Annotated in this window: 52 protein-coding genes (2 of these 52 only partly in view); 37 read left to right on the forward strand and 15 right to left on the reverse strand. The window is 69.1% G+C overall.

Annotation, left to right across the window (positions count from 1 at the left end):
• On the forward strand, nt 1-751 hold the 3' portion of the coding sequence (locus Sp245p_RS15350) for a glutathione S-transferase family protein (RefSeq protein WP_014198708.1). 197 nt of this gene lie to the left of the window's left edge; only the last 751 of its 948 coding nucleotides appear in the window; its start codon lies beyond the left edge, outside the window; its stop codon occupies nt 749-751.
• 7 nt (nt 752-758) lie between these two features.
• Here Sp245p_RS15350 and Sp245p_RS15355 read toward each other — a convergent pair whose 3' ends face one another.
• From Sp245p_RS15355 to Sp245p_RS15365, 3 genes are all read right to left on the reverse strand, one after another.
• A complete protein-coding gene (locus tag Sp245p_RS15355) occupies nt 759-1,139 on the reverse strand; it encodes a hypothetical protein (protein WP_014198709.1) in 381 nt (126 codons plus the stop codon).
• Nucleotides 1,140-1,237: 98 nt separating this feature from the next.
• Nucleotides 1,238-1,609: a response regulator gene (locus tag Sp245p_RS15360; RefSeq protein WP_040135449.1), complete on the reverse strand. Its 372-nt coding sequence runs from the start codon at nt 1,607-1,609 to the stop codon at nt 1,238-1,240.
• A 73-nt stretch (nt 1,610-1,682) separates the two neighbouring features.
• On the reverse strand, nt 1,683-2,072 hold the full coding sequence (locus tag Sp245p_RS15365; protein WP_014198711.1) for an Hpt domain-containing protein: 390 nt from the start codon (nt 2,070-2,072) through the stop codon (nt 1,683-1,685).
• A gap of 177 nt (nt 2,073-2,249) precedes the next feature.
• Between Sp245p_RS15365 and Sp245p_RS15370 the strand changes: the two genes are divergently transcribed.
• The gene (locus tag Sp245p_RS15370; protein ID WP_014198712.1) at nt 2,250-3,179 is read left to right on the forward strand and encodes an NAD(P)/FAD-dependent oxidoreductase; all 930 of its coding nucleotides are present in this window, start codon (nt 2,250-2,252) and stop codon (nt 3,177-3,179) included.
• A gap of 336 nt (nt 3,180-3,515) precedes the next feature.
• Nucleotides 3,516-3,707, forward strand: a complete 192-nt coding sequence (locus Sp245p_RS15375; RefSeq protein ID WP_014198714.1) for a hypothetical protein — start codon at nt 3,516-3,518, stop codon at nt 3,705-3,707.
• Between the two features lies 1 nt (nt 3,708).
• Here the strand turns inward: Sp245p_RS15375 and Sp245p_RS15380 are convergent, their stop codons facing one another.
• Both Sp245p_RS15380 and Sp245p_RS15385 read right to left on the reverse strand, forming a co-directional pair.
• Nucleotides 3,709-4,077 carry a chaperone modulator CbpM gene (locus Sp245p_RS15380; RefSeq protein WP_014198715.1) on the reverse strand — a complete coding sequence of 123 codons (369 nt, stop codon included), beginning with the start codon at nt 4,075-4,077 and terminating at the stop codon, nt 3,709-3,711.
• Between the two features lies 1 nt (nt 4,078).
• Nucleotides 4,079-4,987, reverse strand: a complete 909-nt coding sequence (locus Sp245p_RS15385; RefSeq protein WP_014198716.1) for a DnaJ C-terminal domain-containing protein — start codon at nt 4,985-4,987, stop codon at nt 4,079-4,081.
• A gap of 233 nt (nt 4,988-5,220) precedes the next feature.
• Here Sp245p_RS15385 and Sp245p_RS15390 point away from each other — a divergent pair, with 233 nt between their 5' ends.
• From Sp245p_RS15390 to Sp245p_RS15445, 12 genes are all read left to right on the forward strand, one after another.
• On the forward strand, nt 5,221-6,225 hold the full coding sequence (locus Sp245p_RS15390; protein WP_014198718.1) for a zinc metalloprotease HtpX: 1,005 nt from the start codon (nt 5,221-5,223) through the stop codon (nt 6,223-6,225).
• Between the two features lie 155 nt (nt 6,226-6,380).
• Nucleotides 6,381-8,366 carry a PP2C family protein-serine/threonine phosphatase gene (locus Sp245p_RS36270; RefSeq protein ID WP_014198719.1) on the forward strand — a complete coding sequence of 662 codons (1,986 nt, stop codon included), beginning with the start codon at nt 6,381-6,383 and terminating at the stop codon, nt 8,364-8,366.
• Between the two features lie 203 nt (nt 8,367-8,569).
• Entirely contained in the window at nt 8,570-9,160 is a 591-nt protein-coding gene (locus Sp245p_RS15400; protein WP_014198720.1) for a cytochrome b, read from the forward strand.
• Between the two features lie 238 nt (nt 9,161-9,398).
• Nucleotides 9,399-11,207: an autotransporter domain-containing protein gene (locus Sp245p_RS15405; protein WP_109138667.1), complete on the forward strand. Its 1,809-nt coding sequence runs from the start codon at nt 9,399-9,401 to the stop codon at nt 11,205-11,207.
• A 147-nt stretch (nt 11,208-11,354) separates the two neighbouring features.
• The gene (locus Sp245p_RS15410) at nt 11,355-12,182 is read left to right on the forward strand and encodes a universal stress protein (protein WP_014198723.1); all 828 of its coding nucleotides are present in this window, start codon (nt 11,355-11,357) and stop codon (nt 12,180-12,182) included.
• Between the two features lie 91 nt (nt 12,183-12,273).
• Entirely contained in the window at nt 12,274-12,525 is a 252-nt protein-coding gene (locus Sp245p_RS15415) for a hypothetical protein (RefSeq protein WP_014198724.1), read from the forward strand.
• Nucleotides 12,526-12,692: 167 nt separating this feature from the next.
• The gene (locus Sp245p_RS15420; RefSeq protein ID WP_014198725.1) at nt 12,693-12,884 is read left to right on the forward strand and encodes a DUF2934 domain-containing protein; all 192 of its coding nucleotides are present in this window, start codon (nt 12,693-12,695) and stop codon (nt 12,882-12,884) included.
• Nucleotides 12,885-12,917: 33 nt separating this feature from the next.
• On the forward strand, nt 12,918-13,325 hold the full coding sequence (locus Sp245p_RS15425; protein ID WP_014198726.1) for an Hsp20/alpha crystallin family protein: 408 nt from the start codon (nt 12,918-12,920) through the stop codon (nt 13,323-13,325).
• An 11-nt stretch (nt 13,326-13,336) separates the two neighbouring features.
• Nucleotides 13,337-15,754 carry an endopeptidase La gene (lon, locus tag Sp245p_RS15430; RefSeq protein ID WP_211101735.1) on the forward strand — a complete coding sequence of 806 codons (2,418 nt, stop codon included), beginning with the start codon at nt 13,337-13,339 and terminating at the stop codon, nt 15,752-15,754.
• A gap of 92 nt (nt 15,755-15,846) precedes the next feature.
• Nucleotides 15,847-16,677 (forward strand): DUF2076 domain-containing protein, encoded by an 831-nt coding sequence (locus tag Sp245p_RS15435; RefSeq protein WP_014198728.1) that lies wholly within the window; start codon nt 15,847-15,849, stop codon nt 16,675-16,677.
• Between the two features lie 159 nt (nt 16,678-16,836).
• Nucleotides 16,837-17,370 carry a MarR family transcriptional regulator gene (locus tag Sp245p_RS15440; protein WP_014198729.1) on the forward strand — a complete coding sequence of 178 codons (534 nt, stop codon included), beginning with the start codon at nt 16,837-16,839 and terminating at the stop codon, nt 17,368-17,370.
• 78 nt (nt 17,371-17,448) lie between these two features.
• Entirely contained in the window at nt 17,449-17,868 is a 420-nt protein-coding gene (locus tag Sp245p_RS15445; protein ID WP_014198730.1) for a NifB/NifX family molybdenum-iron cluster-binding protein, read from the forward strand.
• A 4-nt stretch (nt 17,869-17,872) separates the two neighbouring features.
• On the opposite strand, the gene Sp245p_RS15450 is transcribed toward Sp245p_RS15445, so the two are convergent.
• Nucleotides 17,873-18,565, reverse strand: a complete 693-nt coding sequence (locus Sp245p_RS15450; RefSeq protein ID WP_014198731.1) for a sensor histidine kinase — start codon at nt 18,563-18,565, stop codon at nt 17,873-17,875.
• Nucleotides 18,566-19,001: 436 nt separating this feature from the next.
• On the opposite strand from Sp245p_RS15450, the gene Sp245p_RS15455 reads away from it, so the two are divergent.
• Nucleotides 19,002-19,832: an esterase-like activity of phytase family protein gene (locus Sp245p_RS15455; RefSeq protein ID WP_420867243.1), complete on the forward strand. Its 831-nt coding sequence runs from the start codon at nt 19,002-19,004 to the stop codon at nt 19,830-19,832.
• Nucleotides 19,833-19,864: 32 nt separating this feature from the next.
• Here Sp245p_RS15455 and Sp245p_RS15460 read toward each other — a convergent pair whose 3' ends face one another.
• Nucleotides 19,865-20,446: a LabA-like NYN domain-containing protein gene (locus Sp245p_RS15460; RefSeq protein WP_014198734.1), complete on the reverse strand. Its 582-nt coding sequence runs from the start codon at nt 20,444-20,446 to the stop codon at nt 19,865-19,867.
• Nucleotides 20,447-20,743: 297 nt separating this feature from the next.
• On the opposite strand from Sp245p_RS15460, the gene rpoZ reads away from it, so the two are divergent.
• From rpoZ to Sp245p_RS15510, 10 genes are all read left to right on the forward strand, one after another.
• Complete coding sequence (gene rpoZ / locus Sp245p_RS15465; protein ID WP_035679203.1) at nt 20,744-21,190, forward strand: DNA-directed RNA polymerase subunit omega; 447 nt, start codon at nt 20,744-20,746, stop codon at nt 21,188-21,190.
• Between the two features lie 105 nt (nt 21,191-21,295).
• Entirely contained in the window at nt 21,296-23,467 is a 2,172-nt protein-coding gene (locus Sp245p_RS15470) for a RelA/SpoT family protein (protein WP_014198736.1), read from the forward strand.
• Between the two features lie 54 nt (nt 23,468-23,521).
• A complete protein-coding gene (locus Sp245p_RS15475; RefSeq protein ID WP_014198737.1) occupies nt 23,522-23,944 on the forward strand; it encodes an HIT family protein in 423 nt (140 codons plus the stop codon).
• 99 nt (nt 23,945-24,043) lie between these two features.
• Nucleotides 24,044-24,796 (forward strand): pyridoxine 5'-phosphate synthase, encoded by a 753-nt coding sequence (locus tag Sp245p_RS15480; RefSeq protein ID WP_014198738.1) that lies wholly within the window; start codon nt 24,044-24,046, stop codon nt 24,794-24,796.
• Nucleotides 24,793-25,260 carry a holo-ACP synthase gene (gene acpS / locus Sp245p_RS15485; RefSeq protein ID WP_014198739.1) on the forward strand — a complete coding sequence of 156 codons (468 nt, stop codon included), beginning with the start codon at nt 24,793-24,795 and terminating at the stop codon, nt 25,258-25,260. Before Sp245p_RS15480 ends, acpS begins: the two co-directional genes overlap by 4 nt.
• Nucleotides 25,257-26,027, forward strand: coding sequence for a signal peptidase I (gene lepB, locus Sp245p_RS15490; RefSeq protein WP_014198741.1), 771 nt, complete (start codon nt 25,257-25,259; stop codon nt 26,025-26,027). The genes acpS and lepB overlap by 4 nt, the downstream gene beginning before the upstream one ends.
• A gap of 63 nt (nt 26,028-26,090) precedes the next feature.
• A complete protein-coding gene (gene rnc, locus Sp245p_RS15495; protein WP_014198742.1) occupies nt 26,091-26,840 on the forward strand; it encodes a ribonuclease III in 750 nt (249 codons plus the stop codon).
• Nucleotides 26,833-27,852, forward strand: a complete 1,020-nt coding sequence (era, locus tag Sp245p_RS15500; protein ID WP_014198743.1) for a GTPase Era — start codon at nt 26,833-26,835, stop codon at nt 27,850-27,852. The genes rnc and era overlap by 8 nt, the downstream gene beginning before the upstream one ends.
• Before the next feature lie 79 nt (nt 27,853-27,931).
• Entirely contained in the window at nt 27,932-29,347 is a 1,416-nt protein-coding gene (locus tag Sp245p_RS15505; protein WP_014198744.1) for a YcjX family GTP-binding protein, read from the forward strand.
• Nucleotides 29,344-30,372, forward strand: coding sequence for a TIGR01620 family protein (locus Sp245p_RS15510; protein ID WP_109138668.1), 1,029 nt, complete (start codon nt 29,344-29,346; stop codon nt 30,370-30,372). The genes Sp245p_RS15505 and Sp245p_RS15510 overlap by 4 nt, the downstream gene beginning before the upstream one ends.
• Before the next feature lie 4 nt (nt 30,373-30,376).
• Here Sp245p_RS15510 and Sp245p_RS15515 read toward each other — a convergent pair whose 3' ends face one another.
• On the reverse strand, nt 30,377-31,861 hold the full coding sequence (locus Sp245p_RS15515; protein WP_014198747.1) for a tetratricopeptide repeat protein: 1,485 nt from the start codon (nt 31,859-31,861) through the stop codon (nt 30,377-30,379).
• 222 nt (nt 31,862-32,083) lie between these two features.
• Here Sp245p_RS15515 and Sp245p_RS15520 point away from each other — a divergent pair, with 222 nt between their 5' ends.
• Together Sp245p_RS15520 and Sp245p_RS15525 are read left to right on the forward strand one after the other, a co-directional pair.
• A complete protein-coding gene (locus tag Sp245p_RS15520; RefSeq protein ID WP_014198749.1) occupies nt 32,084-32,641 on the forward strand; it encodes a hypothetical protein in 558 nt (185 codons plus the stop codon).
• A 58-nt stretch (nt 32,642-32,699) separates the two neighbouring features.
• Complete coding sequence (locus tag Sp245p_RS15525) at nt 32,700-32,912, forward strand: hypothetical protein (protein WP_040134149.1); 213 nt, start codon at nt 32,700-32,702, stop codon at nt 32,910-32,912.
• A 97-nt stretch (nt 32,913-33,009) separates the two neighbouring features.
• On the opposite strand, the gene Sp245p_RS15530 is transcribed toward Sp245p_RS15525, so the two are convergent.
• Nucleotides 33,010-33,636, reverse strand: a complete 627-nt coding sequence (locus Sp245p_RS15530; protein WP_014198751.1) for an ATP-dependent Clp protease proteolytic subunit — start codon at nt 33,634-33,636, stop codon at nt 33,010-33,012.
• 261 nt (nt 33,637-33,897) lie between these two features.
• On the opposite strand from Sp245p_RS15530, the gene Sp245p_RS15535 reads away from it, so the two are divergent.
• Entirely contained in the window at nt 33,898-34,758 is an 861-nt protein-coding gene (locus Sp245p_RS15535; protein WP_014198752.1) for a glycosyltransferase family 2 protein, read from the forward strand.
• Here Sp245p_RS15535 and Sp245p_RS15540 read toward each other — a convergent pair.
• A complete protein-coding gene (locus Sp245p_RS15540; protein WP_014198753.1) occupies nt 34,716-35,531 on the reverse strand; it encodes a phosphodiesterase in 816 nt (271 codons plus the stop codon). The two genes, Sp245p_RS15535 and Sp245p_RS15540, sit on opposite strands and share 43 nt — an antisense overlap.
• A 166-nt stretch (nt 35,532-35,697) precedes the next feature.
• Between Sp245p_RS15540 and Sp245p_RS35405 the strand changes: the two genes are divergently transcribed.
• The 3 genes from Sp245p_RS35405 to Sp245p_RS15555 all read left to right on the forward strand — a co-directional run bounded on the left by Sp245p_RS35405 (nt 35,698) and on the right by Sp245p_RS15555 (nt 40,468).
• Nucleotides 35,698-36,066 (forward strand): hypothetical protein, encoded by a 369-nt coding sequence (locus tag Sp245p_RS35405; protein WP_186466502.1) that lies wholly within the window; start codon nt 35,698-35,700, stop codon nt 36,064-36,066.
• Nucleotides 36,067-36,208: 142 nt separating this feature from the next.
• Nucleotides 36,209-37,342 (forward strand): efflux RND transporter periplasmic adaptor subunit, encoded by a 1,134-nt coding sequence (locus Sp245p_RS15550; protein ID WP_014198755.1) that lies wholly within the window; start codon nt 36,209-36,211, stop codon nt 37,340-37,342.
• Nucleotides 37,343-37,345: 3 nt separating this feature from the next.
• Nucleotides 37,346-40,468: an efflux RND transporter permease subunit gene (locus tag Sp245p_RS15555; RefSeq protein WP_014198756.1), complete on the forward strand. Its 3,123-nt coding sequence runs from the start codon at nt 37,346-37,348 to the stop codon at nt 40,466-40,468.
• A gap of 172 nt (nt 40,469-40,640) precedes the next feature.
• On the opposite strand, the gene Sp245p_RS15560 is transcribed toward Sp245p_RS15555, so the two are convergent.
• From Sp245p_RS15560 to Sp245p_RS15570, 3 genes are all read right to left on the reverse strand, one after another.
• Nucleotides 40,641-41,594: a transglutaminase family protein gene (locus tag Sp245p_RS15560; protein WP_014198757.1), complete on the reverse strand. Its 954-nt coding sequence runs from the start codon at nt 41,592-41,594 to the stop codon at nt 40,641-40,643.
• 13 nt (nt 41,595-41,607) lie between these two features.
• Nucleotides 41,608-44,202 carry a circularly permuted type 2 ATP-grasp protein gene (locus Sp245p_RS15565; RefSeq protein WP_244947665.1) on the reverse strand — a complete coding sequence of 865 codons (2,595 nt, stop codon included), beginning with the start codon at nt 44,200-44,202 and terminating at the stop codon, nt 41,608-41,610.
• Between the two features lie 128 nt (nt 44,203-44,330).
• Nucleotides 44,331-47,675, reverse strand: a complete 3,345-nt coding sequence (locus Sp245p_RS15570) for a transglutaminase family protein (RefSeq protein WP_014198759.1) — start codon at nt 47,673-47,675, stop codon at nt 44,331-44,333.
• Between the two features lie 259 nt (nt 47,676-47,934).
• Here Sp245p_RS15570 and Sp245p_RS15575 point away from each other — a divergent pair, with 259 nt between their 5' ends.
• Together Sp245p_RS15575 and Sp245p_RS15580 are read left to right on the forward strand one after the other, a co-directional pair.
• Entirely contained in the window at nt 47,935-48,861 is a 927-nt protein-coding gene (locus Sp245p_RS15575; protein WP_014198760.1) for a hypothetical protein, read from the forward strand.
• 12 nt (nt 48,862-48,873) lie between these two features.
• On the forward strand, nt 48,874-49,683 hold the full coding sequence (locus Sp245p_RS15580) for a lysozyme inhibitor LprI family protein (RefSeq protein ID WP_014198761.1): 810 nt from the start codon (nt 48,874-48,876) through the stop codon (nt 49,681-49,683).
• A gap of 16 nt (nt 49,684-49,699) precedes the next feature.
• Here the strand turns inward: Sp245p_RS15580 and Sp245p_RS15585 are convergent, their stop codons facing one another.
• Complete coding sequence (locus tag Sp245p_RS15585; protein ID WP_109138669.1) at nt 49,700-50,638, reverse strand: aldose 1-epimerase; 939 nt, start codon at nt 50,636-50,638, stop codon at nt 49,700-49,702.
• A 281-nt stretch (nt 50,639-50,919) separates the two neighbouring features.
• On the opposite strand from Sp245p_RS15585, the gene Sp245p_RS15590 reads away from it, so the two are divergent.
• Nucleotides 50,920-53,571: a protein kinase domain-containing protein gene (locus tag Sp245p_RS15590; RefSeq protein WP_014198763.1), complete on the forward strand. Its 2,652-nt coding sequence runs from the start codon at nt 50,920-50,922 to the stop codon at nt 53,569-53,571.
• Between the two features lie 101 nt (nt 53,572-53,672).
• Here the strand turns inward: Sp245p_RS15590 and Sp245p_RS15595 are convergent, their stop codons facing one another.
• Nucleotides 53,673-54,200: a peptidylprolyl isomerase gene (locus Sp245p_RS15595; RefSeq protein WP_052584437.1), complete on the reverse strand. Its 528-nt coding sequence runs from the start codon at nt 54,198-54,200 to the stop codon at nt 53,673-53,675.
• A 260-nt stretch (nt 54,201-54,460) separates the two neighbouring features.
• On the opposite strand from Sp245p_RS15595, the gene Sp245p_RS15600 reads away from it, so the two are divergent.
• A complete protein-coding gene (locus Sp245p_RS15600) occupies nt 54,461-55,903 on the forward strand; it encodes an intermembrane phospholipid transport YdbH family protein (RefSeq protein ID WP_014198765.1) in 1,443 nt (480 codons plus the stop codon).
• Nucleotides 55,900-56,090 carry the 5' portion of a YnbE family lipoprotein gene (locus Sp245p_RS15605; protein WP_014198766.1) on the forward strand. 64 nt of this gene lie beyond the right edge of the window, so the window shows 191 of its 255 coding nt (coding positions 1-191); its start codon is at nt 55,900-55,902; its stop codon lies off the right edge, out of view. The genes Sp245p_RS15600 and Sp245p_RS15605 overlap by 4 nt, the downstream gene beginning before the upstream one ends.

Raw genomic sequence — 56,090 nt, forward strand, 5'->3', positions numbered from 1 at the left:
GCGCAAGCTGAAGGGGCTGGAGAACGCCATCGGCGTCACCGTGGTCGATCCCCTGATGCGCGAGGAGGGCTGGACCTTCCCCGAACCCGATCCGATCACCGGCTCCACCCGCCTGCACGAGGTCTACACCACGGCCGATCCCACCTACTCGGGGCGCGTCACCGTCCCGGTGCTGTGGGACAAGAAGACCGGGACCATCGTCAGCAACGAGTCCGCGGAGATCGTCCGCATGCTGAACCGGGAATTCGATGCCTTCGGCGACGCCTCGCTGGACTTCTACCCGGCGGAGCTGGCGGAGGAGATCGACCGGCTCAACGCCTTCGTCTACGACCGCGTCAACAACGGCGTCTACAAGGCCGGCTTCGCGACCAGCCAGGAAAAGTACGAGCAGGCGTTCGACGCCCTCTTCGCGGCGCTCGACGAACTGGACGAGCGGCTGGCCGGACAGCGTTATCTGCTGGGGAACCGGCAGACCGAGGCCGACTGGCGCCTGTTCACCACGCTGGTGCGGTTCGACGCCGTCTATGTCGGCCACTTCAAGTGCAACCTGCGCCGCATCGCCGACTATCCGAACCTGTCCGGCTATCTGCGCGACCTCTATCAGGTGCCTGGCGTGGCGGAGACCGTCGATTTCCACCACATCAAGCGGCACTATTACGCCAGCCACACCATGATCAACCCGACCGGCGTCGTGCCGAAGGGGCCGGCGCTGGACCTCGACGCGCCGCACGGACGGGAGGGACTGAGGTAAGCGGGCCTCAGGGCTTGTAGCAGCGGGCCATGTCCTGGTTCTGGCCGATCATCTCGCACTGGAAGCTGTTGGAGAACTTGAAGCGGAACGGCCCGGTCTTGCGCACGCTGACCAGGGTCTGTCCGCCGGGGTTCTTGAAGGCCACCCAGGCCGAGGAATCGAAATGGGTGGTGATCCCGTTGCTCAGCCGCACGCGGCCCTGGTTGTCCTTGATGACCTGCACGCCGGTGTTGAAGGCCATGACTCCGTTCGGAGTCTCGGACGCCACGGCGAGGCCGTTCGTGCAGTTCACCCCCTCCGGCTGCACCGCGACGCACTCATAGGGGCGCGGCTGCGACGCGGTGAGCACCATGGCGTAGATCGCCACTTCCAGAACGTTCATGGGCATGCGGAATCTCCCGGCAATCCGCACAAGGGTGCAGCAATGCACCGTGTACAGAATAATTCCGCCGTGGTTACGAAAAGTATAATGTCGCGGTCAAGGTTCTACCCTTTCGCGGACAGCGCTTTTTCCAGCTTCTCACGCAGGCCGAACGTGGTCAGCGGCTTCACCAGATAGCCGGTGGCGCCGGAGCGCAGGGCCGACAGGACGACGTCGGACCGGTCGTGCTTGGTCAGCATGATGACCGGCGCCCGCCCGTCCAAGGCCTCCAGAAAGGCCAGACCGCCCATCGGCACCATGTCCACATCGCAGAAGATCGCGTCGAAATCGACCCGGTTGCAGCGGGCCAGCGCCTCCGCCCCGTCGGCGGCCTCGATCACCGTGCCGACGCCCAACTGCTTCAGCAGCCGCACCGAGACGCTGCGGGTCACCACCTCGTCCTCGACGACCAGCACCGCGCAGGAATTGAACGACACGGCCACCCTCGCGCTTCGTCCTGTGGGCACCCCTAAGGGTTACGCCCGCATGATATATCAGCGCGAAAGAAACTCAAATGCGTGCGATCAAAATTTTCACGTCGGCCAGGGCGCGGTCGAGGGCGCCCGTTTCCCGCCGCACCACCGCCGCGTCGCCGCGCAGGGCCGCGTCCTCCACCGAGCCGAAGAGGTCGGCAACCCGCCCGGCCCCGGCGGTGCGGGCGGCGCCGGCCGCCGAATGGGCGGCCAGCCGGACACCATCCAGGTCGCCGAGCGCCAATCGCTCTTTCAGAACGCGCGACAACTCGTCGGCGTTTTCCAGGAACAGGGCGTAGAGCATGGTGACGGTGGGGCCAGGACCGCCGAAGTTGCGCAGCATCGGCTCCACGTCAAGGATCTCACGGTCATACGGCGTCGCGTTGGCCGGTGGCGGTTCGGATGGGCTGGGCGGTGGCTGGGGCACGATGGCGACTCCCGGCAGGACACGGTATGGCCGTACAGTGCGTGTGGCAATTCAACCCGGTCAAGCCGAGGCCAGCGCGGCGAATGGACGCTTCGGCGCCGCAGCATCCGGTCGCGGAACCGGGGGACGCGCCGCCTGTTCCCCAACGTCGTCAACGTCCGCTGGAACGCCCGAGCGATGACCGCCGCATCCGAAGAACAGCGTCTGGACACCCTGATCGTCGGCGGCGGCCCCGCCGGGCTGACCGCGGCGATCTATCTGGCGCGCTACCGCCGCCGCTTCCTTGTGGTGGACTCCGGGGCCAGCCGGGCCTCCTGGATTCCGCTGTCCCACAATCATGCGGGCTTTCCCGACGGGGTGACCGGTGACGAGCTGCTGGCCCGCATGCGCGCCCAGGCGGAGCGCTACGGCGCCCGGATCGTGCCGGGAACGGTGACGGCGGTGGAACGGGGCGACGATGGCTACCGCGTGCGGACGGAGGACGGGCGGCAATTCCGCGCCCGCACCGTGCTGGCCGCGACCGGCGTGATCGACCGCGAACCGGAGCTGCCCAACCTGTATCAGGCGGTGCAGCGAGGGCTGGTCCGCCATTGCCCGATCTGCGACGGGTTCGAGGTGACCGGCCACCGCATCGGCGTCATCGGCCACGGCACCGGGGCCCTGGGGGAGGCGCTGTTCCTGCGCACCTATTCCCGCGACATCACCGTGCTGACGCTGGGCGAGCCGATGAATCTGGAGGAGGCGGAGGAGCGCCGCATGGCCGAGGCCGGGCTGCGCGCCGTCGAGGAGCCGGTGGTGGAAATCCATACCGAGGGCGGGCGGATCGCCGCCCTGACCACGGCGTCCGGCGAGCGGCTGACCTTCGACACGCTGTATTCCGCCCTGGGCTGCCACCCGCGCATCGAGCCGGTGAAGGGGTTGGGCGTGCGCATCGGCCCGGACGGGCGGCTGGTCACCGACGGGCACCAGCAGACGGGGATCGAAGGGCTCTACGCCGCGGGCGACATCGTGGAGGGGCTGAACCAGATTTCGGTCGCCATGGGACAGGCCGCGATCGCCGCCACCGCCATCCATCGCCGACTCCTGGCGGAGGACGGGGACCTCTGAGGGGCGATGCCTCCCCGGCGGGTGGCCAGCGGCACCGGGCAAAGTGTCGCATTTGACATTAATGAGTGGTAATACCAAACCAATGGCTTGAGCTATGCTCTTGGTTTGATGGAGCTTCCAGGAAAGGCATAAAGGGTTATGCCTTTTGGGCTCGGCCGGACGTTTACACCTGATTAAGAATTTGGGCTTTAGGACTTTCGCCATTGCGAAAGGCGGTCCGTGCGGCTGGGTGTGGCCCGGCGCACAGCGGGACGAGCGAAGGGGCGGCATGATGGCGCCATCAACCAACCCGCCGATCAACCCGGGCAGCCTGCCAGAACGAACGGAACCTGCTCCATGGCCCAATCCGTGACCCGCGCGCTTCAAGCCATCAAACGCCACAACGCCAAGCCGGAGCAGATCGACCACGCCATCCTCAGCGCCATCAACGTGACGCTGTGCATGCAGTCCGGCGGCAACGACCGGGTCGCGGAAGGCTTCAACCAGGACATCGCGCTGAGCGGACGGGCCTTCGGCGTCCGGAGCTGACCTACCCCTCCTTTTCCTCGCGCTTCCGCAGTTCGTCCTGCAGGAGATAGCGGGCCTCCGGCGGCAGATCGCCGATGGCTTCGGCCAACACGCGCAGGCGACGCCGCAGCCCATAGACCGTGTCCAGCAGCGACAGCACGACCGGCATCGCCTCGTCGTCGAGTGCCAGATCCTCCCGCAGATCGCAGATCATCTCCAGCCGGGCCACGTCGGCCGCGCTGAAAACGAAACCGGTCCCCTCGTGACGCGGCCGCAGCCAGTGCCGCTCCACCCACACCGTCAGTTGGGCGGAGGAGACGCGCCGGCAGGTGGCCAGCACCTCCTCGGTCCGCCATGCCCCGCCGCCCTGGTCCATGCCGTTCCGGTCCATCTCACGCGGCCTCCATGTCCCGTCTCGGGTTGTGGTCGGACTTCCAATCCCGGACGAACGCCTCCAGCGCCGGGTCGGGGGCGTCGGGCAAAGCGATGCGCAGCGTCACATACTGGTCGCCGCGCGCGCCGTTCGCTCCCGGAAGGCCCTTGCCCTTCAACCGCAGGCGCGTGCCGTTGTTCGCCCCCTTCGGAACGGTCAGCATCACCGGCCCGTCGATGGTCGGGACGCGGACCTTGCCGCCCAGCACCGCCTCGGCCAGGGTCACCGGCAGGTCGAGCTGGATGTCGTCGCCGTCGCGGCGGAACCAGGGGTGGGGGGTGACCTTGACGGTCACCAGCGCGTCGCCGGGCGGACCGCCGTTGCTGCCGGGCAGGCCCTGGCCCTTCAGGCGGATGGTGCCGCCATCCTCAAGCCCGGCGGGCAGGTCGATGTCCAGCGTCTTCCCGTCCGGCATGGTGACGCGGCGCTTGCCGCCCTTGGCCGCCGCCAGGAAATCGACCGTCAGCGCCATGCTGAGGTTGCCGCCCTTCATCGGCATGGCGCCGCCGCGGGCGAAGCCGCGCCCGCCGAACAGGTCGGAGAAGATGTGTTCCAGATCGTCCGACGCGAATCCTTCGGCGTGGGCGTAGCGGGCACCCGCCGGGCCTTCGGCGAAGTCGCGGTAATAGTGGCGCTGCGGCCGTTCCTGGCCGGAGTCGTCGATCTCCCCGCGGTCGAAGCGGGCACGCTTGTCGGCATCCGACAGCAGGCTGTAGGCGGCGCTGATGTCCTTGAAGCGCTGCTCGGCCTCCGCCTTGCCGGGGTTTAGGTCGGGATGGTGCTTCTTGGCCAGCTTACGGTAGGCCTTGCGGATTTCGTCGTCCGAAGCGGTGGGGGATACGCCCAGAATCTCGTAAGGATTGCTCATGGCGATGACCGTGATTGGAAAGCGGGGGTCAGCGGCTGACGGGTGAGCACGTTCGACGTGTATGTGTTCGGCGTTCCCCCGCAAATCAAGAGGGTTGCCCTTCCGTCCGGTGCACGGCGCCTGTGCTTGCGGCCGGGATGACGACGGGGCGGCGCGCGCCAATATGAGGCGGGCCGGACTTGGTTCCGGTTGAACGGTTCCAAAGGGAGATGGTCAGGGAGGAAGCCCCCGTCATGCCGCACACGCACCGGTCCTTCATGCCCACGGATCAGGCGGCCGCCGACCTGCGGCGGCGCCACAAGATCGCGAACGTGTTGCAGTCCCTCCTCCTGCTCGGCGGCATGGTGCTGCTGCTGGCGCTGTGCGGGATGATCCTGGCGGGGGTGGAGGGGGTGCTGTGGGCGCTGCTCGGCGGCGCCGTCAGCCTGCTGTTCAGCCCGCGCCTGTCGCCGCGCATGGTGCTCGGCATGTTCGGCGCCCGCCGCCTGACCCATGCGGAGGCCCCGGTCCTGTTCGACGCGCTGGCCGCCATCGCCCGGCGGGCGGAGCTGCCCGCGGTTCCGGAGCTGTGGTACGTCGCCAGCCCGGCGCTGAACGCCTTCGCCGTGGGCAGCCGCCGCCGGTCGGCCATCGCAATCACCGACGGGCTGCTGCGCGCGCTCAGCCTGCGCGAACTGGCTGGCGTGCTGGCCCACGAGGTCAGCCACGTGCGCAACAACGACCTGACCGTGATGGGGCTGGCCGACACGGTGACCAGCCTGACCCGGCTGATGTCGGTCTTCGGCATGGCCCTGCTGATTCTCAACCTGCCCCTGCTGATGATGCGGCAGGAGGCGATTCCCTGGCTGCTGGTGCTGCTGCTTATCGCCGCACCCTGGATCGGCGTCCTTCTGCAACTCGCCCTGTCGCGCACCCGGGAATTCGACGCCGACCTCGACGCCGCCCACCTGACCGGCGACCCGGAGGGCGTCGCCTCGGCGCTCGCCCGGATCGAGCGGCTTCAGCACAGCCCGTGGGAGGGGCTGCGCTTTCCCGGCCGCCGCCGGGCGCAGAACATCCCGTCCCTGCTGCGCACCCACCCGGAGACTGAGGAGCGGGTGCGCCGCCTGATGGCGCTGCGCACCCCGCCGCCGGTGCTGCCGGGGCTCGACGCCCACCCTCTGCACGCCCGGCCGCACCTCGCCATGCCGGCGGCGGTGCGGCGCCCGCGCTACCGGATCGGCGGCTACTGGTACTGAGGTTACAGGGCCGGCGTCCGCCACTCCTGGACTCGGGGTGCCCGGCTGGGTAGAACCGACAAGCGCGGTCGGGCAATTTTCCCAAATCCCAGGCTTGTCCGGGGACGGCGGAGCGCCCGCGGCGGACGGTTGGCTACAAGAGGCGGGTCCCCTCCATGACCTTTCAAGGGCGTTTGGTCCTCCTGATCTCCGGGCTGGTGACGCTGGCGGTGGCGCTGGTCACGATTTTGCTGGCCTGGACGACCCATTCGGCGATCCAGACGCGGGTGGAAGCGGACAGCCGCGCTGCGGCGACCCTGCTGGCCCGCAGCGCCACCCTGGCGCGCGAGGTTCCGCGCGACGTGGAGGCGCTGCTGGGCGACCGGCTGCTGTCGGAGGCGACGCTCGCCGCCCACCTCGTGGCGGTGATGGAGGCGGGCAAGGCGCCGGTCAAGGCGGTGACCGACCGGCTGAAGGCCGTTGCGGACGGTGGCGGGCCGGACGAGATCTGGGTCACCGACAACCGGGGCCGCGCCTATCTGCACAACATTCCGGGTCCCGACATCACCTTCGGCCCCGACGCCCGTGCGCAGCCGCGCCAGGCGCCCTATTACGGCCTGCTGAACCGCGCGCCGGAAAAGGTGGTGACCGACGCCGCCACAGAGGGCGGCAAGCTGATGAAGTTCGCCGGCGTGGCCGGCGTCGACAAGCCGCGCATCGTCCAGGTCGGCGCCGACGTGCGCCGGCTCGGCGACATCGCCCGCAAGGCCGGGGTGGACGGGGTGATGGCCTCCCTGCTGGCCGGCGGCACGGTGGAGGGCGCGTGGCTGCTGGAGCGCGACGGGCGTCTCGCCGTGCACGCCACCGGCCCCAGCGCCGGGCCGCTGTCGGAGCGGGCGGTGGAGGCGGCGAAGGCCGCGGCGGCGTCCGGCGAGACCGGCCTTCTGCGCGAGGGCGACCGCTTGATCGCCTTTGCCCCGGTGCCGGCGGCCGGGCAGGGGGCGGCTGGGCAGGGGGCGGGCATCGCGGTGGTCCGCCTGCCGGCGGAGGACCTGTCCTCGGTGGTCGGGCGCCATGTGAAGATCGGCGTGCTGGTCGGTCTGCTCGTCCTGGCGGCGGGCGTCTACGGCGCCGTCCGCTTCGCGCGCAGCCAGATGGCCCCGATCGAGCGTCTAGGCGAGGCCGTCGCCGCCGTGGAGGCCGGGCGATTCAACCCCTTCACCCTGAACGAGGCGATGGAGCGCAACGACGAGATGGGCCGCCTCGCCCGCGTCTTCCGCAGCATGGCGCTGGAGGCGTCCTACCGCGAGGAGACGCTGGACGCCCAGCTTCTGATGCGCACGGCTGAGTTGGAGACCCGCACCGAGAAGCTGGCCGCCGCCGAACACCTGATCGAGGAGGAGCAGCGCGCTGCCCGCGACGTGCAGGCGAACCTGCTGCCGCAGCAGCTTCCCGCCGGGCGCGACAGCCAGTTCTTCGGCCTGCTGGTCCCCGGTCCGGCGGTCAGCGGCGACTTCTACGACGTGATCGAGCTGGACGAGCGCCATTGCCTGCTGGTGGTGGCCGGCGTGTCCGGCTGGGGCGTGCCGGCGGCCTTCCTGATGCTGCTGGTGCGCGGCGCGATCCGCGAGGCGGCGGCCCGGCCCGGGATGACCCCGGCCGCTATCCTGGCGGCGGCCAACGACCGGCTGTGCGGGCAGAGCCCCTTCGACGGCTTCGCCACCGCCTTCGTCGCCCTCTATGACCGCGAGACCGGAATGCTCAGCCATTCCAGCGCCGGCAACCGCGCGCCCTGCCGCATCCGGGCGGACGGCAGCGTCCTGACCCTGGCCGATGCCGGCGGCCCGGCGCTGGGCGTGCGCAAGGGCATCCCCTACGGCGAGGCGGTGGCACGGCTGGAGCAGGAGGACACGCTGTTCCTGTGCACCGAGGGCGTGCTGCGCGCGGTGAACGCCCAGCGCGAGCCGTTCGGCGAGGAGCGTCTGGCCGCCGTCCTGCACCAGGGTCGTGGCCTGTCGGCGCGCGACCGCTCCGAACTGCTGCTGCGCGCGGTGGAGGCCCATGTCGGTCCGGGCGGGCAGACCGGCGACATTGTCTGCCTGACCGTCCGCCGGCTGCTGCCCGCCGCCGAGCTGGCGCCGGAGTCCGAAGCGGCGGTGTGACGCCCTTCGGCGACGTCCGGCGGCGAGATCGTTTCCTCTGATCGAGGTGACCCGGCTGGTCCGCCGGGTCACCCGTGCGACCACAGCGCGGAACCGTGCGGCACCCCCATCTCTGTCCTGGGTTCCGCCGTTCAGCTTCGGTTCAGTCGCCCCCGGACAGGATCGGCAGGACTTGCCTGTTTCTGCCGATGAGGGGACTTCCGATGTCCAACGCTTACTCCGACGCCGCCGCCCGGCCACCCGTCAAGACCCGCCCCGTCAAGACCCGCTACGACGGGGTGATGCTGTTCCTGCACTGGAACGTCGCCCTGCTGATCCTGGTGGCCTTCGCCATCGCCCAGGGGCGTGGGCTGGTGCCCCGCGGGCCGGAGCGGACCGCCCTGATGGATGTCCACCGCTCGCTCGGCGTCCTCGTGCTGGCGCTGGTGGCGCTGCGCATGGTCTGGCGCGCCGTCAGCCCGCCGCCGCCCATGCCCGCCGACACCACGCCGCTGCTCCTGCTGGCGGCCAAGGCCGGGCATCTGGCGCTCTACGCCCTGATGATTGCCGTGCCGCTGGCCGGCGTGACCATGACCCAGGCCCACGGCCATCCCGTTACCTTCTTTGGTCTGTTCACCCTGCCGACGCTGGTGGGGGAAAACCATGCCTTCGGCGACACGCTGGAGAAGCTGCATGAGCTTCTCGGCACCGCCATCATCGTGCTGGCCGGTCTGCACGCGGCGGCGGCCCTGGTCCATCAGTATGTGCTTAAGGACGGAACGCTGAGCCGCATGCTGCCCTGGGGAAACCGCTGAATAGAAAAGGGCGGGCGGCGCTGGCACCGAAGTGCCGGTGGGCGCCGCCCGCCGAGTGGCGAGGTCCTGCCTCCTCCATGGATGGACCCATGTTCGGGTCCCCCATGGTCTGATGAACCCGCCCAAGCGGCATCTCTTCCCGACGCAATGGCGGTACCGCCCCCCGCTTTGACGCATCACCCCTGTTTTCCGGCTGTGCAGCGGGGGAGGTGAGGCGGTGCCCGGTAAGGCGATTCGTATGGCAGCGGGAGCTGCGTTTCTGGTGTCGGCGCCCGCCGGTGCGGTGCCGTTCGACCGGGTGTTCGTCTTCGGCGACAGCCTGTCCGACACCGGCCGCGTCTATGAGCTGACGCGCGGCGGCATTCCGCAGAGCCCGCCCTATTACGACGGGCGTTTCTCCAATGGCCCCGTCTGGGTCGAGCGGCTGGCCCCGCTGATCGGCAGCCAGCCCGACCAGAAGACCAACTTCGCCTATGGTGGCGCGGAGACCGGCACCCTGTCGCAGACCGGCGTTCCCGGCATCCAGGGGCAGGTCGGGCAGTTCCTGTTCAGCCGCCCGAGCGGCACCGGCGGCGGGCTGTTCGCGGTGTGGGCAGGCGGCAACGACTACTTCAACCGCGTCTCGGCCGGGGCGGACCCGTCGGGCCTCGTCACCCAGACGGTCGGCAACATCGTCACCACGGTGGAGCGTCTGGCGGCGCTCGGGGGGAAGACCTTCCTGGTCCCGAACCTGCCGGACCTCGGCACCGTCCCGGACACCCGCAACTCCGACCGCGCCGCCCTGCTGAACGCCGTCACAGCCTCCCACAACACGTTGCTGTCGCAGGCGATGGCCGACGTGGAGAAGCGGCTGGGAGTCACCGTCGTGGTGGCCGACGTCAACGCGCTGTACCGCGCGGTGGCGGCCAACCCGACGGCCTACGGCTTCACCAACACCGTGACGCCCTGCCTGTCGAACAACGCGCCGACCGGCGCCTGCGGGACCGAGGTGCAGGCCGACCAGACCGTCTATTGGGACGAGATCCACCCGACCCGCGCCGCCCATCTGCTGATCGCGCAATACATGCAGGGCGCCCTGCTCGCGCTGAACGACGCGGCGGAGACGGTGGCGATGCAGCCGGAGCTGGCCTTCGAGGCGACGCGGAGCTGGCACCGCGCTCTGCTCGGCTCCATCGCCGGCCCCGCCGCCGCGCGGGTGGAGGCGCCGCTCGGCAACGGGGAACTGAGGGCGTTCCTGATCGGCGACGCCGCCTGGGGCCGCCTCGGCGGCACGGCGGAGCGCCAGGGCTTCCGCTTCAACACGCAGTCGGGTGGCGTCGGCGCCGAACTGCCGGTCGGGCCGGCCTCGCGCGTCGGGCTGTCGGTCGGCGGGTCGCGCGGCCGCGCCAAGCTGGACGAGGGGGCGGGCACGCTGGACATGACCAGCACCATCATCGGCCTGCACGCGGTGACCGAGGCGCGGGGCTTCCTGCTGGCCGTGGCTGGCAGCGTCTCCTTCGACCGTTACGGCGACATCGACCGGACCACCGGTTTCGCGCCGTTTCCCAACGCCTCGGCGGACACGGACGGGCGGACCTATGCCCTGTCGGTCGCCGGGGGCTATACGACGCAGCTCGGTCCGGTGGCGCTGGGACCGCGGCTCGGTCTGCGCTACATCCACACGCGCATCGACGGCTATCAGGAGAGCGGCGCCGGCCTGCTGTCGCTCGGCGTCGAGCGCCAGAGCGCCGAATCGCTGGAGAGCAGCGTCGGGGCCGAAGCCTCCACCATCGTTGAGATCGGGCGGACGGTGCTTCAGCCCAGCCTGGGTATCGCCTGGGAGCACCAGTTCGCCGAGGACGCGCGCACCGTCACCGTCCGCCTGCCCGGCGGAGCCGCCAACAGCGTGAGCCCGAGCGGCGACGGCCGCGACTCCCTGGTGGTCGGCGCCGGCCTGTCGGCCCAGCTCTGGCAGGCGGTCAGCGCAACGGTGGGTTACCGCGGCGAACTGTCGGGGGCGGACGGCCACAACCACGCCTTCACCGCCCGCTTGCGGATGAGCTTCTGAGGAAACGCCTATTCCATCCTTCCGGAAGGCTTTTTCCTGCTGGCGTTGCGGCGCCGCAAGAGGAACAATCGGTGCCGGTGCGTCGCCCCCGGGCACGCCCGCCCGAACAAGAACAACGGCCCGGACAAAAGCAAAGGGAGGAGTTTCATGGCCTACAAGCACATCCTCGTGCATCTCGATTCCGGCCCGCAGGTGGAAACCCGCCTCGACGCGGCCATCGCGCTGGCGAAGACCAGCGGCGCCTTCCTGCGCGGCCTGTTCGCCCAGCCGGACCGCAGCGCCACCAGCGTCATCGCCCGCCGCTCCAGCGACCATCTGGAGCAGGCCGCCGCCCGCAGCGAGGCGATGTTCCGCGACAAGCTCCAGGCGTCGGGCCTGCAGGGCCAGTGGCACGGCCTGACCCACGGCGAGCACAACCACGTCATCCGCGAGGTCATCATCTGGTCGCGCTTTGCCGACCTGACGGTGCTCGGCCAGTTCGACCGCAGCGCCCCCGCCGACGGCGTGGCGCCGGAAGAACTGAACGAGCAGGTGGTGCTGAATTCGGGTCGCCCGGTGCTGGTGCTGCCCTTCGCGGGCACCTTCCCGGTGATCGGCAAGCGCGTCGCCGTCGCCTGGAACGCCGAGCGCGAGGCCGCCCGTGCCCTGTCCGACGCCATGCCCTTCCTCCAGGCCGCCGACGAGGTCACCGTCATCACCGTTCTGACCCAGGCCGCCCCGCCGGCCGGGACGGAGCCGCAGCGCATCGGCCTGCTCGACCATCTGGCGCTCCACGGCGTGACGGCCGACCAGACGCATTTCACGGTGACCGACATCGGCGCCATGGACGCGCTTCTGGCCCGCAGCATCGATTCCGGGGCCGATCTGCTGGTGATGGGCGCGCATGGCCATTACGGCTTCCCCTTCCTGCACCGTGGCGGCGGGACGCGCCATGTCCTGCGCACCTGCCCGGTGCCGCTGCTGCTCTCCCACTGACGCCGTCCGGTTGACGCAAACAGGGGCGGGCTTTCCTCCGCCGGGCTGGGCGGCCATGTAGAGGCTTCCCGGCACCGGCTGGAGAGCGTGCATGTCCTGGCTTCGCGTCTTCCTGATCGCCTGTCCCGTCATCGTCCTGGCGGCGCTGTTCGCCGCCTGGGCGGCGACGGGCTTCGACCTGTTCGGCCTCAGCCTGCCGGGCCTGCTCGCCCTGGTCGGCGGCGCCGTGCTGACCAGCGCCGTCGCCATCGGGCTGATGGCCCTGGTTTTCCTCAGCAACCGCAGCGGCCACGACGAGGCAGCGGGCCGCCCCGACCCCACGGACGGGCCGGACCGGCTCTAAAGCCCGGACCCCGAAAGGGGCCATCGGCCCTTTCTTCCGTCTGATGTCCGCATGGTCGGCGGAACGCCTGCGACTCCCCACCGTTGCTGAAGGGACGAAGGAGCCCCGGTTCTTGCGGCCGGACGGGCCATGCCTGCGGCCGGGGCGGGAAGGAGGGGAACGCCGCGATGGACGAACACCGCATCCGCCACCGTGCCTACGAGATCTGGGAGCAGGAGGGGCGCCCCGAAGGCCGCCGCGCTGAACACTGGGAACGGGCCTGCCGTGAACTCCAGGAGGAGGACGAGCGGGCGAAGGAGCAGGGTCCCGAACCGCGCGACCGCGTCCGAGCCGCCGCGGATTCGGGCGCCGGCATCTGACGTCCATCACAGCCATTCCTCCAAGGAGACGCCATGCCGCCCCGCCGTGATCCCGCTTCCTTCATGTGGTCGGAGGCCGTTGAACTGCTGGACCGTGCCGAGCGGCTGCACCGCCAGTTCTTCCGCCCGGCCCCGCCCGGCCCGCGCCGCGCCTGCTGGACCCCGCCCATCGACGTCTACGAGACGGAGGATGCGGTGACCATCGTCGTCGCCCTTCCTGGCGTCGGTGCGGAACAGCTTCACGTCGCCGTCGAGGACGGCGTTCTGGTGGTTGCCGGGGAGCGGACCCTGCCGCTGGGCTGCGACGGGATCATCCACCGCCTCGAGATTCCCCACGGCCGCTTCGAGCGGCGGATCGAGCTGCCCGCCGGGGCCTTCCGCATGGGACGGCGCGAGCTGTCGGCGGGCTGCCTCGTGCTGACGCTCGACAAGATGGGATGAAGGACGTTCGAATGACTGATGAGCACGCTGCCGAAGCGACGCCGGCTCCCCAGACACCACCCGCCTCGCCGCCGGCCTCCGGGTTGCCGGAGGATGTGATCCCGGTCATCCCGGTGCGGAACCTCGTGCAGTTTCCGGGGGTGGTGCTGCCGGTGACGGTGGGGCGGGCGCGCTCGGTCGCCGCGGCGCAGGAGGCGGCCCGCACCGAACGGCCGGTCGGCATCCTGCTCCAGCGCGACGAGGCGGTGGAGGACCCGACCGGAGCCGACATGCACCGCGTCGGCACGACCGCCAGCATCCTGCGCTATGTCACCACGCCCGACGGTTCGCACCATCTGGTGTGCCAGGGACAGCAACGCTTCCGCATCGTCGAGTGGGTGCCGGGCCATCCCTTCATGGCCGCCCGCGTCGAGATGGTGGAGGAAAGCGACACCGCCACGCCGGAGGTCATGGCCCGCTTCCTGAACCTGCGCAACGAGGCGGTGGAGGCGCTGCAACTGCTGCCCCAGGCCCCGCAGGAGCTGTTGGCCGCCGTCCAGGCGCTCGAAAGCCCCGGCGAGCTGGCCGACATGACCGCCAGCTACATGGACCTGAAGCCCGCCGAGAAGCAGGAGGTGCTGGAGACCATCGACCTGCCGGAGCGGCTCGACAAGGTTGGCGGCCTGCTCGCCCGGCGGATCGAGGTGCTGCGGCTGTCGCGCGACCTCCGCGAGCGCACCCGCGAGGCGATGGACGAGCGGCAACGCGAATACCTGCTGCGCGAGCAACTCCGTGCCATCCAGAAGGAGCTGGGCGAGGCCGACGAGGGGCGTCAGGCCGAGATCGGCGAGCTTCAGGACGCCATCGCCAAGGCCGGCATGCCCCTTGATGTCCGCGAGCACGCCGAGAAGGAACTGCGCCGGCTGGAGCGCATGCCGGAGGCGGCGGCGGAATACTCTATGGTGCGCAGTTACCTGGACTGGCTGATCGAGATGCCGTGGGACCGCCGGTCGGAATCCCGCATCGACATCGCCGAGGCGCGCCGCATCCTCGACGAGGACCATTACGGGCTGGAGAAGGTCAAGCGCCGCATCTTGGAATTCCTGGCGGTGCGCAAGCTGAACCCGGAGGGGCGCAGCCCCATCCTGTGCTTCGTCGGCCCGCCGGGGGTGGGCAAGACCTCGCTCGGCCAGAGCATCGCGCGGGCGACCGGGCGGGCCTTCGCCCGCGTCTCGCTGGGCGGCGTCCATGACGAGAGCGAGATCCGCGGCCATCGCCGCACCTATGTCGGCGCGCTTCCCGGCAACATCGTCCAGGCCATCCGCAAGGCCGGGACGCGCGACTGCGTGCTGATGCTGGATGAGATGGACAAGCTGGGGCAGGGGTTCCACGGCGACCCGTCGGCCGCCCTGCTGGAGGTGCTGGACCCGGAGCAGAACGCCACCTTCCGCGACCATTACCTGGGCGTGCCTTTCGACCTGTCGAAGGTGATGTTCATCGCCACCGCCAACATGCTGGACACCATCCCCGGCCCGCTGCGCGACCGCATGGAGGTGATCGAGCTGTCCGGCTACACCGAGGACGAGAAGCTGGAGATCGCCAAGCGCTACCTGCTGGCCCGCCAGCTCGCCGCCAACGGGTTGACGGCGGACCAGCTGGAGATCCCCGACGACACGCTGCGGGCGATCATCCGGGACCACACGCGGGAGGCCGGGAACCGCCAACTGGAACGGCTGATCGGCGCGGTCGGGCGCTACGCCGCCGTCCGCATCGCCGAGGGCGAGGTCGAGCGGATGCGGGTCGAACCGGCGGACCTGACGGCGATCCTCGGGCCGCCGCGATTCGAAAACGACGTGGCGATGCGCACCAGCGTGCCCGGCGTGGCGACCGGTCTCGCCTGGACTCCGGTCGGTGGCGACATCCTGTTCATCGAGGCCAGCCGCTTTTCCGGCTCGGGGCGGCTGATCCTGACCGGCCAGCTGGGCGAGGTGATGAAGGAGAGCGCGCAGGCCGCCCTCAGCCTCGTCAAGTCGCGGGTGAAGGACCTCGGCCTCGACCCGGAGGGGCTGGACCGTTTCGACATCCATATCCACGTCCCGGCGGGTGCCATCCCAAAGGACGGGCCGTCCGCCGGGGTGGCGATCTTCACGGCCCTGGTGTCGCTGCTGTCCGGGCGCTGCATCCGCTCCGACACGGCGATGACCGGGGAGATCAGCCTGCGCGGTCTGGTGCTGCCGGTCGGCGGCATCCGCGAGAAGGTGGTGGCCGCCCAGCGCGCCGGGCTGAAGACGGTGATGCTGCCCGCCCGCAACCGCAAGGACTTCGACGACATTCCGGCGGCGGTGCGCGAGCGGCTGAGCTTCGTCTGGCTGGAGCGGGTGGACGACGCCGTCCGCGCCGCCCTGGTGTCGGAGCCCTCCGTGGAGGCGGCGGAGCGCAAGGCCGGGTAGCGTTCTCCGCAGAGGCCGGAACCCTTGCGCACCGGGGGTGCGGTGCGCCACATCAATGGCGCGCCCGCACGGAGCGCGCACAGGAGACGATCATGACGCCCGAGGAACGCACCCTCCTTTCCGATCTGTTCACGCACCTGCGCGAGGTGGAGAACCAGCCCCGCGATCCGGAGGCGGAACGCTTCATCCAGCAGATGATCCAGGGCCAGCCCGCCGCCGCCTACTACATGGCGCAGTCGGTCCTGGTGCAGCAGCAGGCGCTGACCGCCGCCCAGCAGCGCATCGAGGATCTGGAGCGGCAGGTGAGGGAGGCGCAGTCCCGCGCCCAGCAGACCCAGACCCAGCCGTCCGGCGGCAGCTTCCTGTCCAACGCGCTCGGGCTGGGGCGCAGCCCATGGGCCGGCGGCGGCAACCGTTCGGCGGAGCCGCCCGCTCCGGCGCCCCAGTCTCCCCAGGGGCCGGCCTACAACCCCATGCAGCCGCCGTCGCGCAGCCCGTGGGGGGCCGCTCCGCAGGCCGGCGGGCAACCCGGTTACGGCCAGCCCGGCTATCCGCCCCAGCCCGGTTACGCTCCGCAGCCCGGATTCGGCCCGCAGGGCTCCGCGCCGCGCGGCGGCGGGTTCCTGAGCGGTGCGGCCCAGACGGCGGCGGGCGTCGCCGGTGGCATGCTGGCGGCCAGCGCCATATCCTCGATGCTCAGCCATTCCCCGGGTCCGTTCGGCGAGGCCGCGGCGGCGGCGGGTCAGACGGCCAGCCATGGCGAGACGATCATCAACAATTACTACGGCGACTCCGCCGACCAGGGCGCGGACCAGGGCTTCCCGCCGGAGGACAACAACCTCCAGAACATCGACTATCAGACCGACGATTCCTCGTTCGATGACGGCGGCGGCGATGGCGGTGGAGACGACAGCTGGATCTGACCTTATCCAGTCCTTGGCGGAAGGTGTGCCAACCTTTGGGAAAGGTCCGGTGCGCCTTCGTGCCGCCATCACAGTTAATATAAATTAAACAGTTAGGTCCCTACGGTGCGTTGGGCAAGGCAGGCCATATTCCCCGATCCCCACGCAGACCCGAGGCCCATGACGACGCTCGTTCAGCCCCAGCCGACCGAAGACGCCGAGCGCAGCGACGCTGAGCGCAAGGCCTCCGCCACCCAGATGTACCATGAGGTGGCGCGGATCATCGAACGGATGCACCGCCGGTTCCTCGACGTTCTGCGAATCGAGTTGTCCCGCATCGGCATCGACGACATCAGCCCGGTGCAGGTGATGATGCTGCTGAACATCTCCAACGGAGAGATCAGCGTTCGCGACCTGATCGAGCGCGGCTATTACCTCGGCTCCAACGCCTCCTACAACCTGAAGCAACTGGTGGACAGCGGCTATGTCGACCGCTCCGCCTCGCCGCGCGACAAGCGCGCCGCCCGGCTGAAGCTGTCGGCAAGGGGGTTGGAGCTGTGCGAGCGGCTGCGCCACATGGCGTCGGTCCACTCCGATGGTCTGATCCGCACCGACGGCGACAGCCAGGACTTCGAGGTCACCTACCGCACGCTGCGCCGTCTGGAGCGCAAATGGACGGACGTCATCCGCTCCGACGAAACCGAAATCCTCTGACGCGCATTGACCTCCCTCAGTGTGCGCGGCGGTATGCCGTGCCACGATAAGGCCGCTGGGCTTTGTGGGGGATGTGGGATGAGGTTCGCCGTCGGCACGCAGGATTACCGCAGCATCGCCACCCATGGCGGCCGCACCCGCCGCTTCCTGGTCTTCGAGGCCGAATCAGGCAGCGATCCTGTCGAGGTCGAGCGGATCGAGCTTGCCGAGGACGAGGTGCTTCACCTCGCCGGCGATGGGCGTCCGCACCCCATCGACGCGGTGCGGGTGGTCATCACCGGCTCGTCCGGCGAGGGTTTCATCAACCACATGAAGCGCCGCGGCATCGAGCCGGTGACCACGCTGGAGACCGATCCGGTGCAGGCGATCCGCGACTGGTTCGCGGGGACCGTCAGGACGGCCCCGCCGCCCGAGCATCCCCATGAGCATCACGACCACGGCCATCACGACCACGACCTTGGTGACGCCCCGCAGGAGCGCCACGGGGCGCCGGCCTGAGTCGTCACACAGGGAAGGACACGCTGGCGGTGGTGCCGGCGGCGTCGCTTTCCGTGTTCAGCGTGTCGCCGAGCTGGGCAGCCAGCGCCTCGGCCAGCATCAGCCCGTCCTCCGCCGTCGTGTCGAAGCCGGCGGGCAGGGCGCGCCCGTTGTCCTCGACGATCAGGCGGGCGCGCCCGTTGTTCTCCTGCGTCACCGACACGCGGATCCAGCCTTGCTCCGGAAAAGCGTGGTGCAGGCTGTTGGTGATCAGCTCCGCGGTGATCAGGCCCAGCGGCATGGCCTCGTACAGGCCGATCTGGATGGGATCGCTCTTCACCTCGATGGGCACGTTGGCGAGGCCACCGGGAGTCCCATGCTTCACCGCGTCGGCGAGCGATTCGATGTAGCGGCCCAGGTTCACATGGGTGCCGGTGCCCGACTCGTGGAGCTGGCGATAGAGAATGGCCAGCGCTTCGATGCGCACCAGCGTCTGCTCGTAGGCGGCTCGGGCGTCCGGGTCGCGGATGCGGCCCGTCTGCAGCTTGAGCAGGCTGATGACGAGCTGAAGGCTGTTCTTGGCCCGGTGCTGAAGCTCGCGCAGTTCGGCCTCCAGCTCGCGGATGCGCTCCGCGATTGGGTCCTCCGGCGCTCCCGAACCGGTGGCGGGGCGATCAGCAGGCAGGGCGACCGGCTGGGACCGGAGGGGATTGGGCATCACGCGATTCTCGGCTGAAGCTGGGCAATGTTTTCCTTAGGTACAGAACAATTTATGCGCTTGAACCCACTCCCGAATTGGTTCTGAGGAAGTAACCCTCTGCGCATATCCAATTCGTTCGTCCACGTTCGGACGGAGAGGCAGGGCTTATGATCCCGGCGGACAAAGGGTCGGAATCGCGGGCAGGCGGGGCAAGCCGGAAAATGCGTTTCCCCGGCCGCCCCGTCGTGGCATGAGTGCCGCCATGCGTTTGAGAACCCTTGCGATTCCCTTTTGCGCCCTGTTGGCCGTGGCCGGCGGTTGCGCCGCGGTGGCCGGAAACGGCCGACCGGTCGAGTCCTCCGTTCCGATTGCGCTCGATCCGGACCGCCCGGATCTTGCAGAGGTTGGCGCTCTGCGATTTCGCGGCGCCCTCCGTCTGCCCGATGGGGCAGGGGTGGGAGGCTTGTCCGGCCTCTGGGTCAGCGACTCGGGCGACCGTTTCGCCGCGGTCTCCGACAACGGCAAGAGCGTCACGGGGCGGCTGTCCTACGACGCCCAGGGGCGTCTGGCGGGTGCCGGACACTACGATGTCCGTCCCTTGACTCTCGATAAGAGTCCGGACTACCGCGGCCGGCTCAACGATTCGGAAGACCTCGTCCGCCTGCCGGGCGGCGGCTGGCTGGTGCCGTTCGAGCGCAATCACCGTATCCTCCGTTACGAAGGCGCCGACCGGCCCGAGGGAGCCCCGCGGAAGCTTCCGGTGCCGCCCGGTCTGGAAAACGCCCCAGCGAACGGCGGGGTCGAGGCGCTGGCCGCGCTGCCGGACGGCCGCATCCTGGCCATCGAGGAGGGCGACGACGACGGCGTCCGCGAACGCCACGCCTGGATCGCTTCCGTCGAGTTGAAAACGCGAGGCGATTGGCAGCCGCTGACCTACCGTGCGGCGCCGCGCTTCCGTCCCACGGCCGCGGCACCCCTGCCGGACGGCGGGGTGCTGGTGCTCGAGCGGCGGGTGTCCCTGCTGGGCGGCTGGGCGGCGCGCATCGTCCATGTGCCGACGGACTCGCTGCGCGGTGGCGCGACGATGGACGGGGTGGAACTGGCGCGCCTGGAGCCGCCGTTGCCGACCGACAATTTCGAAGGATTGGCGGTGCGGCCCGGTGAGGACGGCAACCTGCTCGTCTACATCGTTTCCGACGACAACCGCAGCCCGCTCCAGCGGACCTATCTTATGATGTTCCAGCTTCCGGCCAGCGCTTTGAAAGCCACCGTCGCGGGGCGCTGACCGGAAAGCGCCCCCGCGGTGAGCGGCGTCGCTCAGAAGTTGGCGTAGGGGCCGCCCTGGCCGGGCATGTCCGGCACGCCCGGAGCACCCGGATTCCCCATCGACTCGCGGTGATGATGGACGCGGGCGATGCTCGGGGCGAGGTCCTGAAGCTCGATGAAGTTATCGGCCTGACGGCGCAGCTCGTCTGCGACCATCGGCGGCTGGGAGCGCACCGTGCTGATGACGCTGACCCGCACACCCTTGCGCTGCACCGCCTCGACCAGCCGACGGAAATCGCCGTCGCCTGAGAACAGCAGGATGTGGTCGACGCGCTCGGCCATCTCCATCACGTCGATGGCCAGCTCTATGTCCATGTTGCCCTTGATCTTCCGCCGGCCCGAGGCGTCAGTGAACTCCTTGGTCGGCTTGGTCACCATGGTGTAGCCGTTGTAGTCCAGCCAGTCGACCAGCGGCCGGATCGGCGAATACTCCTGATCCTCCACCAGCGCGGTGTAGTAGAAGGCGCGCACCAGCCGCCCCTCGGAGGCGAAGCCGTCGCGAAGACGCTTATAGTCGATATCGAAGCCCAGGGACCGGGCAGCCGCATACAAATTGGCGCCGTCGATGAACATCGCCAGACGCTCTTCCTTATAAAAGAGCTTCGTAACATCTTTCGGCAAAGTCGTATTCCGATCCAATTCCGTAATCCTTCCACGATGGATTGAATTATATGTCAGGCATACGCGAAATTGCGATTCACCAGATAAGTAAAGTAGGAGGTCGTCTACGCGCGAGCAAGGGGGAGCGCGGGCATGGTCACGCCGCGGGCGGGGTACGGCGGGCGCACCCGACAAGGCTCGAAGCGCTTGCGCAGGCGCGAACGCATCAATATATTCGGTTGCCTTCGCAGATCCCGGAGTTGGTTTGGTATGGCTCGCGTTACCGTCGAAGATTGCGTCCTCAAAGTTCCGAACCGGTTTGAACTGGTCATGATGGCGGCCCAGCGTGCGCGTGAGATCGCGTCCGGCGCTCCGCTGTCGATCGATCGCGACAACGACAAGAACCCGGTCGTTGCCCTGCGCGAGATCGCCGATGAGACGGTGATGCTGGAGCATCTGAAGAACGCCCTGATCAAGGGCCACCAGAAGCATGTCGAGCCGGACGAGCCCGAGGAGGAGATCGTCGAGCTGATGGCCGGCGAGCACGACTGGGCCGCCCGCGGCGACACGTCGCTGGAGGACGAGGACGGGATGAGCGAGGCGGAGGAGGTCGGCGAAGGCGACGACCTGCTGTCCGACATGGAGAGCGACCCGGCGGCGGCCTTCGGCGAGACCGAGGACGACGTCGTCGGCCGCGATGCGGACGGGGATCTCTGACGCTGACCGACTGCGACCGGCTGTGGGGGCCGATGGGCCCCCTCTCCGTCGACCAACCGAACATTTGCGAAACTTCATGGCGCACGCTGCGCCGGGTCGGGTGGCATGATCCGGCAATATGAGCTTGTCGAACGCGTCAAGGCGTACGACCCCTCGGCTGACGAGGAGTTGCTCAACCGCGCCTACGTCTTCTCCATGAAGGCGCACGGCTCGCAGACCCGCGCCTCGGGCGATCCCTACTTCCTCCACCCGCTGGAGGTCGCCGGCATCCTCACACAGCTCAAGCTGGACGCCGGGACCATCGCGACGGCGCTGCTGCACGACACGGTCGAAGACACGGTCGCCACGCTGGAGGACATCGAGAAACATTTCGGCAAGGAGATCGCCCGTCTCGTCGACGGCGTGACCAAGCTGTCGCGCCTGGAACTGCACAGCGAGCAGGCCAAGCAGGCCGAGAATTTTCGCAAGCTGGTGCTGGCCATGTCGGAGGACATCCGTGTCCTCCTGGTCAAACTGGCCGACCGCTTGCACAACATGCGCACGCTGTTCCATCTGAAGAACCCGGACAAGCGCAAGCGCATCGCCCGCGAAACGATCGAGATCTACGCGCCGCTCGCCGAGCGCATCGGCATGCATCAGGTCAAGGACGAGCTGGAGGATCTCTCCTTCGCGGAGCTGAATCCGGACGCCCGCGACAGCATCCTCGCCCAGCTCTCCCGCCTGCGCACCGAGGGTGAGAACCGCGTCCAGCGGATCATCCAGGAACTCCGCGGCACGCTGGCGGAGGAAGGTCTGCCCAACGCCGGGGTCACCGGGCGCGAGAAGACCGCCTATTCGATCTGGCGCAAGCTGCAGCGCAAGAACGTCAGCTTCGAGCAGCTGTCGGACATAATGGCTTTCCGGATCATGGTGGACACGGTGCCGGAATGCTATCAGGCGCTGGGCGTCATCCACGCCCATTACCCGGTCGTTCCGGGGCGCTTCAAGGACTACATCTCGACGCCCAAGCCCAACGGCTACCGCTCGCTCCACACCGGGGTGATCGGTCCGGAGCGCAACCGCATCGAGGTGCAGATCCGCACCAGCGACATGCACGAGATCTGCGAACTCGGCGTCGCCGCCCACTGGGCCTACAAGCAGGGCGAGCCGCGCACCCAGCAGGGGCGCGAGTACCGCTGGCTGCGCGAGCTTCTGGACATCCTGGAGCACGCGCAGAAGCCCGAGGAGTTCCTGGAGCACACCAAGCTGGAGCTGTTCCAGGACCAGGTCTTCTGCTTCACGCCGAAGGGCGACCTGATCGCGCTGCCGCGCGGCGCCACCCCGGTGGACTTCGCCTACGCCGTCCATTCGGAGGTCGGCGACCACTGCGTCGGCGCCAAGATCAACGGGCGGATGCTGCCGCTGCGCACGCAGCTGCAGAACGGCGATCAGGTCGACATCATCACGTCCAAGGCCCAGACCCCGGTTCCGGGCTGGGAACGCTTCGTCGTCACCGGCAAGGCGCGGGCGCGCATCCGCAAGTTCCTGCGCACCCAGCAGCGCACCCAGTACATCGAGCTGGGCCGCGCCATCCTGCAGCGCCAGTTCAAGTCGGAAGGCTACGAGTTCTCGGAAAAGGCGCTGGACGGAGTCGTCAAGATCTTCCAGCAGCCGAGCGCCGACGACCTGCTGGCCAGCGTCGGGTCGGGCCTGCATTCGGGCCGCGAGGTCTTCCACGCCGTCTTCCCCGGCCACAAGCCGCATGTGGCGACGCCCAAGGAAGGCGACGACAAGAACGCCATCACGGTTCCGAAGCCCAAGCCGAAGGTGAAGGGCCACAACGCGCCGCTGCCGATCCGCGGCCTGATCCCCGGCATGGCCGTCCATTACGCCCGCTGCTGCCACCCGCTGCCGGGCGACCGCATCGTCGGCATCGTGACCACCGGCAAGGGCGTGACCATCCACACCATCGACTGCGAGACGCTGGAGAGCTTCCACGAATCGCCGGAGCGGTGGATCGACGTCGCCTGGGACATCGGGCCGGACAGCCCCGAGGAGCATGTCGGGCGCATCTCGCTGGTGGTCAACAACGAGCCGGGCTCGCTCGGCACGCTGTCCACGGTCATCGGCAAGAACGGCGGCAACATCACGAACCTGAAGATCACCAGCCGCAACACCGACTTCTTCGAGCTGCTGATCGACATCGACGTGAAGGACGCCAAGCATCTGACCAACATCATGGCGGCCCTGCGCGCCACCCCCGCCATCAACGCGGTGGAGCGCGCCCGCGGGCGGTGAGGGTTGCCCGCGCGGTCGCGCCCGCCCAGAGCGCCCATCGGAAGCGAGGGAAGCATGTCCAGCCCGACCATCTTCAGCCGCCTGATCGCCGGGGAACTGCCCTGCGCCGTGGTGTACGAGGATGCGGAGACCTTCGCCTTCATGGACGCCGGGCAGGTCAACCCCGGCCATGTGCTGGTGGCGCTGAAGCGCCCGGCCCCGACCATCCTGGACGTGACGGAGAACGAGGCGGCAGCCCTGTTCCGCACCGTCCACAAGGTCGCCCGCGCCGTCCAGGCCGCCTTTTCGCCGGAGGGGATCACGCTTCTCCAGACCAACAAGCCGGCGGGCTGGCAGACGGTGCCGCACATCCACGTGCATGTGGTGCCGCGCTATGAGAACGACGGCGCCGATCTGGTCTGGCCGCGCCACGACCCGCCCATCGAGGAGCTGAAGGCGCTCGCCGCGCGGATCGCCGCGCATCACGTCGTTGAATGACGGCGTGACGCGACGCCACGCCACCGCTATATAGCAGGGAGACCCGGTGCCCGCCGGATGCAGGATGCGGGACCGGCGCGACACCGGAGTTTCGAGCCTATGCCCCGCCCTCTGCGCCTCGGCGTGAACATCGACCATGTGGCGACCGTCCGCAACGCGCGGGGCGGGCGTCACCCCGATCCCGTGCGCGCGGCGAAGCTCGCCGCCGAGGCCGGGGCCGACGGCATCACGGCCCATCTGCGCGAAGACCGCCGCCACATCATCGATTCCGACATTGAGCGGCTGATGGCGGAGATCCGGTTGCCGCTGAATCTGGAGATGGCGGCCACGGACGAGATGCTCGGCATCGCGCTGCGCCACAAGCCGCACGCCTGCTGCCTCGTCCCGGAGAAGCGCACCGAGGTCACCACCGAAGGCGGGCTGGACGTCGCCGGGCAGATGGACAATCTCAAGCGCACCGTCGGTGACCTCGGCGCCGCGGGCATCCGCGTCTCGCTGTTCATCGACCCGGAGCCGGCGCAGCTCGATGCGGCGAAGGCGTTGGGCGCGCCCGTGGTGGAACTGCACACCGGCGCCTATTGCGACGCGCCCGCCGGGGCGGAACGCGCGGCGGAGCTTGAGCGCATCGTCCGGGCGGCCGCCCACGCCGAGGCCATCGGGCTGGAGTGCCACGCCGGCCATGGGCTGAGCTACGAGACGGTGGGGGCGGTCGCCGCCATCCCGACCATCGTGGAGCTGAACATCGGCCATTTCCTGATCGGCGAGGCGATCTTCGTCGGGCTGGGCAACACGCTCCAGCGCATGCGCGCCGTCATGAAGGACGCCCGAGCGGCGGCAGGAGGCGTCTCATGATCCTCGGCATCGGGAACGACCTGATCGACATCCGCCGGATCGAGCAGTCGCTGGACCGTTTCGGGGACCGCTTCATCGCCCGCATCTTCACCGACGTGGAGCGCGCCAAGTCGGAGCGCCGCGCCGGGGCCGCCGGCAAACACAGCGCGCGGGCCGCGACCTACGCCAAGCGCTTCGCCGCCAAGGAGGCCTGTTCCAAGGCGCTGGGCACCGGTTTCCGCGACGGCGTGTTCTGGCGCGACATGGGGGTGGTGAATCTGCCCTCCGGCCAGCCGACCATGCGCCTGACCGGCGGAGCGCTGGAGCGGCTGCAGGCGATCACCCCGCCGGGCATGCAAGCGCGCATCCACGTGACGCTGACCGACGAGTACCCGATGGCCGAGGCCTTCGTCATCATCAGCGCCGAACCGGCCGACGCTTCCGCCGACACCTCCATCACCACCTCCACGGCACCCTCCGCATGACCATGAACAGAGAGACCGCCTTGACCGGCAAATCCAAAGAGACAGGCGGCTTTGCCGAGACGGTGAAGACGGTCTTCTATGCGGTCATCATCGCCTTCGGCGTGCGGACCTTCGCCTTCGAGCCCTTCAATATCCCGTCCGGGTCGATGATCCCGACGCTGCTGATCGGCGACTACCTGTTCGTGTCCAAGTTCTCCTACGGATACAGCAAGTACACGGTCGGCTTCGGTCTGCCGCTGTTCGAGGGCCGCATCCTGGGCCACGCGCCGGAGCGCGGCGACGTCGCCGTGTTCAAGCTGCCGCGCGACAACAAGACCGACTACATCAAGCGCGTCATCGGCCTGCCGGGCGACACCGTCCAGGTGACCGGTGGCGTCCTGCACATCAACGGCCAGCCGGTGAAGCGCGAGCGGATCGAGGACTATGTGTCGCGCGACGCGCTGGGCCGCGAGGTCCGCATCGCCCAGTATGTGGAGACCCTGCCGGGCGGGCGCAGCCACCGCATCATCGAAGAGTCGGACAACGGTCCGCTCGACAACACCCCGGCCTTCAAGGTGCCGGCGAACCATCTGTTCATGATGGGCGACAACCGCGACAACTCGCTGGACAGCCGCGTTCCGTCGCAGGTGGGGTATGTCCCGATGGAGAATCTGGTCGGGCGCGCCGAATTTCTGTTCTTCTCTCTGGAGGACGGGACGCGCTTCTTCGAGGTGTGGCGCTGGCCGGCGGACCTGCGGTTCAGCCGCCTGTTCAACGCCGTGAAGTGAGCCCCGCACAGCACCGGGGCGCGGAGACCGATTATTGTGAGCCCTGAAGAACGGGGGACCCCCATGGCGTCCGACGCGGACGTGAGCGCCGATTCCGCCGACCTTGCGGAACTGGCCGCGGCCATCGGCCATCGCTTTGCCGACCCGCAACGGCTGGCCGACGCGGTCACCCATCCCAGCCTGATGGGGCTGGAGCGCAACGACCGCGGCGGGCGGCCCGAGCAGGGGCCCGGCCTCGCCTACGAGCGGCTGGAGTTCCTGGGCGACCGGGTGCTCGGCCTCGTCATCGCGGAATGGCTGCTGGAGCGCTTCCCCAACGAACGCGAGGGCGCGCTCGCCAAGCGGCACGTCTCGCTGGTCCGGCGGGAGGCGCTGAGCCGTGTCGCCGGCGCGCTGCAACTGGGGCGTTACCTGCGCCTGTCTCCGTCGGAGGCGCAGGGCGGAGGGCGCAGCAACAACACCATCCTGGCCGACGCCTGCGAGGCGGTGATCGGGGCGCTGTATCTGGACGGTGGCATGGACAAGGCGCGGGACTTCATCCGCGGAGCCTGGGCCGGGCAGATCGACCGCGCGGAGCCGCCGCCGCTGGATTCCAAGACGGCGTTGCAGGAATGGGCGCAGGGCAACAAGCGGCCCCTTCCCACCTATGAACTGATCGAGCAGAGCGGCCCGGCGCACGAGCCGGTGTTCCGCATCGCGGTCCGGTTGAAGGGCATGGAGCCGGTGACGGCCACCGGCCCGTCCAAGCGGGTCGCCGAACGGAAAGCGGCCAGCGCCTTGCTGCGCCAATTGGGAGTGCAGGTCGATGACTGACGGCCGCGACAAGTTTGAAGACGACGATAAGGACGAGGGCGTGAGCGAGAGCGTGGACGAGGGTGCCGACACTGGTGCCGAAGAAGGCGCCGAAGAGGCTGCCTATGTGCCCGAAAACCCGCGCTGCGGATTCGTCGCCCTGGTCGGCGCGCCGAACGCCGGCAAGTCGACCCTGCTGAACGCGATGGTCGGCTCCAAGGTGTCGATCGTCAGCTCCAAGGTGCAGACGACCCGCACGCGCGTGCTCGGCATCACCATCGCCGGCGACAGCCAGATCATCTTCGTGGACACGCCCGGCATCTTCAAGCCGAAGCGCCGTCTGGACCGCGCCATGGTGGCGGCGGCCTGGCAGGGGGCGGAGGACGCCGATCTGGTCGGCCTGCTGTTCGACGTGTCGCGCCGCGGCATCGACCAGGACACGCTGGGCATCATCGCACGGCTGAAGGAGCAGGGGCGCAAGGCGATCCTGATCCTCAACAAGATCGACCTCGTGCCGCGGGAGAAGCTGCTGGGCCTCGCCGACAGCTTCAACCAGGAAGGCATCTTCACCGACATCTTCATGCTGTCCGCCTCGACCGGCGACGGGGTGGAGCATCTGCGCGGCTTCTTGGCCGCCCGCATGCCAGAAGGCCCCTGGCACTATCCGGAGGACCAGATCTCCGACATGCCGATGCGCCTGCTGGCGGCGGAGATCACCCGCGAGAAGCTGTTCCAGCAGCTTCACCAGGAACTCCCCTATTCGGCGACGGTCGAGACCGAGCAGTGGGAGGAGTTCGAGAACGGGTCGGTCAAGATCTCCCAGGTCGTCTATGTCCAGCGCGACAGCCAGAAGGCCATCGTGCTCGGCAAGCAAGGCACCCGCATCAAGGCGCTGGGGCAGGCCGCCCGCACCGAGCTGGAGGAGATGCTGGAGCAGCGCGTCCACCTGATGCTGTTCGTCAAGGTGCGCGAGGACTGGGAGAACGATCCGGAGCGCTACGAGGCGTGGAACCTCGACTTCGGCGCGTCCTAAAGCACCGGTCAGGGTATAGGCGTGGGCGGAGGGTCCCCCATATAGAGGGGCGATCGTCCCCTACACGGACCGGCTGACCGTGCGCGTGCCCATTTTCAACGACCTGTACGACGCCGGCTCGCGCCTGTTGGGCCGGGCCGGCGATCTGGTTTCCGGCGGCATCCTGGAGCAGGACGTCCGTCTCGGCGTCACCGGGCTGCGGCGGGCCGGCAAGACCGTGTTCGTCACCTCGCTGGTCGACAACCTGCTGAAGGCCGGGCGGCTTCCCTTCCTCGACGTGGTGTCCTCCGGCCGCTTCCAGGCCTCGCGCCTGCGCCCGCAGCCCGACGCCCAGGTCCCCCGCTTCGAGGTGGAGCAGCGGCTGGCCGAACTGGCCGGCCCGGCGCCCCATTGGCCGACCGAGACGCGCGGGATTAGCCAGCTCCGCCTGTCCATGCGCTACCGCCCGAACGCGGTGCTGAAGCGCACGGTGCAGCCGGTCGCCACGCTGAATCTCGACATCGTCGACTATCCCGGCGAATGGCTGCTCGACCTGCCGCTGCTCCACCAGTCCTTCGCGGAATGGAGCGCGCTGACTTTGGAACTGGCCGGGCGGGCGCCGCGCGACGAGCTGTCGGTGTCCTGGCGCGGCTGGCTCGCCACCATCGACACGGCGGCCCCGGCGGAGGAGGAGCAGGCGCGGCGCGGCGCGGCGTTGTTCACCGACTACCTGCACGCCTGCCGCCGTTCCGACAATCTGCTCAGCCTGATCCAGCCGGGGCGGTTCGTCGAGCCGGGCGACATGGCCAACGCGCCGCTGCTGACCTTCTGCCCGTTGCCGGGTGACCGCCCGCGCACCCGCGGGAGCCTGTGGGCACTGATGGAGGATCGCTACGAGGCGTACAAGTCCAAGGTCGTCCGCCGCTTCTTCGCCGAGCATTTCGCCCGGCTCGACCGGCAGATCGTCCTGATCGATGTGCTGGGCGCGCTGAACTCCGGCCCGGCGGGCATGGCGGACATGAAGCGCGCCCTCGAACTGAGCCTGGAGCCCTTCCGTCACGGGTCCAGCAGTTGGCTGGACTGGCTGCTGGGCCGGAAGATCGACCGCGTGCTGTTCGCCGCCACCAAGGCCGACCATGTCGCCTCGCACCAGCACAACAGCCTGCGCCATCTGCTGGACCGGCTGGTGTCCGACGCCCGCGCCGGCATCCGTTTCGAAGGGGCGCAGGTGGAGACCATGGCCATCGCCGCGCTGAAATCCACCGAGACGGTGGTGACCGAGCATGAGGGACGGCAGTTGCGCTGTGTGCGCGGCGTGCCGCTCGGCCGCGACCGCCCGACCGTGCTGTTCCCCGGCGAGATCCCCGAGGACGCCGACTTTCCGCCGGGGCAGGAGCGGCCCTACAATTTCATGGCCTTCCAGCCGCCCGCCGACCTTGCCCGCGAGGCGCGCGGCCTGCCGCACATCCGGCTGGATCAAGCCATGCAGTTCCTGCTGGGGGATTATCTGGAATGAGCGAGCGCACCCGCGACCGCCACTGGGTCCCGCCGATGGAGCTGGACCCTACCCGCGCCGCCGCCGTCCCCCCGGCGGAGGAGGAGGCGATCATCGCCGGTCCCCTGGCTGGTTCGGCGGCGGAGCGCCTGCCCGCGCTGCTGGCGGAGGACCGGCCGCGCAGCCGGCTCGGCCGCTGGCTGGCCGGCTCGGTCGCCGCGCTGGTGCTGATCGCGCTGGGCTTCGACACCTGGGACCTGTTCAACCGCGCCTTCGCCACCAGCGCCGCGCTGGGCGTCCTTGTGGCCGCCGCCGTGACGGTGGCCGGCGGGGCAGCGCTGGCGATGCTGCTGCGCGAACTGCGCGCGCTGCGCCGCCTGCGCAGGATCGAGGAGTTGCGCGGCGAGGCCGGACGCTTGTCCACCGAGATCGTGACGAAGGCCGGGGAGCCGGGCCACGCCGAGCGCTTTGCCGGGTCGCTGACCCGCCTCTATGACGGTCGTGCCGATCTGGCGTCCTCGCTGGAGCGGGTGCGCGACCATGTGACGGACGCCCACGACGACGCGGAGATCCTGCGCCTGCTCGACCGCGAGGTGATGGGGCCGCTGGACCGCCGCGCCTACCAGACCGTCCTGCGGGCGTCCCGCGACACGGCGGTGGCGACGGCGCTCAGCCCGGCGGCGGTCGTCGACCTTGCGGTGGTGCTGTGGCGCAACCTGAAGCTGGTGCGGGAGATCGCGGCGCTCTACGGCGCGCGGCCCGGCTATGTCGGGTCGATGCGGCTGCTGCGGCGGATGCTCGGCAACCTCGCCGTCGCCGGGGTGGCGGAAAGCGCCCACCACGTCGCCGTCGAGGCACTGGGCGGCTCCATCGCCGCGGCCATCTCCACCCGCATGGGGCAGGGGGTGATCAATGGGCTGCTGACCGCGCGGGTCGGGCTGACCGCCATGCATCTGTGCCGCCCCATCGCCTTCGGGCCGGACAACCGCCCCAGCATGGGCCAGATCCGCAAGGAGCTGCTGTCGCTGCCGAAGCAGGTGCTGTAGCCGGTCAGGCCTTCGGAATAGGCAGGCCGTGCCGGGGGTGGGTGCGGTCGTGGATCAGGGCGCGGTCGCGGATCATCGGCCAGACGATGCGGCGCAGGAAACGGTGATCCTGCAGCCGATCGGCCTCGGCGGCGGCGTGGCGCTCGGCCAGCGGAAGCAGGTCGGGCAGCAGTCCGGCAACGCCGCCCCAGTGACCGCCCGTCATCACCTCCGTGTGCAGAACCCCGTCGCGCAGGACGTGGAAGGGCTGGCCGGAGGCGATCCAGTCATCCACGGCGGCCTTTCCGTCGGCGGACGGCAGCGCGTCCCAATCGCGGCAGAGGAAGCGCGCCACGGTGGGATCGTCGGCGGCGGTCAGTCGCCAATAGGGACCGCCGGTCGGTGCGTCGGCGGCCACCGCCACGAGGTCCGCGCCCGCCGCGGCCAGCTCGGCCAACCGGAAGTCGGCAAGGGTACCGTCGTGATGAACCCGGCAGATCCAACCCGGATAGAGCGCCACGGTCTGCCGCAAAATCTCCACTGGGTCGTGGACACTGGCGGGTTGGCCGCTCCACAGGCTGAAGGCGATGACGTTGTGCCGCCGCGCCTCGGCCCCGCGTGGCCGTGCGGGCAACGGGGGCAGGGCGGGGGCCGTGTCGATGGCCGTCCGGTCCTTCAGATCCAGCGCCTGTTCGCCCCAGGCGGCGGCCTCGTCCTCCCGACCGAGAAAAGCGAGGGCAACCACCAGCCGGTCGATGGCGTCGAGATGACGTGGATCCAGGCGCGCGGCCCGTTCCAGCGCACGGGCGGAGTCCTCAAGCCGGTGCACGACACCCAGCGCAATCCCCAGATTGAAGGCGGCGGACGGAAAATCCGGCGTGATGGCCAGGGCGTTGCGGTAGGCGAAGGTGGAGTCCTCCCGCAGTCCCATCGCGAACAGCGCGTTGCCGTAGAGAAAGGCGACGTCGGCGTCCAGCGGCAGCAATTCCGCGGCCCGGGCAAGCGGGCGGAGGGACTCGGTGCCGCGCCCCTGCTCGACCAGCAGGCGACCCTCCTCGTGCCGCAGCGCGCCCAAGCGTTCCACCGCGATGGCCAGGGTGGGGACGGAGGCAACGGCGCGCTCCAGGGCGGTGATGGCCCCGGCGGAGCGGCCCAGGCTACGCAGGGCGTTCGCCATGTCGGTCCAGGCCTCCGCGAAATCGGGCTGGAGGGCGACGGCCCGCCGGTAATCCTCCACCGCCGCCTCTGGTTGTCCCGAGGAGCGCCGGATGTTGCCGCTGTTGGCGAGCATGTCCGCCGCTTCGGGCCTCTGGGCGATGGCGCGGGCGATGAGTTGCAGGCCAAGCGCCTGCTCCCCCACCTGACCGGCCAGGACGCCCAGGAAATGCAGGGCGTCCGGCTGATCCGGGGCCACATCCAGGATGCGGTTGTAGAGCTGCTGGGCCTCGGCCAGCCGGCCGGACAGATGGTGGTCCAGGGCGAGCGTCAGAGCTTCCGCGATCGTAGCCATGCATACAGGCTTAAGCACCCCGGCGCCCCTCCGCAAGCGTCATGGCTGTGAGAAGGGTGGGCGATGGCCTCGATGGTCCTGGAATGCGAAGCTTTGGTGCCGGAAACAGCCTGTACGATTTCGTCCTTTGGCATAGCCGGAAAAAAGGTGAACGAACCCTTTACAATGCACGAGTGCGGCTGCAATATATCATCTGGATTGTCCACACATCGGTGTAATGTCATGAACGTGGCCACCGCCACCGCAACGGCTGCAAGGCCGTTGGCCTTCATGACGGCCCGCAACAGCGAGGCTGTTGAAACCGGGGCCGACACCGGGACTCCGTCCGCAAAGGACCCCGTGACCGGGCAGTCCGAACCCCTCTCCGGACGCTACACGAAGACCGCCTACCGCTACGATGCCGACGCGTCGCGGCTGGTGCTGCTGTTCCGCAGTCCGGAAGACGGGGTAACCCTCGACCAGATACCGACCGAGGCGGCTCTGCGGCAGTACCGTGAGGCGCAGAAGGACCGGAAGAGCGGCAAGGCGTCGCTTGAGCTTCTGGTTGGCGGCTCGGACGGGCAGGACCAGCCGAACAGCACCGGCCAGAGCGGAACCTCCGCCAACGGTTCCCCCGTGCACCGCTGGGCCTCGGGCCACTCCGGGACCGGCGGGGGGCGTTCCGGCCCGTCACAGGGGACTTCCGCGCACACCTCGCCGGTGGTAGCCTCGACGCCGATGACGACCCATGCGGTGGCCGCGCCCTCGGTGGGGGCCGGTTCCGTCAATGTGGTCATCTGACCGACGCGGCGCCGACCGTACGGCGTCGGCCGCCTGTTTCCTTTGAAGGCATCCTCCGATGGCTCTCGACATTTCCTCCTCCACCCTGGGTGCCGCGGTCGGCTTGCGGCAGGCGCAGGGACAGATGGACTTCGGCGTGAAGACGCTGAACCAGACCGCGCAACAGCAGGATCAGGCGATCGCCACCTTGCTTCAGGGCGGTTCGGATGGATCCTCGTCCGGCGGCAACGTCACGGCCACGCGCGGACAGAATCTGAACATCGTCGTGTAAACGGCTGATTTGACAGGCTTGAGCGATCAAGCCAAGCCGTGGTCATAAAAAAAGCCCCTCTCGCTGGAGAGGGGCTTCGTGCGTTCCGGAGGACCGCTTACTTCAGCTCGTCGAAGGTGTCGATGACGTGGCTGACGATGCCGTACTCGCGGGCTTCGTCCGCCATCATCCAGTAGTTCCGGTCGGTGTCCTTGGAAACCTTCTCCACCGGCTGGCCGGTCTCGCGCGCGATGATGCGGTTCAGCCGCTCACGCATGCGGATGATTTCCTTCGCCTCGATGGCGATGTCCGTCGCCCGGCCACCGGTGCCGCCCAGCGGCTGGTGGATCAGGAAGCGGGTGTTCGGCAGGCAGAAGCGGTCTTCCTTCTTCGCGGCCAGGAAGATGTGGCAACCGGCGCTGGCGACCCAGCCGGTGCCCAGCATCTTCACGCGCGGCTTCACGAAGCGGATCATGTCGTGAATGGTGTCGCCCGCTTCGACGTGGCCGCCGGGGGAGTTCACCACGACCGTGATGTCGTCGTTGCTCTCGTGGGCCAGAGCCAGCAGCTGGGCCGAGACGGCCTGCGCCAGCTTCATGTCGATCTGCCCGAAGATCAGCACCGTGCGCGCCTTGAACAGGTTCGACTGCACGGCAGCGAACGGCGGCGGGGCGCTTTCCTTCGACTTCTCGTCCGGCTCCTGCTCGGGTTCGTCGTCGAAGCGGGTGTATCCGTCTTGCGCCATCGTTTTTGAACTCCCTGAGGTCGGCGTGTCTACCGGGGGGCTTTGGCTTGCGGGGGCCTGGGATGTCGGATGGGGACCGAACCACGCCACTCGTTTCTCCACATAGCCCGTATCGGTTCCTTGTTCAACGGGCCGCGACGCCAAATCCCACCCCGGCGCCGTCATAGTCGCGCTCAGGCTGGCCGCATCGGTGCGGATCGCCGCTTGCCGACCATCGGGAAGGAGAGGCACACTGCCCTTTGCACAATCGGAGGGCGGTGCATGGAAGGGGACAGCGGCGGGGGCGTCTCGGTCATCATTCCGGCCTACCGGGCGCAGGGCACCATCGCCCGCGCCGTGTCCAGCCTGCTGGCGCAGAGCTTTCCCCACTGGGAAGCGGTGGTGGTCAGCGACGACGGCGCCGACTACCGCGCCCTTCTGGCGGCCGCCGGCATCGCCGACTCGCGCCTGACCTTCACCGAAACCGGCCGCGTCGGGTCCGGCGCCCCGGCGGCGCGCAACGCCGGGCTGCGCTGCGCGCACCTGCCGCTGATCGCCCCGCTGGACGCCGACGACCGGTTCGAGCCGGAACGCCTCGAGCGCTTGGCCTCGCTGGCGGCGGCGCAGGGTGCGGCGGCGGACAATGTGGCGGTGGTGCGCGACGGTGACGGCGCGCCGCTCTCCACCCTGTTCCCGCCCGGGATCGGGACCGCCACGCTGGACGCGGCTGCCTTCCTGGAAACCTCCGTCCCGATGTTCTTCGTGGTCCGCCGCGACATCGTACCCGGTTGGGAGGAGGGGGTCGATTTCTGCGACGACGTGGTCTTCAACGTCCAGGTCCTCGACCGGCTGGGCCGCCTGCCGCTGGTGCTGGAGCCGCTGTACGAATACCGGCAGCGGGAGGGGTCGATCACCTGCTCCGCCGACAGCGGCACGCGGGCGGACCTCTGCTACCGCCATGTTCTCGATCGGCTTGACGGCGACGGGCTGCGGATCGCCGACGCCGCGCTGCGCCACCGCTTCGCCGCCGCTTTGGGCGCCAAGCGCGCCCTGAACGCTGCCTACATGGCCGCGCAGGCCGCCGGACGCTGCGCCAATTTTCAGGAGTTCCTGGCCTTGCGGGAAAACTCCCTGCCGGGATAGTCGCCGATCACGCTCAGATGCGTCACCACCGTGCCATCCGGTCGGAATTGATGAAGAGCGAGCGCGGACGGCTCCTCCGTCCAGCGGTAGGGTGGTTCCGGTGCCAGATCGAGGGCGATCTGATAGGCCACCGACGGGGCGACGTAGCCGTGCGCCCCGTTCCAGGCGACCGCGGTCTGGCGGTGGGTGTGGCCGCACAGAACGGCCCGGACGTTGGGACGGCTCCGCACCAGCCGTCCCAGCTCCTCTGCGCCCTCCAGGCAGCGCAGCGTGTCCAGGAAGGCCAGCCCGGTGTCGAAGGGTGGGTGGTGCAGCGCCAGCATGGTCGGCCGCTCCGGCTGCTCGGCCAGACGCTCCGCCAGCCAGGTCAGCCGATCGGCGCACAGTCCGCCCACCGCCGAACCGGGGACAACCGAATCGAGCATCAGGATGCGGACCGGAAACGCCTCCACCGCGTGGTGAAGGAAGGGACCATCCATGGGCATCCAGCCGGTGCCGGCGAAAGTCCGGCGCAGTTCCGCGCGGTCGTCGTGGTTGCCCGGCAGCACGCGGAATGGGATGGCGAGCGGTTCCAGCAGGGCGGACAGCGCCTCGTACTCGCCGGGTTTCGGCCCGTTGACGAGGTCGCCGGTGATGAGGACGAGGTCCGGACGCGGCACCAGCGCGTTCAAATGGGCCACCGCGGCGGCGAGGCGGGCGTTCGTGTCGTAGGCGGTGGTCGGGGCGGTGCCGGGGGCCGTCACATGCAGGTCGGACATCTGGGCGATCAGCATCGGGCACCCCTTGGAACACGAGAGTCGGAGGACCAAGGATTGTCACATCGCCGATTTCCCGGACGTGTTCAAGAGTCCAACCGGAGCAAAACTTCCTTTACGCTTCCATGACAGGCTGAGTCATCGGCCGAACGACCGTCTCGCCGCCACTGCATCGGATCGGGGAATGAGCGCGTCCACCTCCGCCTGCCTGCTCGCACGGTTGCTGGCGTCCGGGAAGTTCTGGTTGAAGCGCGCCCGCATCGAATCCCCGGACCTTGGCGAGGGGACCCCGCCACCCGGCACGGATGGCGCCCTGCTGGCCGATCTTCGCATTGAAGGCGATCGGATTCGTGCGGTTCTACCGGCGGGCGAGGCGCCCTGCTGCGCTCCCGGCCTCTGTCTCGATGGCGGGCCGGTTCGTCCGCGCGGTGGCTGCACCGCGGTCGGCCCCGGTCAACCCGCTGATTTAACGGTGATTCTCCCCGATGGCGCGCGGTTGGAGATGGAGAAGGGCCGGGTCGTGCAACCCGATCCGCCGCCGTCGCGTGCCTGAACCCTTGCAACCGTCTCGACTCCGGAACTGAACTGAACGATATAGTTCAGTTTACCGCCCGCCCCTCACAGCGGCCCGGTTGACACGAAACGCCCCGCGCGCCCGCCCGGCGGGCCGGCGGGCCTGTGCGGGTTCCGTATCCATGCGCCACACGCTTCGCATCGTCGCCCTTCTGGTTCTGGTCGCTCTCGGCGGCGGCGCCTACTGGTACTTCGTCAAGCAGGGCGGAACCATCAACACGCTGCTCGCCGGCAAGGTTCCGTCCCCCGGCGGCGCCTCCGCAGGCGGCCCGGCGGCGGGCGGCCCGCCGGGCGGCACACCGCCGATGCCGGTGGAGGCCTCGCCGGTCAAGACCGGCACCGTGTCGCGTCAGGTCACCGCGGTCGGCTCCTTGCTGTCCAGCGAATCGGTGGTCATCCGGCCCGAGGTGGCGGGCAAGGTCTCCGAGATCGCCTTCCTGGAAGGGCAGGCGGTGAAAAAGGGGGCGGTGCTGATCCGGCTCGACGACTCCATCGCCCGTGCCACGCTGGCCCAGGCGCAGGCAAGCATCGCTTTCTCCCGCGCCGAATTGGCCCGCGCCGACGAACTGTACCGCCAGCGCACCGGCCCCGCCCGCAATCGCGAGCAGGCGCTCGCCAAGCTCCAGTCCGACGAGGCGGCGGTGCAGCTCGCCAAGGCGCAGTTGGAGAAGCTGACCCTGACCGCCCCATTCGACGGCGTGCTGGGCCTGCGCAAGGTCTCGGTGGGCGACGTGGTGGCGGCGGGCAAGGACATCGTGAACCTGGAGGCCATCGAGATCCTGAAGCTCGATTTCCGGGTGCCGGAGCTGTATCTGCCGACCGTCCGCACCGGCCAGACCCTGAAGGTCGCCGTGGACTCCTTCGGCGGGCGGACCTTCGACGGCACGGTCTACGCCATCGACCCGCTGGTGGACGTGAACGGCCGCGCCGTGGTGATCCGCGCCCGCGTCCCCAACAGCGACGGCGCCCTGCGCCCTGGCCTGTTCGCCCGGGTGGCCCTGACGCTGGACCAGACACCGAACGCTGTGCTGGTGCCCGAGCAGGCGGTCAGCGCCTTCGGCAACAGGCAGTTCGTCTTCAAGGTGGTGGAGGGCAAGGCGGTGCAGACCACGGTCACGCTGGGCGAGCGCCGCAACGCCGAGGTGGAGATCACCGCCGGCCTGCAGCCCGGCGACGTGGTGGTGACCGCCGGTCAGCTGAAGATCCGCGATGGCGCCCCGGTGGTGGTCGTGAACAACAAGCCGGCGGGGAGCTGACCCATGGTTCTCTCCGACATTTCCATCCGCCGGCCCGTCCTGGCGACGGTCATGAGCCTCGCGCTCATGCTGATCGGCATCGTGTCGTACCAGCGCCTGTCGGTGCGCGAATATCCGAAGATCGACGAGCCCGTCGTCACGGTGGAGACCACCTACAAAGGCGCGTCGGCCGAGATCATCGAAAGCCAGGTCACCCAGATCCTGGAGGACTCGCTGTCGGGCATCGAGGGCATCGACGTGATGTCCTCGATCAGCCGCGCCGAGAAGAGCCAGATCACCCTGCGCTTCCGCCTGGACCGCAACGTCGACACGGCGGCCAGCGACGTGCGCGACCGCGTCGGCCGCGTGCGCGCCCAGCTTCCCAACGAGATCGATGAGCCGGTCATCGCGAAGGTGGAGGCTGACGCGCAGCCGATCATCTATCTGGCCTTCTCCTCCGACCGCCATTCGCCGCTGGACGTGACGGACTTTGCCGACCGCTACGTCAAGGACCGGCTGCAGAACCTGCCCGGCGTCGCCCAGGTGCGAATCTTCGGCGAGCGGCGCTTCGCCATGCGCCTGTGGCTCGACCCGCAGCGCATGGCCGCCTACCGCGTCACCCCGCAGGACGTCGAGAACGCGCTGCGCAAGCAGAACGTCGAGATTCCGGCGGGCCGCGTCGAGAGCAAGGCGCGGGAGTTCACTGTCGTCTCCGAGACCGACCTGCGCACGCCAGAGGAGTTCGACCGCATCATCCTGCGCGACGACGGCGGCTATATGGTCCGGCTGAAGGATGTCGGCCGGGCCGAGCTGGGCGCGCGGGACGAGCGGGTCAGCGCCCGTTTCAACGGGCGCGGTGCCGTCGCCATCGGCGTGGTCAAGCAGTCCACCGCCAACCCGCTGGACGTGTCCAAGGCGGTGAACGAGGCGCTGCCGAAGATCCGCGCCGCCCTGCCGGAGGGGATGGGGGTGGATGTCGGCTATGACAGCTCCGTCTTCATCGCCAAATCCATCGACGCGGTGTTCAGCACGATCTTCGAGGCCATCGTCCTGGTCGTGCTGGTCATCTTCGTGTTCCTGCGCAGCTTCCGCGCCACGCTGGTGCCGCTGGTGACCATCCCGGTGTCGCTGATCGGCGGCTTCGCGCTGATGTACGCCTTCGGCTTCTCAGTCAACACGCTGACGCTGCTGTCCATGGTGCTGGCCATCGGCCTCGTCGTGGACGACGCCATCGTGATGCTGGAGAACATCTACCGCCACATCGAGGAGGGCGTGCCGCCCTTCCAGGCGGCCTTGCAGGGGTCGAAGGAGATCGGCTTCGCGGTCATCGCGATGACGATCACGCTGGCCGCGGTCTACGCGCCCATCGGATTCATGACCGGCCGCACCGGCCGCCTTTTCTCCGAATTTGCGCTGACGCTGGCGGGGGCGGTGATCGTGTCGGGCTTCGTCGCCCTGACCCTGTCGCCGATGATGTGCTCCAAGCTGCTGAAGCACCAGACCAAGCACAACGCGCTCTACAACGCCATCGAACGGCTGCTGAACGGGCTGACCAACGGCTACCGGTCCATCCTCCGCCTGTCGCTGAAGGCGCGCCCGCTGGTGCTGCTGGTCGGCGCGGTGGTGGCGGGGCTCAGCTACACGCTGTTCACCGGGCTGAAGTCGGAATTGGCGCCGGTCGAGGACCGCGGCACCATCGTCGGCATCGCCATCGCACCGGAGGGCTCGACGCTCGACTACACGGAAAGCTACGCCAAGCGGATGGAGGACCTGTTCCGCCAGATCCCCATCGTCGAGAAGTTCTTCGTCGTGGTCGGCTTCCCGGTGGTCAACCAGGGCATCTCCTTCGTCCGCCTGATCGACTGGGACGAGCGCGACGTGAAGCAGCAGGCGATCACCGCCCAGCTCTTCCCCAAGATGTTCGGCATCCCCGGCATCCTGGCCTTCGTCACCAATCCGCCGTCGCTGGGGCAGAGCCCGGTGGACAAGCCGGTCAACTTCGTCATCCAAAGCTCGCTGCCCTACGACGAGCTTCAGAAGATGGTCGACGGGCTGATGGCGGAGGCGCGGAAGTTCCCCGGCCTGACCAACCTCGACACCGACCTGAAGCTGAACAAGCCGGAACTGCGCATCACCATCGACCGTGACAAGGCCGCCGATCTCGGGGTGGATGTGGAGACGGTGGGCCGCACGCTGGAAACCCTTCTGGGCGGGCGGCAGGTCACCCGCTTCAAGAAGGAGGGCAAGCAGTACGACGTGGTGGTCCAGGTCGGCGACGTCGACCGCCGCAACCCGGACGACATCGCCTCCATCTACGTCCGCGGCACGCCGACCATGGCGGCGGAGGCGGGTGTGGCCACCAGCACCGGGGCGATGATCTCGCTCGCCAACCTCGTCCACATCGAGGAGCGGGTGGCGCCCAAGGAGTTGAACCACTTCAACAAGCTGCGTTCCGTCACCATCACCGCCACGCTGGCGCCGGGCACCTCGCTGGGCGAGGCGCTGGGCTATCTCCAGGCGGCGGCGAACCGCGTGCTGCCGGCCACCGCCCAGACCGACTATGCGGGGCAGAGCCGCGAGTTCCGCGAATCGGCGACGGGCCTGTACTTCGTCTTCATCCTGGCGCTGGCCTTCATCTATCTCGTGCTGGCGGCACAGTTCGAGAGCTTCATCGATCCCTTCGTGATCATGCTGACGGTGCCGCTGTCGATGACCGGCGCGCTGGCCGCCCTGCATTTCACGGGCGGGACGATGAACGTCTACAGCCAGATCGGCTTGGTGACGCTCGTCGGCCTCATCACCAAGCACGGCATCCTGATCGTGGAGTTCGCCAACCAGCTCCAGCGCGAGGGGGTGGACATCCGCAAGGCGGTGGAGGAGGCCGCCGTGCTGCGCCTGCGCCCGATTCTGATGACCACCGGCGCCATGGTGCTGGGCGCCGTGCCGCTCGCCAACGCCCATGGGGCCGGTGCGGAGAGCCGGCAGGCCATCGGCGCGGTGATCGTCGGCGGCATGCTGTTGGGCACCTTCCTGACGCTGTTCGTGGTGCCGACCGTCTACAGCTACATCGCCAAGAAGAAGCCTCTCCCGGCCGTGGACGGCTCCGCCGGCCACCCGACGGGTGCGCACCCTCAGCCGGCGGAGTGACCAACCGGGCCGGAAGGCAGAGGTGCTTGGCGAGTGGTTGCGTTGAGCCCCCACCCTAACCCTCCCCCGCTAACGCAGGGGAGGGGACTGCCGCCGCTTCGCAGAAGGCACCCTCCCCTGCGTTAGCGGGGGAGGGCCGGGGCGGGGGCCGACGCGAGGGCTCGATTCCCTGTCAGGGGAAGGAGGGCGCCCCGTTGTCTTCCAGCGGTTCGACATCGACGCTGACCGACAGCGTGTGGCCGGCGGCCCCCATCAGGACGCCGCGGGCGGGGCTGACGTCGTCGTAGTCGCGGCCCCAGGCGATGGTGATGAAGTCCTGGTCGGCGCGGCGCGCGTTGGTCGGGCAGACGTCGATCCAGCCGGTCTCGGCGCCGCACCACACGGACGCCCAGGCGTGGCTGACGTCGGCGCCGACCAGACGCGGCCGGCCCGGCGGGGGCAGGGTGCGCAGATAGCCGGAGACGTAGCGGGCTGGCAGTCCCATGGCGCGCACGCAGCCGACCACGATGTGGGCGAAGTCCTGGCAGACGCCGCGGCGGTGCCGCATCACCTCGGCCATCGGGGTGGCGATCGTCGTCGCGGTGGGGTCGAAGGTGAAATCGTCGTGGATGCGCCGCATCAGGTCCAGCGCGGCTTCCGCCGTCGGGCGGCCGGGCGTGAAGGACTGCGCGGCGTACTCCTGGAGCGTCGGGCTGGCCGCCACCAGCGTGCTGTCGAAGCGGTACTGGACCACTTCCGCCCCGTCCTCCGGGCCGCTCAGGCCGCCCAGCGAATCGCGCACATGCTCCCAGGACGGCGTCGACGCGGCGTCCAGCGGCGGCGGCGGGACGACCTCCACTTCGCTTTCCGCGGTGACGACCAGCTGCCGGTGCGGCTCCTGCATCGCGACGTAGGTGACGGTGTTGCCGAAATAGTCGGTGTGGGACGACTGCACCGCCGGCGCCGGCAGGATGGTCAGCGCGCTCTGGTGGACGCGCTGGCGCGGGTGCGGCCGGGCGGTCAGATGGAGCAGATGGTGCGACACCGACACGTCCTCGCCATAGTCGTAGCGGGTCGTGTGGCGCACGCGGAAGCGAACGCCGAAACGGTCACCGGAGGGAACGTCAGCGGGGGCCGCGCCGGCCATGGTCGGGGAGAGGTCAGGCCGGTCGGGCAAAGGCATGGCTGAAATAGGCGTGGGTCAGGAGGTTGGAAATCTCGGGCAACGACAGGGCGAGCGAGTCCAGCAGCGTGTGCAGGGCCGTGCCGGAGTCCAGAGCCTCCGGCGCGCGCAGCGAGGCGCGGGCGGCGCCGAGGATCGAGCGGGCCGAGGCGGCCGTGTCGCCCGGCACGGCCTGCGAACCGCTGGGCAGGGCCGCCACGTGCCGTTCCAGAGCCGCAAGTTGGAAATCCAGGGCGCGCGGGTTGGAGTCGTCGGCCAGAAGCAGTTCCAGCACCGGCCGGCGGCGCACGCTGGTCAGATAGCGGGACCGGTAGGTCATCACGCTCTCCCCCAGTTCCAGCAGCACGCTCAGCGTCGCCACCTGGACCGGCTCGTCCTGGCGGTCGAGCGTGTGGACCGGGATGCCGCGCATCACCGAGATGATGTGGAGCGCCCGCTCCATGCGGCGCCCGATGTCGAGGAAGCGCCAGCCCTGGCCGCGCGTCATGCTTTCCTGCTCCAGCCCGGCGATGGCGGCGAGACTGGTCATCAGGTCGTCCAGCCGCAGCAGCATGGCGGCGGCGTCGAGCTTGTGCGCCGGCGGCTGGCTCTGCCGCTCCAGCATCGTCACCACCCGCCACATGTCGAGCGACAGGCGGTCGCGCACCGAATAGGCGGTGCGGTGCACCCGCTGCACCTGGGCGCGCAGGCTGTTGGGGTGGTCGGGATCGACGACGGAGCTGTAGAGCGCCGCCCGCAGCGCCCGTCCGCCACCGAGCGCCGTGACGCGCGTCAGGTCCCAGGGGATCATGCCCTCCCAGGCCATCAGGTGGAGCAGCGGGCGAAGCTGGAGCGACGCGCCCGGCACGTTGCCGTCGGTCAGGCGGGAATGGGTGGAACGCAGCAGGCGCACCGTGCCCTCCGACCGCTCCGCGTAGCGGCCCAGCCAGTAGAGGCTGTCGGCCACTCGGCTGGGCAGGTCGGCGGAGGCCGCCTTGGGCACCGGCTGCGGTTCCTGGGCCGGCTGCGGGCGCGGCGTCGCCGGTGTGGCCTCGGCCCGGCGCCCGGAGAGGATCCAGGTGTCCTTGCTGCCGCCGCCCCGCTGCATGGAGACGACCAGCTTCCCGGATTCGGTGGACACGCGGGTCAGGCCGCCGGGCATGACGGTGTAGCTGCCGTCCGGGCGGGCGCAGAGGAAGACACGCAGGACCAGCGGGCGCGGCTGCAGCCGCCCGCCCTGCCAGACCGGCGCCGTGGACAGGGCCAGACGCTCCTGAGCGACGTAGCACCAGGGGCGGGCCTTGATGCGCTCGACCAGAGCGGTGCGCTCCGCCGCCGACAGGTCGGCGCCGAAGATCGGCTCGAAGGACAGGGAGGGGAAGGCCGGCTTCACCACCAGCCCGTCCAGATGCTCGATGACGTAGGCGCGCTCGTCGTCGTTGCCGCACCACCAGACGGCGACGCCGGGCATCTTCAGCTCTTCGCCGAGCAGATGGCGGCAGAGCATGGGCAGCGACGGCTTGACCGCCATGGATTCCAGGAATCCGGAACCGAGGGAATTGGCCACCACCACGTTGCCGGCGCGCACCGCCTCGATCAACCCCGCCACGCCCAGCGAACTGTCGGCGCGCAGCTCAAGCGGGTCGGCGAAATCGGCGTCCAGGCGGCGCAGGATGACGTCCACCGGCTCCAGCCCCGACAGGGTCTTCAGATAGACCTGACGGTCGCGCACGGTCAGGTCGGCGCCCTCCACCAGCGTGATGCCGAGGTAGCGGGCCAGATAGACGTGCTCGAAATAGGTTTCGTTGTAGGGGCCGGGCGTCAGCAGGACGATCCGCGGCTGGTCGCGGCGCGGGCTCAGCGACAGCAGCGTTTCCTTGTACGCCTCGAAGAAGGGCGACAGATGCTCCACCTGACAGTGGCGGAAGCTGTCGGGCAGGACCTTCGCCAGCACCGCCCGGTTCTCCAGCGCGTAGCCGCTGCCGCTCGGCGCCTGGGTGCGGTCGGACAGCACCCACCAGCGCCCGTCCGGCGCGCGGGCGAGGTCCGCCGCGTAGAAATGCAGGTGGATGTCGTTGGGCACCGGAATGCCGTGCACGGCGCGGCGGAATCCGGGATCGGCGTGGATCACCGCCGGGGACAGCCGCCCGCTGCGCGTCAGGGTCTGCGGCCCGTAGATGTCGGCCAGCACCGCGTTCAACAGCGTGGCGCGCTGGATCAGGCCCGATTCGACGGCCTTCCACTCGTGGGAGGGGATCAGCAGCGGCACCATGTCGAGCGGCCAGGGCCGCTCCATCCCCTTGGGATCGCCGTAGATGTTGTAGGTGACGCCGTTCTGGTGCAGCAGGCGCCGCGCCTCTTCCCACCGCTCGGCCATCAGTTCCGGGTCGAGGGGGCCCAGCGTTCCCATGAAGGTCTGCCAGTGCGGGCGCAGGCGGCCCTGTCCGGTGACCATCTCGTCATAGACCTCGCCGCGGCCATAACCCATGGCGTCGGCCTCGCCGAACAGCGATCCCTGGAGGAACGGCACCGGACGCAGCCCCGGTGGAGGGGGCGCGCTGGGGTCAAGAAAGGGCGAATCGCGGTCGGCCAAGGTTCGGATCGTACGTTCACGGCGGTGCAATGCGCAGCAAGTGTGAACGCCCGGTCCCGCCGATGCAAGCGGCGCATCGGCGCGCCCCGGCCGAAAGGCGTATTCCGGCCGGGGAAAGGGAGAGCCGATCAGCCCCGCCGCAGGTCGAGCGTCATCGGGAACTGCGGGTTGCGCTCCTCCGCCGGTGCGTCCATCGGGCCGGGGGTGTGGCCGAAGGGGAAGAAGCGGGCGAGGCGCCGACCCTCCGCCTCGTTGGCGTTGACCGGGAAGGTGTCGTAGTTGCGCCCGCCCGGATGCATGACGTGGTAGGTGCAGCCGCCGATGGAGCGGCCCGCCCACAGGTCCAGGATGTCGAAGACCAGCGGCGTGTGCACCGGGATCGTCGGGTGCAGGCAGGAGGGTGGCTGCCACGCCCGGTACCGCACGCCGGCGACGAACTCGCCCTCCGTCCCGGTGGGGATCAGCGGCACGCGGCGGCCGTTGCAGGTGATGGCGTAGCGCGCGTCGGTCAGGCCGGTGACCCGCACCTGCACCCGCTCGACCGAACTGTCGACGTAGCGCACGGTGCCGCCGCCGCCCGGCTCCTCGCCCAGGACGTTCCAGGGCTCCAGCGCCATGCGCAGTTCCAGCGAGATGCCGCGCTGGTTGACGTGGCCATAGACCGGGAAGCGGAAGTTCATGTGCGGGTCGAACCAGCGCTCCTCGATGGGATAGCCGTGGTCGCGCAGGTCGGCGATGACGTCCGCCAGATCCTGCTGCACGAAATAGGGCAGCATGAAGCGGTCGTGCAGCTCCGTCCCCCAGCGCACCAGCTTGCCCTTGTAGGGCGCCTTCCAGAAGCGCGCGACCAGGGCGCGCAGCAGAAGCTGCTGGGTCAGGCTCATCTCCGCGTGCGGCGGCATCTCGAAGGCACGGAACTCGACCAGCCCGAGCCGTCCGGTGGAGCTGTCCGGGGAGTAGAGCTTGTCGATGCAGAATTCCGCCCGGTGGGTGTTGCCCTGCACGTCGGTCAGCAGGTTGCGCAGCACGCGGTCGACCATCCAGGGCGGGCAGTCGCCGGTCGCGGCGGCCTTGTCGATCTGGTTGAAGGCGATCTCCAGCTCGTAGAGCGCGTCGTCGCGGGCCTCGTCCACGCGCGGCGCCTGGCTGGTCGGGCCGATGAACAGGCCGGAAAAGGCGTAGGACAGCGACGGGTGGTTCTGCCAGAAGGTGATCAGGCTGCGCAGCGTGTCGGGCCGTCGCAGGAAGGGGCTGTCCGCCGCGGTGGCGCCGCCCATCACCACGTGGTTGCCGCCGCCGGTGCCGCAGTGGCGCCCGTCGATCATGAACTTCTCGGCGCCCAGCCGCGACTGGCGGGCGTCCTCGTAAAGCTCCAGCGTGTTGCGGACCAGCTCGTCCCAGTTGTGCGAGGGGTGGATGTTCACCTCGATCACGCCGGGGTCGGGGGTGACGGCCAGCGAGTTCAGGCGGGGGTCCTTCGGCGGCTGGTAGCCCTCGATCACCACCGGCATGTCCAGTTCAAGCGCCGTCGCCTCGATCTCCGCCAGCATCGCCAGATAGTCCTCCAGCGTGTTCATCGGCGGCAGGAACAGGTGGATGCGCCCGTTGCGCGCCTCGCAGGTCAGGGCGGTGCGGACCACCCACCAAGCGGACTTGCCGTGCTCCGGCATCTCGCTGCGCACTTCGGCCATGGCGCGCTGGACGCGCTCGGTCCGCCGGGAGGCGTCCTGGCGCCCGGCCTCCTCGCGAATCGCGTGCTGACGCAGCGGCACCCGGTTCGGCGGCAGCGGCGCCCGCTCCTCGAACGGGTCGGTCTCCCAGGAATAGGGATAGTCCTGCGGCGCCACCCAGGGCAGCGAGCCGAGTGGCAGGCGGTAGCCGACCGGGCTGTCGCCCGGCATCAGCAGCAGCCGTTCCTGGCGCAGCGGCCAGGCGCTGGACAGCCACACCGGCCCCTGCTGGGTCATCTTGCGGTTGATCGGCAGGGCGAAGCCCACCGGCTCGTTCAGGCCGCGGGTGAAGACGTGGGCGAGGCGCGCCCGCTCCTCCTTGTCCTCCAGCTTGCTGTCCAGCGGATCGACGTTGACCGGCAGCAGCGATTCGCGGCGCAGGTAGTGCCAGGGGTCCTCGTAGGCGGCGAGCACCAGCGCCGGGTCAAGCCCCAGCTTCTTGGCCAGCGTGACCAGGAAGGCGCCGGCGTCCTCCGCCGTGTGGCCGTAGTCGGTGTCCTCGCGGGCCAGCAGGTCGCTGTTCGCCCACAGCGCTTCGCCGTCGCGGCGCCAGTAGACGGTCATCGCCCAGCGCGGCAGCGATTCGCCGGGATACCATTTGCCCTGGCCGAAATGCAGCAGCCCGCCCGGCGCGAAGCGGTTGGCCAGCCGGTGCACGAGGTCGGCGGCCATCTTGCGCTTGTTGGGGCCGAGCGCGGTGGTGTTCCACTCGGCCCCGTCCATGTCGTCGATGGAGACGAAGGTCGGCTCGCCGCCCATGGTCAGGCGCACGTCTCCGGCGGTCAGCTCCTCGTCGATGCGGTGGCCCAGTGCTTCGATCCCCGCCCATTGCCGGGGCGTGTAGGGCTTGGTGACGCGCGGCGCCTCATAGATGCGGGTGACCGACATCTCGTGCCCGAACTCCACCTCACATTCGTCGATGAGGCCGGAGATGGGGGCGGCGGAGGACGCGTCGGGCGTGCAGGCCAGCGGGATGTGCCCTTCGCCCGCCAGCAGTCCCGAGGTGGGGTCGAGGCCGACCCAGCCGGCACCGGGCAGGAACACCTCGGTCCAGGCGTGCAGGTCGGTGAAGTCCTCTTCGGGACCGGACGGTCCGTCGAGCGCCTTCTGGTCGGCGGTGAGCTGGATCAGGTAGCCGGAGACGAACCGGGCGGCCAGACCGAGGTTGCGCAGGATCTGCACCAGCAGCCACGCCGAATCGCGGCAGGACCCGGTGCGCTTGCCCAGCGTCTCCTCGCAGGTCTGGATGCCGGGCTCCAGGCGGATGACGTAGCCGATGTCCTTCTGGAGCCGCTGGTTGACGTCCACCAGGAAGTTGATGGACGCCGCCGGTTCCCGCGAAATGCCGGTCATGTAGTCGGCCAGCAGCGGCCCCGGCTCCTCCACCTCCAAATAGGGGCGCAGCTCGCGCTCCAGCCAGGGTTCGTAGGCGAAGGGGATGGTCTGGGCCTTCTCCTCCAGGAAGAAATCGAAGGGGTTGATTGCCGCGATCTCCGCGACGAGATCGACCTCGATCACGAATTCGCGGGTCTTCTCCGGGAAGACGAAGCGGGCTTGGTAGTTGGACTGGGGGTCCTGCTGCCAGTTCAGGAAATGATGCTTCGGGGTGACGCGCAGCGAATAGCTGAGGATCGGGGTGCGGCAGTGGGGGGCCGGGCGGAGCCGGACGATCTGTGGTCCCAGATTGACCAATCGGTCGTAACGGTAGACGGTCTTGTGGTTGAGAGCGACGTGGATCGCCATGAAGTTCCACCCGTTGTCTGCGCTGGCCGGTCCCCTGCGGCTCTCCGCCGCACGGAGAGGGCATAGTACCATCGAAGAGTTCGCGCAGACCAGAGCGCCTTCGCAATCGCGGCACGAACTGGTTGCACAAAAAACAAGCAGATGCATATTGGACCGGTTGCGTCTTTCATCGACGCCCAGACCGCTTTATAAAGAGCCATCTCTGTCCGCGGGCCTTGTCCACCGGACGGGAGCGACGCAGGCAGAGTGTGCATCGGGAATGGCGACGCTGGCGGGCCTGTCTGTGGGTGGCGGAGTTTCGGCGGGCGATGGAGCGCCCGGCGGTTCCACGCGTGGCGTCGTCACCGGAAAATACTTCAACTTCAACCCGCTGCCGCCTCCGCCCGACGTGCTCGGCAACCCGCTGGTCGTCGGCAATCTGCCGACGCACAAGGCGCCGAAGGAAACGTGGCGCAGCCGGTGGCAGCGCCGTCTCGCGCGCTTCCACATCGGCAGGCAGTCCGCGCAGGTGAAGCGGCGCTGGAAGATCCAGGACACCATCTCTTCGGTGATCGCCTCGGTATCGCCGTCGGCGACGGTGCTGGGGGAGCGGGGAGGATCGGACAAGCGCAAGGCGTCCAGCGTTCCGGTCATCGTGGTGCGGCACCCCTATCATCTGCGCCATGTCTTCGAACTGATCCTGCAGACACCGGACGATCTCGCCGCGGAGCGGCGGTTCCTTGAACTGCTGATGGGGCGTGTTCTGCGCAGATACGGGGAACAGCTCACCCAGATCCGCGGCACGGCCTTTTCCTTCGAGAACGAAGCGCGGGAGTATTTCTTCGCGGGGTTCAAGCTGGAGCGGCAGATCAAAAAATACACAAGCCCTGAAGAACGCTTTGCCGCGTTGCAATCGATCTACGTCAATTATTTTCATGGGCGGAACTATTATCTCTATGCCCTGCTGCGTCGGGAGAAGATGGCACCGGATAATAAGCTGTTCATGCTGAATTCCCGTGCCGTCTATTTCATGGCGCGGATTGGTTGGAACGGGGACCTGCTGGACAAGCCCAATCCGCGCTCCCTGCCCAGCCGCGAGGACATCTTTTTCCTCGTTCAGCGTGACAAGACGGTCCTGACGCGCTATCGCAGCGACCAGGATTTCCAGCGACAGGTCAAAGCCGTCCTGGAAGCGTTTCCGGCGTAAGGGATGTGTGCGATGCGGGCAGCGATTCTTCTGGCGGGCATGCTGATGGCCGGCACGGCCATGGCGGCGGACACCAGCGGAGAGGCCGCCAAGCCTGCGGACTGCGCCGGGGAGACTCCGGTCGCGCTCCTGCTGTGCCGTGACGCGTCGCTGGCGGGGGCCGCCGACAAGCTCGATTCGGCGCTGCGTGCGCTGGCCGACGAGGCCGGGAAGGCTGGCGAGGAGGCGGTCGCCGCCGGCCAGCGCGCCTGGGTCCAGCGGCGGGACGCCGCCTGTCCGGTCGCGGAAGCCGATCTCGCCGACCCGAAGAAGAACAAGGACCGCGCCGCCTGTCTGACACGCCAGATGGCCGACCGCACCAAAGCGCTCGAATCGGAACTGGCCGCCCGCCGTGCCCCGCTGGCCGACGAGCCGCTGACCGTCACCGCCTCCGCACCGCCACGCCCGGCTCAGCCCATCGGCCAAGGCCAGGCCAAGCCGGTCGCGGCGAAGCGCGCGGTGGACGTGCCGACCCTGACCGGCCGCTGGGCCAAGGCCGATCCGGCCACCCGGACGCCGATCGACGATTGCCGGACCTCCTACCTGGAGATCACCAGCGACGGGGCCTTCAGCCTGCACGATCCGCGCATTGCCGCTTTTCCGCTGGAAGGCCCGCTGGCGCCCGGCGAGGGCGATCTGACGGAAGGTTTGTCCTTCGGCGGGGAAGAGGGGCTGCCGGAAGGTGTTCTGCGCCTGGATGCCGCCGAGGCGCCGCGGCTGGACCGATTGTTCCTGACGCTGGACCAACCAGCCTTCGGCGCCACCTTCGTCCGCTGCCGCTGACCCCGCGGACCGGCTTTCAACGGGCGAGCGTTTCCAGGCGCAAGCGCATGGTGCCGCTCAGTTCCTCGCCCGGTTCGAGACGGCGCAGGCCGGTGTCCGGTTGCTCCGGGTGGTTGACCGCGTCGGTCATGTGGGACACCGGCTCGACGCAGAGATAATCCTCGCCCGGCGGGGCATAGACGATGAGATGGCCGAACGGTCCTTCGGTCTCGATCGACAATCGACGGTTGAGCGTCGGCCAATCCAGAGCCGCCGCCCCGTCCCAGCCGGTGAAGCCGTTGTCGAGAACGGTCCGGTCCATGACGATCCCGTTCGTAAAGGCCCAGCGGGGCGGCACTACGGCGCGCTCCACCGGAAGGATGGTCGGCCCGTTCAGCCAGACACCATCGACCCGGGCGGTCAGGCGGGTGCCCGGCGGCTTCGGAAAATAGGGGTGCAGCCCGATCCCGGCGGGCATCGGAGTGTCGTCCTCGTTGAGGAGGGAGAGGGTCAGGCTGGCCCCATCCTCCTCCAGCACCACGGTCTGCGTCGCGCGGTAGCGCCAGGGCCAGGCATCGGCAGGGTGCCGGAAAACCATGCGCACGGCGGATTCGGCGGCCTCCTCGACCGTCCAGGCGGAGCGCCAGCCGTGGCCGTGAATGACATGCGGATTGCCGTCTCCGTCGAGCGGAAGCCGTACCTGCCGCCCGTCGAAGCTGAATTGCCCCCCGCCGATCCGGTTGGAAAAGGGCACAAGCGGGAAGCAGCCCATGTCGTTGGCCGAGCCGTGGCGCAACGCCCAGTCGGAGGCCGGGCGCAGGAGGTCGATCGTTCCGTCCGCGCCGCGCCAGGCGAGGCGGGCAACGACGCCCCCGCGCCGCGGGCACAGCGTGCATTCCAGGGAGCCGTTCGCAGCGCTGCGATGCAGCGTGAGGGTGTGGGCGCCGATTCCCTGGTCCAACTCGACCTGTTCCATCCGGATCTCCCGCCGGCGGTGGTTGGGCGCCGGTATCGGTTCGGGTATCGCACAGCCCGCAGGGGAAGGGAAGGGCGGGGCTGCGCGCAAAAGTGTGCCATGGACCACGCCCTATGGCCCCTTGCAACACCTCTGCGCAAAAAGCCTCCTCTGTCGCGCAACCACACCGTTCGGTCATTTCGGCTGACGTATACCGGCTGTTTACCGGACCGCGCGGATTATGGCCGACTGTCCAGGCCATTCGCCGCCACGCCGATCCTGCTCATAGGCTGCCCGTGTCAATGCCCGCCTCAAGGACGCCCGCCTCCGCAGGGGCACCCGGCCCCGCCGGCACGCTCGACGAGGCGGTGCTGTGCCAGACGCTTGCCGATCACCATGGCGGGCCGGCGCGGATGGTCATCGGCATCGCGCTGCGTCCGCATCTCGACAGCCTCGTGCTGACCCCGACGGAGCTGATCCACAGCAGCCGGCATCTGAAGGCGCTCCAGGCCAAGGCCACGCTGATGGAGTCCGCCCTGGGCCGGGTCGCCACGGTGCAGGCCCGCCTTCCCGGCCAGGATGCCAAGGCCCGCCGCCGTGCGCTGGACAACGCGCTGTCCGAAACCGTGGCGAAGGCCCGTGCCGCCCAGCTCGCCTTCACCGGGTTGGGGCGGGGGCGCGCCCTCATCGATTCCATCCTGCGCAGCGCGCCGGGAAAATCGCCGACCGGCGATGCGGGATTCGATCTGCGCGCGGCGGTTTGCCTGGAGCTTGAGGAGTGCCGGACCTGGGCGTCGAAGCTCGACGCTCTGATCCAGCTGTTTCCGGCGGAGCGGCAGGACGCCCTGTCCACCACGCTGGACGAGGTGATCGGCGACGTGCTGGCCTCGCCCGCAGCGACGCAGGAACTGTTCGGAAACACGCCGGCCGGAGGCTCGCCGCTGGCGAGGCTGTGCGACCTTCTGTTCGGACGCGTGCCGATGGAGGCGTTCGGACCGAACCGGCTGGGCGTTCTCAACGGTCTGTTCCGCCAGGGGCGCTTGCCCGCCGCCCGCGACATGGTTCTGGAGCGCATCCGGCGCCAGCTTCGCGCGCCGCAAACGCTCGGGCGCGGCACGGCGGAACAGGAAGCCGACCTGCTGCGCGCGCTGATGGGGCATCTGCTGACCCCGTCAGGGCTGACCGGCGGATCGGCCATGGCCGACGCGCTGACCGTCCGCTACTCCCGCCGGTTGGAGCAGGGTGGTGCGAGCGCCTACCGGCGTTCCATCGTGGGGCTCAGCGAAACGCAGCCGGACCTGATCTGCCGAATCCATTATCTGGTCGCCGTCTCCACGGTGCCCGCCGCGGAGCGGCACATGGGTGAGATTGTGGACGCGCTGGACGCCGCGCTGAAGAACGAGCTGCTGGTGGAGAACATGGTGCTCCAGACGCCCGACACGGCGCTGGTGCGGCAGGCCCTGACCGGCGCGGTGGAGGCCATTCGCGGTTCGGCGCTGCCGGAGCACGATCGGGAACGGATCGCCTCCCGCGCGGATTCGGTGGTCGATGACTTCGCCCGGCGGGGCCGGCTCGTCCAGCGGCTGCGCCAGATCGAACCGCTGCCACGCCGCCGGATCATTCGCCTTGCGGAACTCGCCTGTTCCGGGCTGATCGGCGACGGCGGGGCGCTTTCGGTCCTGCGCCAGCACATTCTGGAGACGGCCCGCCAGCCGCAGTTCCAGGCCGAGCTGGCCGGCGCCCAGAGCGACGACATCGCCCAGGCGGAGGTCCGCCGCCTGTACGAACTGCTCGACCGTCTGAGTCAGATGCAGCTGCCGCCGGCCAAGCCGTCGTCTCTGCGCGACCAGACGGCGGCGCGGTCCGCCTTCGAGCCTTGCGGGGCGACGGCACTGCCCACCGTCGTGGCTCCGCCGGTCCGCAGCATCGCCCTTCCGGTGAGCGCCGCCGCGGTAACGATGGAGGCGCCGTTGGTCGGCGGCGCCGCGTCGAGCCTGTGCCCGGCCTGCTTCGTGCCGAAGGCCCCGCGCGAGGTGTGCCGGGAATGCGGCTATCCGGTCCGCGTGCCGAACCGCAACGGGGTCCATCTGCTTCCGGGAACCCGGCTGCTGGGGCGCTATCTGGTGGGCCGCGTCCTGGGGCAGGGGGGCTTCGGCGCCACCTATCTGGGTTGGGACGAACGGCTTCAGATCAAGGTCGCGGTGAAGGAATTCTACCCCGCCAATCTGGTGTCCCGCGTCGCCGGATCGCCGGGAATCGCTCCCTTCTCGGACGAGCACGCGGCGAGCTTCTCCACCGGGCTGGCGAAGTTCCTGGAGGAGGCGCGGATGCTCGCCCGCCTGCGGGAGGTCAAGGAGATCGTCAGCGTCCAGGACTTCTTCGAGGAGAACGAGACCGCCTATCTCGTCATGGAGCTTCTCGACGGGCGCACCCTGAAGCGGCATGTCTCCGAGAATGGCGGACGGATCGCGGCACGCCCGACGCTGACCCTGCTGTCGCCGATCATCAAGGCGCTGCACGCCGTGCACGAGCTGGGCCTGATCCACCGTGACATCAGCCCCGACAATATTTTCCTGACCAGCGCCGGCGACCGCAAGCTGCTGGATTTCGGCGCCGCGCGCCACGCCGCCGGCAAGAGCGCCGACCTGACGGTGATCCTGAAGCCGGGTTACGCGCCGCCCGAACAGTACGCGCCGGACGGAAAGCAGGGACCTTGGACGGACGTCTACGCGCTGTGCGCCACCGTCTACTATGCGCTGACCGGAAAGACACCGCCCGATGCCACCAGCCGCTTCATGAACGACCGCGTGCCCCGTCTGGCCGAAGGCGGCGCCACGGTGCCGCCCGGGTTCGAGAAGGTGTTGCTGAGCGGCCTCTCGATGCGCTGGCAGGACCGGCCCCGCAGCATGCGGGATCTCCTGCTGGCGCTGACCGGGGCGATCAACGGGCCGTGACGACCCGGACGAATGGAGCGGGAAACGGGGCGGCGCGCGGTTTCACCGCCCCAATCACCTGAACAGGACCGCCGTGATCGGCGATCCTTTCCCCGGCGCCGTTACTTGGCGTCGGCGGCAACCTGCATCTTGACGATCTTGTCCGGGTCGCTGACCTGACCGTTGCGGGACTGGCTGCCCTTCTTGATCTTGTCGACGAACTCCATGCCTTCGACGACCTTGCCCCAGACGGTGTACTGCTTGTCCAGGAACGAAGACGGGGCGAAGCAGATGAAGAACTGGCTGTCGGCGCTGTCCGGGTCCGGCGTGCGGGCCATCGACAGCGTGCCGCGGACGTGCGGCTCGCTGCTGAACTCAGCCTTCAGCTTCTTGCCGGAGCCGCCGGTGCCGGTGCCGGTCGGATCGCCGGTCTGGGCCATGAAGCCGTCGATCACGCGGTGGAAGACGACGCCGTTGTAGAAGCCCTGACGGGTCAGCTCCTTGATGCGGGCGACGTGGTTCGGTGCCAGGTCGGGGCGCAGTTCGATGACCACGCGGCCGTCCTTGAGGTCGAGGTAGAGGGTGTTTTCCGGATCCAAGGCCTTGGCCTCCCCCTGAGCGAAGATGAATGTGGCGAACAGTGCCGCCATGAGAATGCGCGTCCACCGCAACATGCGAAACACTCCGATGTGCCGATTCCGCGGACGCGACCATAGGGGAAACCGGCGCCGATGCAAAGACGCCCTGCGGGGCTGCCTTCATCGGCGCTTTTCCGATCGGTTTCCGCCGCCGGCTCATCATTGTCCCAACACGGCACGGTCGCGCCCCGGCCGCGATGGACGATAGACTGCCTTTCGGGTGTTCATACCCGAAAGAGACCGATGGCAATTTGAACGGCGAGGGGTGGGGCGTGCGGCAGCAAAGCGTGCGGCGGTTGAGACGATGGCTGGTGCTGGTGAAGCTGGTGCTGATCGGTGGCACGGTCGCCCTCGCCGTCCAGCACCGGACCGATCTGGCCGCCACCGCCGCCACGCAGGCGCTGCGCCGCGCCGGCTTCCCGGACGCCGCCGTGACGGTGACCAACCTGTCGGTGGAGCAGACCAGCGCCTTGGTCCGCCTGGACCGGCAGGGCACGGTCAGCGGAACGCTCACCATCCGCCATCCGACGGACGCTCTTCTGGAGGGGCGAATCGAACGGCTGGATCTTGCGGATGTCCGCCTGAGGCTGGACGTGGCCAAGGACGGCGTCCTGCGCATCGCCGGCCATCCATTGACCGGCTCCGCCGCGGCGGGAAGCAACGGCGGAGCGGCGGGCGGCGGAAACGTCGTGATTCCCATCGACACCATCCAGCTCGCCGACTCCGCGGTGACGCTGGCGACACCGCGGGGCACGGCCGGCGGGACGCTGCGCCTGACCATGACACGCGACGGCGCGACCCACCACGGGCAGGCGACGCTGACCGCCCCGGCCAAAGGGCTGCCGGTCCTCACCCATTGGACGGGCGCCGGCACGATCGCCGAAACGGTGGGCACCCTGACCGCCAAGGCCCGACTCACCTGGGACGGCGCGGCGCTGAAGGCCCAGGGCGACCTTCTGCTCGCCGACCTCGCCGGGCAATTCGGGCCGGTCGCCGCCAGTGGGATCAACGGGGTTCTGTCCTTTCCCAGCCTGTTTCCCCCGGTGGTCGCGCCCGGTCAGACGCTGGCGGTGAAGCTGCTCGACGTCGGGTTGCCGCTGACCGACGGCACCCTCCGCTTCGGCTATGGGGCTAAGGGCCGGCTGAGCGTGGAGCGGGCCGAGTGGCATTGGGCCGGCGGCGTGCTGCGGGCGGACCCGTTCGCCATCGATCCGGCGGCGCCGCGGGGGACGGTCACGCTGCGGGCGGAGCGAGTCCATCTCGGTCCCATGCTGGCGATGGTCGCGGTGGACGGGCTGGAGGCCAGCGGAACGGTCAGCGGGCGCCTGCCGGTGCGCATCGGAGCGGACTCCGTCCATCTGGACGGTGGGCTGCTGGAGGCCGACGGTCCCGGCACGCTGCGCTACGATCCCGAGAATCCGCCCGGCTTCCTGATGGGGGAGGAGGGCAGCCCGACGGCTCTGCTGATGGGGGCGCTGACCGATTTCCGCTATGACACGCTGAGTGCCACCGTGGAGGGGCAGGCTGGCGGAGAGCTGGCGGTCGGCATCGCCATCCGTGGGTCCAATCCGGCATTCTACGATGGCTATCCGGTCGCGCTTAACCTTAAGGTGAGCGGCGCGCTCGACCGGATCCTGCGGCAAAGCCTGGACACCTACCGCATTCCCGAGACGGTGCGTGATCGCATGACGGAGTTCCAACGAAAGAATCCATGAGACACACGGTTCGAAGCCGGCGCGTCCTGACCGCCGCACTGATCGCCGGGTTGGCGGCCGCCCTTGGCGCCTGCACCCCGACCGTCAAGGTCGAGGCGCCTGACAAGCCCATCGAGATCAACCTGAACATCCGGATCGAACAGGAAGTCCGGGTGAAGGTCGAACGCGACCTGGAAAAGGCCATCGC

The sequence above is a fragment of the Azospirillum baldaniorum genome (genome assembly GCF_003119195.2).
In the GTDB taxonomy this organism is placed as follows: domain Bacteria; phylum Pseudomonadota; class Alphaproteobacteria; order Azospirillales; family Azospirillaceae; genus Azospirillum; species Azospirillum baldaniorum.

Coding starts and splice junctions, on each gene's coding strand:
- Sp245p_RS15515 (WP_014198747.1), bottom strand. CDS start 31,861: ATGGCTACGATCGCGGAAGCTCTGACGCTCGCCCTGGACCACCATCTG.
- lon (WP_211101735.1), top strand. CDS start 13,337: ATGACTGATGAGCACGCTGCCGAAGCGACGCCGGCTCCCCAGACACCA.
- Sp245p_RS15560 (WP_014198757.1), bottom strand. CDS start 41,594: ATGGCCGGCGCGGCCCCCGCTGACGTTCCCTCCGGTGACCGTTTCGGC.
- Sp245p_RS15390 (WP_014198718.1), top strand. CDS start 5,221: ATGCCGCACACGCACCGGTCCTTCATGCCCACGGATCAGGCGGCCGCC.
- Sp245p_RS15440 (WP_014198729.1), top strand. CDS start 16,837: ATGACGACGCTCGTTCAGCCCCAGCCGACCGAAGACGCCGAGCGCAGC.
- Sp245p_RS15475 (WP_014198737.1), top strand. CDS start 23,522: ATGTCCAGCCCGACCATCTTCAGCCGCCTGATCGCCGGGGAACTGCCC.
- Sp245p_RS15510 (WP_109138668.1), top strand. CDS start 29,344: ATGAGCGAGCGCACCCGCGACCGCCACTGGGTCCCGCCGATGGAGCTG.
- Sp245p_RS15425 (WP_014198726.1), top strand. CDS start 12,918: ATGCCGCCCCGCCGTGATCCCGCTTCCTTCATGTGGTCGGAGGCCGTT.
- Sp245p_RS15520 (WP_014198749.1), top strand. CDS start 32,084: ATGAACGTGGCCACCGCCACCGCAACGGCTGCAAGGCCGTTGGCCTTC.
- Sp245p_RS15450 (WP_014198731.1), bottom strand. CDS start 18,565: ATGCCCAATCCCCTCCGGTCCCAGCCGGTCGCCCTGCCTGCTGATCGC.
- Sp245p_RS15380 (WP_014198715.1), bottom strand. CDS start 4,077: ATGGACCGGAACGGCATGGACCAGGGCGGCGGGGCATGGCGGACCGAG.
- Sp245p_RS15415 (WP_014198724.1), top strand. CDS start 12,274: ATGTCCTGGCTTCGCGTCTTCCTGATCGCCTGTCCCGTCATCGTCCTG.
- Sp245p_RS15435 (WP_014198728.1), top strand. CDS start 15,847: ATGACGCCCGAGGAACGCACCCTCCTTTCCGATCTGTTCACGCACCTG.
- Sp245p_RS15355 (WP_014198709.1), bottom strand. CDS start 1,139: ATGCCCATGAACGTTCTGGAAGTGGCGATCTACGCCATGGTGCTCACC.
- Sp245p_RS15385 (WP_014198716.1), bottom strand. CDS start 4,987: ATGAGCAATCCTTACGAGATTCTGGGCGTATCCCCCACCGCTTCGGAC.
- Sp245p_RS15420 (WP_014198725.1), top strand. CDS start 12,693: ATGGACGAACACCGCATCCGCCACCGTGCCTACGAGATCTGGGAGCAG.
- Sp245p_RS15375 (WP_014198714.1), top strand. CDS start 3,516: ATGGCCCAATCCGTGACCCGCGCGCTTCAAGCCATCAAACGCCACAAC.
- rpoZ (WP_035679203.1), top strand. CDS start 20,744: ATGGCTCGCGTTACCGTCGAAGATTGCGTCCTCAAAGTTCCGAACCGG.
- Sp245p_RS15585 (WP_109138669.1), bottom strand. CDS start 50,638: ATGGAACAGGTCGAGTTGGACCAGGGAATCGGCGCCCACACCCTCACG.
- Sp245p_RS15460 (WP_014198734.1), bottom strand. CDS start 20,446: ATGTTCATCGACGGCGCCAATTTGTATGCGGCTGCCCGGTCCCTGGGC.
- Sp245p_RS15370 (WP_014198712.1), top strand. CDS start 2,250: ATGACCGCCGCATCCGAAGAACAGCGTCTGGACACCCTGATCGTCGGC.
- Sp245p_RS15535 (WP_014198752.1), top strand. CDS start 33,898: ATGGAAGGGGACAGCGGCGGGGGCGTCTCGGTCATCATTCCGGCCTAC.
- Sp245p_RS15525 (WP_040134149.1), top strand. CDS start 32,700: ATGGCTCTCGACATTTCCTCCTCCACCCTGGGTGCCGCGGTCGGCTTG.
- Sp245p_RS15470 (WP_014198736.1), top strand. CDS start 21,296: ATGATCCGGCAATATGAGCTTGTCGAACGCGTCAAGGCGTACGACCCC.
- Sp245p_RS15575 (WP_014198760.1), top strand. CDS start 47,935: ATGGCGACGCTGGCGGGCCTGTCTGTGGGTGGCGGAGTTTCGGCGGGC.
- Sp245p_RS36270 (WP_014198719.1), top strand. CDS start 6,381: ATGACCTTTCAAGGGCGTTTGGTCCTCCTGATCTCCGGGCTGGTGACG.
- Sp245p_RS15580 (WP_014198761.1), top strand. CDS start 48,874: ATGCGGGCAGCGATTCTTCTGGCGGGCATGCTGATGGCCGGCACGGCC.
- era (WP_014198743.1), top strand. CDS start 26,833: ATGACTGACGGCCGCGACAAGTTTGAAGACGACGATAAGGACGAGGGC.
- Sp245p_RS15410 (WP_014198723.1), top strand. CDS start 11,355: ATGGCCTACAAGCACATCCTCGTGCATCTCGATTCCGGCCCGCAGGTG.
- Sp245p_RS15540 (WP_014198753.1), bottom strand. CDS start 35,531: ATGCTGATCGCCCAGATGTCCGACCTGCATGTGACGGCCCCCGGCACC.
- Sp245p_RS15480 (WP_014198738.1), top strand. CDS start 24,044: ATGCCCCGCCCTCTGCGCCTCGGCGTGAACATCGACCATGTGGCGACC.
- Sp245p_RS15595 (WP_052584437.1), bottom strand. CDS start 54,200: ATGGCGGCACTGTTCGCCACATTCATCTTCGCTCAGGGGGAGGCCAAG.
- Sp245p_RS15530 (WP_014198751.1), bottom strand. CDS start 33,636: ATGGCGCAAGACGGATACACCCGCTTCGACGACGAACCCGAGCAGGAG.
- rnc (WP_014198742.1), top strand. CDS start 26,091: ATGGCGTCCGACGCGGACGTGAGCGCCGATTCCGCCGACCTTGCGGAA.
- Sp245p_RS15405 (WP_109138667.1), top strand. CDS start 9,399: ATGGCAGCGGGAGCTGCGTTTCTGGTGTCGGCGCCCGCCGGTGCGGTG.
- Sp245p_RS35405 (WP_186466502.1), top strand. CDS start 35,698: ATGAGCGCGTCCACCTCCGCCTGCCTGCTCGCACGGTTGCTGGCGTCC.
- Sp245p_RS15550 (WP_014198755.1), top strand. CDS start 36,209: ATGCGCCACACGCTTCGCATCGTCGCCCTTCTGGTTCTGGTCGCTCTC.
- lepB (WP_014198741.1), top strand. CDS start 25,257: ATGACCATGAACAGAGAGACCGCCTTGACCGGCAAATCCAAAGAGACA.
- Sp245p_RS15570 (WP_014198759.1), bottom strand. CDS start 47,675: ATGGCGATCCACGTCGCTCTCAACCACAAGACCGTCTACCGTTACGAC.
- Sp245p_RS15555 (WP_014198756.1), top strand. CDS start 37,346: ATGGTTCTCTCCGACATTTCCATCCGCCGGCCCGTCCTGGCGACGGTC.
- acpS (WP_014198739.1), top strand. CDS start 24,793: ATGATCCTCGGCATCGGGAACGACCTGATCGACATCCGCCGGATCGAG.
- Sp245p_RS15400 (WP_014198720.1), top strand. CDS start 8,570: ATGTCCAACGCTTACTCCGACGCCGCCGCCCGGCCACCCGTCAAGACC.
- Sp245p_RS15445 (WP_014198730.1), top strand. CDS start 17,449: ATGAGGTTCGCCGTCGGCACGCAGGATTACCGCAGCATCGCCACCCAT.
- Sp245p_RS15590 (WP_014198763.1), top strand. CDS start 50,920: ATGCCCGCCTCAAGGACGCCCGCCTCCGCAGGGGCACCCGGCCCCGCC.